The sequence below is a fragment of the Massilia glaciei genome (assembly GCF_003011895.2).
Classification (GTDB): Bacteria; Pseudomonadota; Gammaproteobacteria; order Burkholderiales; family Burkholderiaceae_D; genus Telluria_A; species Telluria_A glaciei.
In genome coordinates this window covers 1-57671 of the sequence record NZ_PXWF02000245.1, presented here as the reverse complement: position 1 = coordinate 57671, position 57671 = coordinate 1, and the positions used below count along the sequence as shown (strand labels likewise).

Annotated in this window: 46 protein-coding genes and 1 pseudogene (1 of these 47 running past the window's edge); 12 read left to right on the top strand and 35 right to left on the bottom strand. The window is 66.0% G+C overall.

Features of this window, described 5'->3' with window-relative positions; all coding sequences use genetic code 11:
* The 8 genes from C7C56_RS16430 to C7C56_RS16395 form a co-directional block, all read right to left on the bottom strand.
* A protein-coding gene (locus C7C56_RS16430) for a glucokinase (protein WP_229458821.1) crosses the window boundary here: on the bottom strand, positions 1-858 show its 5' portion. The gene continues 117 nt to the left of window position 1, outside the view; the window shows 858 of its 975 coding nt (coding positions 1-858); it begins with the start codon at positions 856-858; its stop codon lies off the left edge, out of view.
* Positions 855-3371 (bottom strand): glycoside hydrolase family 3 protein, encoded by a 2517-nt coding sequence (locus C7C56_RS16425; protein WP_106758451.1) that lies wholly within the window; start codon positions 3369-3371, stop codon positions 855-857. The genes C7C56_RS16430 and C7C56_RS16425 overlap by 4 nt, the downstream gene beginning before the upstream one ends.
* Positions 3372-3375: 4 nt before the next feature.
* Entirely contained in the window at positions 3376-4779 is a 1404-nt protein-coding gene (locus tag C7C56_RS16420) for a GH1 family beta-glucosidase (protein WP_370660217.1), read from the bottom strand.
* A 108-nt stretch (positions 4780-4887) separates the two neighbouring features.
* Positions 4888-5934, bottom strand: a complete 1047-nt coding sequence (locus C7C56_RS16415; protein WP_106758449.1) for a LacI family DNA-binding transcriptional regulator — start codon at positions 5932-5934, stop codon at positions 4888-4890.
* A complete protein-coding gene (locus tag C7C56_RS16410) occupies positions 5931-6995 on the bottom strand; it encodes an ABC transporter ATP-binding protein (RefSeq protein ID WP_106758448.1) in 1065 nt (354 codons plus the stop codon). The genes C7C56_RS16415 and C7C56_RS16410 overlap by 4 nt, the downstream gene beginning before the upstream one ends.
* 3 nt (positions 6996-6998) lie before the next feature.
* Positions 6999-7880 (bottom strand): carbohydrate ABC transporter permease, encoded by an 882-nt coding sequence (locus C7C56_RS16405; RefSeq protein WP_229458820.1) that lies wholly within the window; start codon positions 7878-7880, stop codon positions 6999-7001.
* Positions 7877-8761 (bottom strand): carbohydrate ABC transporter permease, encoded by an 885-nt coding sequence (locus C7C56_RS16400; RefSeq protein ID WP_106758447.1) that lies wholly within the window; start codon positions 8759-8761, stop codon positions 7877-7879. The genes C7C56_RS16405 and C7C56_RS16400 overlap by 4 nt, the downstream gene beginning before the upstream one ends.
* A 1-nt stretch (position 8762) precedes the next feature.
* Entirely contained in the window at positions 8763-9998 is a 1236-nt protein-coding gene (locus C7C56_RS16395) for an ABC transporter substrate-binding protein (RefSeq protein WP_106758446.1), read from the bottom strand.
* A gap of 337 nt (positions 9999-10335) precedes the next feature.
* Between C7C56_RS16395 and C7C56_RS16390 the strand changes: the two genes are divergently transcribed.
* The 3 genes from C7C56_RS16390 to C7C56_RS16380 all read left to right on the top strand — a co-directional run bounded on the left by C7C56_RS16390 (position 10336) and on the right by C7C56_RS16380 (position 12178).
* Positions 10336-10815 (top strand): arsenate reductase ArsC, encoded by a 480-nt coding sequence (locus C7C56_RS16390; protein ID WP_106758445.1) that lies wholly within the window; start codon positions 10336-10338, stop codon positions 10813-10815.
* Positions 10816-10854: 39 nt separating this feature from the next.
* Complete coding sequence (locus tag C7C56_RS16385; protein WP_106758444.1) at positions 10855-11373, top strand: arsenate reductase ArsC; 519 nt, start codon at positions 10855-10857, stop codon at positions 11371-11373.
* Between the two features lie 139 nt (positions 11374-11512).
* A complete protein-coding gene (locus C7C56_RS16380) occupies positions 11513-12178 on the top strand; it encodes a DUF4142 domain-containing protein (RefSeq protein ID WP_106758443.1) in 666 nt (221 codons plus the stop codon).
* 45 nt (positions 12179-12223) lie between these two features.
* Here the strand turns inward: C7C56_RS16380 and C7C56_RS16375 are convergent, their stop codons facing one another.
* Positions 12224-13240: a LysR family transcriptional regulator gene (locus tag C7C56_RS16375; RefSeq protein WP_106758442.1), complete on the bottom strand. Its 1017-nt coding sequence runs from the start codon at positions 13238-13240 to the stop codon at positions 12224-12226.
* Positions 13241-13358: 118 nt separating this feature from the next.
* Between C7C56_RS16375 and C7C56_RS16370 the strand changes: the two genes are divergently transcribed.
* On the top strand, positions 13359-14096 hold the full coding sequence (locus C7C56_RS16370) for an HAD family hydrolase (protein ID WP_106758441.1): 738 nt from the start codon (positions 13359-13361) through the stop codon (positions 14094-14096).
* Positions 14097-14134: 38 nt separating this feature from the next.
* Positions 14135-15436: an NAD(P)/FAD-dependent oxidoreductase gene (locus C7C56_RS16365; RefSeq protein WP_106758501.1), complete on the top strand. Its 1302-nt coding sequence runs from the start codon at positions 14135-14137 to the stop codon at positions 15434-15436.
* A gap of 149 nt (positions 15437-15585) precedes the next feature.
* Here the strand turns inward: C7C56_RS16365 and C7C56_RS16360 are convergent, their stop codons facing one another.
* The 9 genes from C7C56_RS16360 to C7C56_RS16320 all read right to left on the bottom strand — a co-directional run bounded on the left by C7C56_RS16360 (position 15586) and on the right by C7C56_RS16320 (position 28082).
* The gene (locus C7C56_RS16360) at positions 15586-16914 is read right to left on the bottom strand and encodes a family 43 glycosylhydrolase (RefSeq protein WP_229458819.1); all 1329 of its coding nucleotides are present in this window, start codon (positions 16912-16914) and stop codon (positions 15586-15588) included.
* Positions 16915-17184: 270 nt separating this feature from the next.
* Complete coding sequence (locus C7C56_RS16355) at positions 17185-22482, bottom strand: DNA repair ATPase (RefSeq protein ID WP_106758439.1); 5298 nt, start codon at positions 22480-22482, stop codon at positions 17185-17187.
* Between the two features lie 45 nt (positions 22483-22527).
* On the bottom strand, positions 22528-23064 hold the full coding sequence (locus C7C56_RS16350; RefSeq protein WP_106758438.1) for a TFIIB-type zinc ribbon-containing protein: 537 nt from the start codon (positions 23062-23064) through the stop codon (positions 22528-22530).
* Positions 23065-23094: 30 nt separating this feature from the next.
* The gene (locus C7C56_RS16345; RefSeq protein ID WP_106758437.1) at positions 23095-25173 is read right to left on the bottom strand and encodes a flotillin family protein; all 2079 of its coding nucleotides are present in this window, start codon (positions 25171-25173) and stop codon (positions 23095-23097) included.
* Positions 25174-25215: 42 nt separating this feature from the next.
* The gene (locus C7C56_RS16340) at positions 25216-25896 is read right to left on the bottom strand and encodes a ubiquinone biosynthesis protein (RefSeq protein WP_106758436.1); all 681 of its coding nucleotides are present in this window, start codon (positions 25894-25896) and stop codon (positions 25216-25218) included.
* A 42-nt stretch (positions 25897-25938) separates the two neighbouring features.
* Positions 25939-26289 (bottom strand): hypothetical protein, encoded by a 351-nt coding sequence (locus C7C56_RS16335; protein WP_219933170.1) that lies wholly within the window; start codon positions 26287-26289, stop codon positions 25939-25941.
* Positions 26286-27008 (bottom strand): PspA/IM30 family protein, encoded by a 723-nt coding sequence (locus C7C56_RS16330; protein WP_106758435.1) that lies wholly within the window; start codon positions 27006-27008, stop codon positions 26286-26288. Before C7C56_RS16330 ends, C7C56_RS16335 begins: the two co-directional genes overlap by 4 nt.
* Positions 27009-27018: 10 nt before the next feature.
* On the bottom strand, positions 27019-27447 hold the full coding sequence (locus tag C7C56_RS16325; RefSeq protein ID WP_181373200.1) for a DUF2170 family protein: 429 nt from the start codon (positions 27445-27447) through the stop codon (positions 27019-27021).
* 362 nt (positions 27448-27809) lie between these two features.
* Complete coding sequence (locus C7C56_RS16320) at positions 27810-28082, bottom strand: hypothetical protein (RefSeq protein WP_106758433.1); 273 nt, start codon at positions 28080-28082, stop codon at positions 27810-27812.
* Positions 28083-28518: 436 nt separating this feature from the next.
* On the opposite strand from C7C56_RS16320, the gene C7C56_RS16315 reads away from it, so the two are divergent.
* On the top strand, positions 28519-29895 hold the full coding sequence (locus tag C7C56_RS16315) for an APC family permease (protein WP_106758432.1): 1377 nt from the start codon (positions 28519-28521) through the stop codon (positions 29893-29895).
* A 50-nt stretch (positions 29896-29945) separates the two neighbouring features.
* On the top strand, positions 29946-30572 hold the full coding sequence (locus tag C7C56_RS16310) for a class I SAM-dependent methyltransferase (protein ID WP_106758431.1): 627 nt from the start codon (positions 29946-29948) through the stop codon (positions 30570-30572).
* A 53-nt stretch (positions 30573-30625) separates the two neighbouring features.
* Here the strand turns inward: C7C56_RS16310 and C7C56_RS16305 are convergent, their stop codons facing one another.
* A complete protein-coding gene (locus tag C7C56_RS16305; protein ID WP_106758430.1) occupies positions 30626-33493 on the bottom strand; it encodes a site-2 protease family protein in 2868 nt (955 codons plus the stop codon).
* Positions 33494-33819: 326 nt separating this feature from the next.
* Between C7C56_RS16305 and C7C56_RS28240 the strand changes: the two genes are divergently transcribed.
* On the top strand, positions 33820-34170 hold the full coding sequence (locus C7C56_RS28240) for a hypothetical protein (RefSeq protein ID WP_146204515.1): 351 nt from the start codon (positions 33820-33822) through the stop codon (positions 34168-34170).
* On the top strand, positions 34164-34721 hold the full coding sequence (locus tag C7C56_RS16300) for a DUF6036 family nucleotidyltransferase (protein ID WP_106758429.1): 558 nt from the start codon (positions 34164-34166) through the stop codon (positions 34719-34721). Before C7C56_RS28240 ends, C7C56_RS16300 begins: the two co-directional genes overlap by 7 nt.
* A 385-nt stretch (positions 34722-35106) precedes the next feature.
* On the opposite strand, the gene C7C56_RS16295 is transcribed toward C7C56_RS16300, so the two are convergent.
* The 9 genes from C7C56_RS16295 to C7C56_RS16255 all read right to left on the bottom strand — a co-directional run bounded on the left by C7C56_RS16295 (position 35107) and on the right by C7C56_RS16255 (position 45343).
* Positions 35107-35886: an enoyl-CoA hydratase gene (locus tag C7C56_RS16295; protein ID WP_106758428.1), complete on the bottom strand. Its 780-nt coding sequence runs from the start codon at positions 35884-35886 to the stop codon at positions 35107-35109.
* Between the two features lie 77 nt (positions 35887-35963).
* The gene (locus tag C7C56_RS16290) at positions 35964-37160 is read right to left on the bottom strand and encodes an acetyl-CoA C-acyltransferase (protein WP_106758427.1); all 1197 of its coding nucleotides are present in this window, start codon (positions 37158-37160) and stop codon (positions 35964-35966) included.
* A gap of 92 nt (positions 37161-37252) precedes the next feature.
* Complete coding sequence (locus C7C56_RS16285) at positions 37253-37696, bottom strand: PaaI family thioesterase (protein ID WP_229458818.1); 444 nt, start codon at positions 37694-37696, stop codon at positions 37253-37255.
* 61 nt (positions 37697-37757) lie between these two features.
* Positions 37758-40157 carry a 3-hydroxyacyl-CoA dehydrogenase/enoyl-CoA hydratase family protein gene (locus C7C56_RS16280; protein WP_106758426.1) on the bottom strand — a complete coding sequence of 800 codons (2400 nt, stop codon included), beginning with the start codon at positions 40155-40157 and terminating at the stop codon, positions 37758-37760.
* An 84-nt stretch (positions 40158-40241) separates the two neighbouring features.
* Positions 40242-42032 carry an acyl-CoA dehydrogenase C-terminal domain-containing protein gene (locus C7C56_RS16275; RefSeq protein ID WP_106758425.1) on the bottom strand — a complete coding sequence of 597 codons (1791 nt, stop codon included), beginning with the start codon at positions 42030-42032 and terminating at the stop codon, positions 40242-40244.
* A gap of 73 nt (positions 42033-42105) precedes the next feature.
* Positions 42106-42717, bottom strand: a complete 612-nt coding sequence (locus tag C7C56_RS16270) for a TetR/AcrR family transcriptional regulator (protein WP_106758424.1) — start codon at positions 42715-42717, stop codon at positions 42106-42108.
* Between the two features lie 218 nt (positions 42718-42935).
* Positions 42936-43310: an RNA-binding S4 domain-containing protein gene (locus C7C56_RS16265; RefSeq protein ID WP_106758423.1), complete on the bottom strand. Its 375-nt coding sequence runs from the start codon at positions 43308-43310 to the stop codon at positions 42936-42938.
* A 24-nt stretch (positions 43311-43334) separates the two neighbouring features.
* Entirely contained in the window at positions 43335-44495 is a 1161-nt protein-coding gene (gene clsB / locus C7C56_RS16260) for a cardiolipin synthase ClsB (RefSeq protein ID WP_106758422.1), read from the bottom strand.
* Between the two features lie 29 nt (positions 44496-44524).
* On the bottom strand, positions 44525-45343 hold the full coding sequence (locus C7C56_RS16255) for an endonuclease/exonuclease/phosphatase family protein (RefSeq protein WP_106758421.1): 819 nt from the start codon (positions 45341-45343) through the stop codon (positions 44525-44527).
* Positions 45344-45401: 58 nt separating this feature from the next.
* On the opposite strand from C7C56_RS16255, the gene thpR reads away from it, so the two are divergent.
* On the top strand, positions 45402-45980 hold the full coding sequence (gene thpR / locus C7C56_RS16250) for an RNA 2',3'-cyclic phosphodiesterase (RefSeq protein WP_229458817.1): 579 nt from the start codon (positions 45402-45404) through the stop codon (positions 45978-45980).
* Positions 45981-46070: 90 nt separating this feature from the next.
* On the opposite strand, the gene C7C56_RS16245 is transcribed toward thpR, so the two are convergent.
* The 3 genes and pseudogenes from C7C56_RS16245 to C7C56_RS16235 form a co-directional block, all read right to left on the bottom strand.
* Positions 46071-47312, bottom strand: coding sequence for a hypothetical protein (locus tag C7C56_RS16245; RefSeq protein WP_106758419.1), 1242 nt, complete (start codon positions 47310-47312; stop codon positions 46071-46073).
* 137 nt (positions 47313-47449) lie between these two features.
* A pseudogene (locus C7C56_RS16240) lies at positions 47450-48785 on the bottom strand (glutamine synthetase family protein).
* 250 nt (positions 48786-49035) lie between these two features.
* A complete protein-coding gene (locus C7C56_RS16235) occupies positions 49036-50523 on the bottom strand; it encodes an aldehyde dehydrogenase (RefSeq protein ID WP_106758498.1) in 1488 nt (495 codons plus the stop codon).
* Positions 50524-50814: 291 nt separating this feature from the next.
* Here C7C56_RS16235 and C7C56_RS16230 point away from each other — a divergent pair, with 291 nt between their 5' ends.
* Entirely contained in the window at positions 50815-52569 is a 1755-nt protein-coding gene (locus C7C56_RS16230) for a peptide MFS transporter (protein ID WP_106758418.1), read from the top strand.
* 84 nt (positions 52570-52653) lie between these two features.
* Here the strand turns inward: C7C56_RS16230 and C7C56_RS16225 are convergent, their stop codons facing one another.
* The 3 genes from C7C56_RS16225 to C7C56_RS16215 are packed head-to-tail and all read right to left on the bottom strand — an operon-like array spanning position 52654 to position 55582.
* Entirely contained in the window at positions 52654-53505 is an 852-nt protein-coding gene (locus C7C56_RS16225) for an ABC transporter permease (protein ID WP_106758417.1), read from the bottom strand.
* Complete coding sequence (locus tag C7C56_RS16220) at positions 53502-54428, bottom strand: ABC transporter permease (RefSeq protein ID WP_106758416.1); 927 nt, start codon at positions 54426-54428, stop codon at positions 53502-53504. Before C7C56_RS16220 ends, C7C56_RS16225 begins: the two co-directional genes overlap by 4 nt.
* Before the next feature lie 5 nt (positions 54429-54433).
* A complete protein-coding gene (locus C7C56_RS16215) occupies positions 54434-55582 on the bottom strand; it encodes an ABC transporter ATP-binding protein (RefSeq protein WP_106758415.1) in 1149 nt (382 codons plus the stop codon).
* Positions 55583-55797: 215 nt separating this feature from the next.
* Between C7C56_RS16215 and C7C56_RS16210 the strand changes: the two genes are divergently transcribed.
* Positions 55798-56004, top strand: coding sequence for a hypothetical protein (locus C7C56_RS16210; RefSeq protein WP_106758414.1), 207 nt, complete (start codon positions 55798-55800; stop codon positions 56002-56004).
* Positions 56005-56064: 60 nt separating this feature from the next.
* Here the strand turns inward: C7C56_RS16210 and C7C56_RS16205 are convergent, their stop codons facing one another.
* Positions 56065-57519, bottom strand: coding sequence for an aspartate aminotransferase family protein (locus tag C7C56_RS16205; protein WP_106758497.1), 1455 nt, complete (start codon positions 57517-57519; stop codon positions 56065-56067).
* Positions 57520-57671 lie beyond the last annotated feature (152 nt).

The following is a 57671-nucleotide window of genomic DNA, read 5'->3' as shown; positions in this document are numbered from 1 at the left end:
CTCGAAGCGCGCGCGGAACGCCGACCCGGTGAACAAACCGCCCAGCCGCGGCACGATGCCGCCGCCGATGTACACGCCGCCGGTCGCGCCCAGCGTCAGCGCGACGTTGCCGGCGATGGTGCCGAGCACCGCGCAAAAACAGGCGACCGCGCGCGCGCACTCGGCGCAACTGCCGGCCTGCGCGCGCTCGGTGATCTCGGCCGCGCCGAGCGAGCGGCCCGACAGCGCCAGCAGGATCGTCTCGAGGCCGGAGCCCGACAGCAGGCGCTCGGCCGACACGTGGCCCAGTTTGTCCCACAGGAAGGCGAGGATTTTCGCCTCGTCGGCGTTGGCCGGCGCGAACGTGACGTGCCCGCCTTCGCTGTCGAGCGCGATCCAGCGCCCGCCCCCGGCCGGCACGATGCCCGACACGCCAAGCCCGGTGCCCGGTCCGATCAGGCCGATGGTGCGGCCGGCCAGCTCGACGCCGCCGCCGATGCGGGTGCGCTGCGACGGCAGCAGGTGCGGCAGCGCCATCGCCAGCGCGGTGAAGTCGTTGACCACCAGCAGGGTGCTCATGTCGAGTTCGGTGCGCAGCGCCGAGGTCGAAAAACTCCAGTGGTGGTTGGTCATGCTGACCTGGTCGCCGTCGACCGGATTGGCGATCGCGATGGCCGCGTGGCGCACCGGCCCCACGTCCAGCGCGCGCACCTCGGCGCTGCCGAGATAGGCCGCGATCGCGCTGCCCAGGCTCGGGTACTGGTCGCACGCGAGCACGGCCACCGCGGCGTAGCCGCGCTCCGAGGTCTCGATGGTGAAGCGCGCGTTGGTGCCGCCAACGTCGGCCAGCAGGCGCGGGCCGCGGTCGATGGTGCTCACAGCGCCTCCTTGCAGTTGACGGCGTCTTTATCCTTGGCGGCGCCGCCGACGATCTGCAGGTTGGTGAAGGCGGCCGCGAACGGGGCGTCGCTGGCCACGCTGAACGGCATGTCGAGCTGCTCGAAGCGCGCGCCCTTGGCCGCGAAGCAGGCCAGCGGGATCTTGACGCTCTGGCGCGGCTTGCCGGCCAGCGCGGCGAACAGTTTGGTCACGTCGAGCGTGCCGGCGCAACCGGGTCCGCAGCCGATGGTCATCTCGACCTTGCCCTGCGGCGACTGCGACACCAGGGTGTCGAACTGCAAGACGCCGTCGGCGCTGGCATAGCCCGGCAGCGCGCGCGGGGCGGCGGCGCGCGCCTCGAAGCGCGCCGGCCCGCTCCACGTGACGAGCTTGGCGTCTTGCTGGGTGTTGATCTGCGAGGTCTGCACACTCACGCCGGGCAGGCTGAAAGTGCTGTTGAGGTCGGCGCCAAGGGCGCTGCGCTGGCCGCCACTCACGATCGCGAGGGGAAAGCTGGCGCGGTCGGTCTGGTTGAACACCGGGAAGGCGCTGGTGACGCCACAACCGCCCTCGTGCGCCGGCGTGGCGAGCCGGCCTAGCGTGGCGGTGCGCCGGTAGCTCAGGCCATAGCCGTGCGCGAACAGCGGCGCGTAGCCGGCGTCGCCCACATTGAGGCCGGTCTGGCATGCCGACTTCGGCCACGAGAACGAGAGCTTGCCCGTGAAGTCGTGCGCCACCTTGCCGCGCTTGTCGCGGAACAGCACGTCGGTCACGCCCTTGCCCTCGCTGCCGGGCAGCCAAGCCGCGACGAAGCTGTCCGACAAATTGAGCAGGTCGTTGACGTACAGCGGCCGCCCGGCCATGAACACCGTGACCACCGGCTTGCCCTTGCCCGAGACGGCGGCCAGCGCGGCCAGGTCCTCGGGGTGGCGCGCGCTGTGGCGCAGGGTGCCGCCGGGGCCGATGTCGCCATCGCCCTCGGCGTACGGGCCCTCGCCGATGACCGCGATGACGGCGTCGAAGCGCGACAGGTCGAGCGCGGCCGGGTCGGCGCTGTACTCAACGTTGGCGGCGCCGGCCGCGTCGGTGATCGCCGCGAGGATGGTGTCGCTGTCGGGGTAGTCGCTGTTTTTGTTGTCGGTGCCCTGCCAGGTCAGCGACCAGCCGCCCGCCTGGTTCTGCATGTTGTCGGCGCTGCGCCCGACCACCAGGATGCGCTTGCCGCGCGCCAGCGGCAGCACCGCGCCGTCGTTCTTGAGCAGCACCAGCGATTTGCGCACCGCCTCGCGCGCCAACGGACGCGCCTTGAGCGCCTCCTGCTTGCTGGCGTAGCGGTTGGCGGACGGCGTTTTGCCGAACAGGCCGGCGCGCAGCTTGACGCGCACGATGCGGGTGACGGCGTCGTCGATGCGAGCCATCGGGATCTGGCCGGCCTTGACCTGGGCGATGGTGTTCTCGATGAAGCCCTTCCAGGCGTCGGGCACCATGATCATGTCGACGCCGGCGTTGATCGCCTGGGCGCAGCTGTCGTCGCGGCAGCCCGGCACTTCGGCGTGGCCGTTCCAGTCGCCGATCACAAAGCCGTCAAAGCCCATTTGCGTCTTGAGCACGCCCGTCAGCAGCGACGCGTTGCCATGCATTTTTCCGTAGTCGACACCGGCGGCGACGTCGTTCCAGCTGTTAAACGACGCCATCACGGTCTGCGCGCCGGCCGCCAGCGCGCTGTAATAGCCCTGCGCGTGCTGGCTCAGCATCTGCGCCTTGGTCGCCATGTTCACGCCGCGGTCCTTGCCCTGGTCGGTGCCGCCGTCGCCCAGGAAATGCTTGGCCGTGGCGACCACGTTGGCCTGGCCGCCGAAGTTGCCCTGCAGCGCGCGCACATAGGCGCCGCCGTAGCTGTTGACCAGCGCGCCGTCCTCCGAAAAGCTCTCGTAGGTGCGGCCCCAGCGGTCGTCGCGCACCACCGCCAGCGTCGGCCCGAACACCCACGCCACGCCGGTCGCGCGCACCGCCTTGCCGACGGCGGCGCCGATGCGCCCCACCAGCGCCGGATCGCGCGCGGCTCCGAGGCCGATATTGTGCGGGAACAGGGTCGCGCCATACACGTTGCCGTGGCCGTGGATCGCGTCGGTGCCCCAGATGACGGGCACCTTGACGATCATGTCGGTCGCCATCGAGGCGGCGTGGTAGCTGTCGGCCAGCGCCACCCAGTCGGCCGCGCTGGCGCGCTTGTTCATGCCGGGCCAGCTGCCGCCGCCGTTGAGCACCGAGCCGATGTAGTGCTCGCGCACCTGCGCCGGCGTGACGCTTTTGATTTCGGGCTGGGTCATCTGGCCTACCTTCTGCGCCAGCGTCATGCCGGCCACGATGGCGGCCACGCGCGCCTCGAGCGCGGCGTTCTTTCCGATCGCGCTTTTCAGCCGCGGCCAGTCCTTCGGCTGCGGGGCGGCCGCAAACGACACCGCCGGCTGCAGCGCGGCGGCGATCATGCAAGTGAGGGCGAGTTTTTTCATGGCGTTATCCGTTGGTTGAATCGTTGATTGGATCGGCGCTTGGATCGGCGCTTTGATCGGCCCCTGCGAGAAAGGCGCGCAGCCATTTTCCGCTTGTTTTAAGGGTCCGGCGCTGGGTCTCGAAGTCGACATGGGTGATGCCAAAGCGGCGCGCCAGGCCTTCGCCCCACTCGAAGTTGTCTAGCAGGCTCCAGGCGAAATAGCCCTTGATCGGGGCGCCCTGCGCGATCGTCTCGCGCAGCGCCAGCAGGTGGCGCACCAGGTAGCTTTGGCGCTCCCGGTCGTCGACCTCGCCGTCGGGGCCGACCACGTCGTCGTAGGTCGAGCCGTTTTCGGTCACGTAGATGGCGGCCGGTTGGTAGTCGCGCGCGATGCGCGTCAGCAGCGCGGTCAGGCCCCCGGGCGCGACCTCCCAGCCAAAGGCGGTGCGCTCGAGACCGGCCGGCAGCACGAGGCGCGTGTCGACCGGCTCGGTGCCCGGCGCGTCCTCGACCATTTCCGGGAAGTAGTAGTTCACGCCGATAAAGTCGAGCGGCGAGGCGATCAGCTCCATGTCGCCGGCGGCGGTTTGCGGGGCCTTGTCGGCCAGCAGCGCCAGCACGTCCCGCGGATAGCCGCGGCCGGTCAGGGCGTCGAGGAACCAGCGGTTGCGCAGGCCGTCCTGGCGCACCCGCGCCGCCTCGTCCTGCGGACGCTCGCTGGCGGCCGAAATCGGGTGCAGGCTCAGCGAAATGCCGACCTGCGCGCCGTCGCTGTTGGCGCGTATCAGCGGCACCGCCCTCCCGTGCGAGACCAGCACGTTGTGGCAGACCTGCATCGCCGTCGCCAGGTCCTTGCCGCCGGGCGCGTGCGCGCCGTCGAAATTGCCATGCATCGCCGTGCACCACGGCTCGTTGTGGGTGATCCAGTGCTTCACGCGCCCGCCCAGGTGGCCGCTCATGGTGTCGGCGAATTCGACGAAGGCGTCGATGGTGGCGCGATGCTGCCAGCCGCCGGCGTCCTGCAGGTATTGCGGCAGGTCCCAGTGGTACAGCGTGGCCCACGGCTCCAGGCCGCGCTCGAGCATGCCGTCGACCAGGCGCGCGTAGAAGTCGAGCCCCCGCTGGTTCGGCCTGGCGCCCGGGCCGCTGAAGATGCGCGGCCACGCGATCGAAAAGCGGTAGGCGCGCACCCCGAGCGAGCGGGCCAGGTCGAGGTCTTCGGGCCAGCGGTGGTAGTGGTCGCAGGCGACGGCGCCGGTGCTGCCGTCGCGGATCGCGCCGGGCTGGGCGCAGAAGCGGTCCCAGATCGATTCGACCCGGCCGTCCTCGGCGGCCGCGCCTTCGATCTGGTAGGCCGAGGTGGCGCAGCCCCACAGAAAGTCGCGCCCAAAATCGCTGGCGGCCAGCGGCGTTGTCTGATCGTTCACTGTTTTTGTCATGGTCGCTATTCTTCTAAGAATCGGTGTCGCGCTATATTGGAAAGGTTTCCAAGTCTAGCGCAGAAAAGTGCGAATGTGTGTGTTTTGCACGGAAATTTATTTGGTTTCGCCCGCCTGGCGTGGCGGCGGCGCGAGCGAGGCGCGCTGCGTGACGGTGATCGGCAGGGCCCGCGCGGGCGGCGCGGGCAGGTCGTAGCAGCGCTCGAGCAGCGCGTTGAGCGCGTTGTGCGTGACGTCGTTCCACGGCACGTGCACGGTGCTCAGCCGCGGCGCCGAGAACTCGGCGCTCGGGGTGTCGTCGTAGCCGATCACCGACACCTGCTGCGGCACCGCGATGCCGGCCTGCTGGAAGAACGACAGCGCCCCGAGCGCCATTTCGTCGTTGGCGCAAAACAGGCCCGTGAAATGGTAGCCGGAGCCGGCCAGGTCGCGCGCCGCGGCCCAGCCGCCCTCGGGCGAGAAGTCGCTTTCGGCCACCCACACGGTGCTCGTGTCGATGCCGGCGGCGGCCACCTCGGCCATGAAACCATCGATCCGGGCCACGTTGTCGGGCAGGCTCGCCGGCCCCGCCACCACGGCCAGCGCGCGGTGGCCCTGGTCGAGCAGCGCGCGCGCGGCCAGCGCCCCGCCGCGCGTGTGGTCGGCCGAAAAACACTGGTCGGGGATGCTCTCGAAGCTGTGGTTGAGCACCACCAGGCAATCGAGCTTGGCGCCAAGCCCGGCCAGGTCCTCCTCGACCATGCCCTCGCCCATCACGACCAGGCCGTCGCAGCCGCGCTCGATCAGGAACGCGATGCCCTCGATGCACTGGCGCCGCTCGTCGCCCACACCCAGGCCCAGGCCGAAGGCGACCACCATGTGCAGGCCGGCGGCGCGCAGCTGGCCGTCGATGGTCTGCAGGATCGGCATGTAGAAGGTGCCCTTGAGGACCGGGAGGTAGACCCCGATCATGCGCGAAGAGCCCGACAGCAGCGAGCGCGCCGCGTGCGAGGGGCGGAAGTCGAGCTCCTCGATCGCCCTCTTGACGCGCTCGAGGGTGGCCGGCGAGACCGAGCCCTTGCCGCTGACCACGCGCGAGGCCGTGCCCAGGCCGACCCCGGCCAGCCTTGCCACATCCTTGATCGTGACCTTCTCAAGGCTCATAGCCGGCATCCGCTGGCGTCGTCGAACAAAGAGCCGCGCGCCGCGTCGAGCGCGAACGCGATCCGCTGGCCGGGCGCGAACACGCGCGCGTCGTGCACCAGCGCCGACAGCAGTTGCGCGCCGCAGGTGAACCACACGACCTGGTGGTTGCCCATCGGTTCGACCAGCGTGACCGTGCCGGGCAGCGCGCCGCCGCCGTCGATTTGCACGTGTTCGGGGCGGATGCCCAGGATGACGCGGCGCCCGTCGCACACCGCCGCCTGCTCTGGCGCCAGCGCCAGCGCCAGCGACAGCGCCGGCGAGGCGAACGCGCCGCCAGGCCCCAGCGTGCCGGCCACGAAGTTCATCGCGGGCGCGCCCAAAAAGCCGGCCACGAAGATGTTCGCGGGGCGCTCGTAGACCTCGGCCGGCGCGCCGATCTGCTGTATCACGCCGCCGCGCATGACCACGATGCGGGTCGCCAGCGTGAGCGCCTCGACCTGGTCGTGGGTCACGTACACCATGGTCGAGCCGAGCTTCTGGTGCAGCAGCTTGAGCTCGCGGCGCAGCTCGGCGCGCAGCTTGGCGTCGAGGTTGGACAGGGGCTCGTCGAACAAAAACACGCCGGCCTCGCGCACCAGCGCGCGGCCTATCGCCACCCGCTGGCGCTGTCCACCCGAGAGCTGGGCCGGTTTGCGCTGCAGCAGCGGCCCCAGTTGCAGCATCTCGGCCACGCGCGCGATGCGGCGCGCGATTTCGGCCTTGGGGGTGCCGCTGATGCGCAGGCCGAACGACATGTTCTTTTCGACCGTCATGGTCGGATACAGCGCGTAGGACTGGAACACCATGCCGATCCCGCGCTCGCTCGGGTCGGCGTCGCTCATGTCGACGCCGCCGATCTCGATGCTGCCGCCGCTGATGTCGGTCAGGCCGGCGATGCTGTGCAGCAGGGTCGACTTGCCGCAGCCGGAAGGGCCGAGCAGCACCAGGAACTCGCCCGGCTCGACCTCGAGGTCGAGGTCCTCGATGATGGCGTTGCCGCCAAGGCTCACGCACAGTTTGCGCAGACGCAGATTGGACATCGATTAACCTTTCACCGCGCCGGCGGCGATGCCGCGCACGAACCAGCGGCCTGATATGAAGTAGATCGCCAGTGGCACCAGCGATGTGAGGATGGTCGCGGCCATGTTGACGTTGTAGAGGCGCGTGCCGGTCGTGGTGTTGATCACGTTATTGAGCTGCACCGTCATCGGCACGTAGTCGCGCCCGGCGAACACGAGGCCGAGGATGTAGTCGTTCCACACGCCGGTGACCTGCATGATGGCCGCGACCACGATGATCGGCACCGACATCGGCAGCATCAGCTGCACGAAGATGCGCCAGAAACCGCCGCCGTCGATGCGCGCGGCCTGGAACAGCTCGCGCGGGATGCCCGCGTAGTAGTTGCGGAACAGCAGTGTGAGCACCGGCATCGCGAAGATCGTGTGCACCAGCACGATGCCCGGCAGTGAACTGAACAGGCCGAGCGTGGCGGTCACGCGCACCAGCGGGTAGATCATCACCTGCACCGGAATGAAGGCGCCGACCATGAGCGCGCCGAACAGCAGCCCGGCGCCGCGCGGGCGCCAGAACGAGAGCGCATAGCCGTTGAGGGCGCCGAGAAAAATAGGCAGCACCGTGGCCGGCAGCGCGATCGCCAGCGAATTGTAGAAGCCGCCCCCGATGCCGCCGCAATCGACGCCGGTGCAGGCGCTCGACCAGGCCTGGCGCCAGGGCTCGAGGGTGGGCTCGAGCGGCAGCGAGAAGATGCCGCCCAGGCGGATCTGCTCGATCGGCTTGAACGAGGTCACCAGCATCACGTACAGCGGCAGCAGAAAGAACAGCGCCGCGCAGATCAGGAAGGCGTAGATGCCGAGGCGGGCCGGCGTGAAGCGGGCCCGGCCGGCGCGTCGCGGCGCGCTCCTCACGCCCGGCCCTTGCGGCTGCGCGCGTACAGGTAGGGCACGGCCAGCGCCAGCACCGGCACCAGCAGCATCACCGCGCCGGCCGAGGCCAGCCCCAGGTTGGCGCGCCCGAACAGATGGTCCATGACGAACTTGGCCGGCACCTCGCTGGCGGTGCCGGGCCCGCCCTGGGTCATCGCCACGACGGCGTCGAACAGTTTTACCACGGCGGTGGTGAGCAGCAGCAGCACGGTGGCGATGGTCGGCGCGAGCATCGGCAGCACGATCGAGACGTACACCCGCCACGCGGGAATGCCGTCGAGCCGGGCCGCCTTCCAGATCTCCTCGTCGATGCCGCGCAGGCCGGCCAGCATCAGCGCCATCACCAGGCCCGAGGCCTGCCAGACCGTGGCGATGACGACCGTGTAGATGACCATGTCCTCGTCGACGATCCAGTCGAAGCGGAAGTCGCTGAAGCCGAGCGCGCGCACGCTTTGTTCGATGCCGATGCCGGGCGTGAGCATCCACTGCCAGACCAGGCCGGTGGCGACGAAGGACATCGCGTACGGGTACAAGAAGACAGTGCGCAGCACCCCCTCGCCGCTCACGTTCTGGTCGATGAAGACCGCCAGCAGGAAACCGATCACGAGGCAGGCGCCGATGAACAGCACGCCATACAGGGCCAGGTTGTTGAGCGAGAGCAGCCAGCGCTCGTTCTCGAACAGGCGCGTGTACTGGGCCAGTCCGACGAAGGTGTCAGACGGGAAGGTGCGCGAACCGCTCAGCGACACCTTGACCGACCACAGCACCGTGCCGAGGTAGCCGACGATGACGGTGAGCGCCATCGGCAGCAGCGCCGCGAACGGCACCGCCTGGCGCAATCTGCGTCTGGGCTGCGGCGCCATGCTAGTTGCGCAGCGCCGCGGCGATACTCTTTTGCGCCTTTTCGACGGGCATGCGGGTGTTCCAGAAGGCCGTCAGCACGTCTTGCAGGGCGCCGTTCTGGTCGGGCGAGAGGTAGATCTCGTTGACGCCGACATGGCGCGTCTTGTCCTTCATGATTTTCAGGCCGGTCTGCGCGCACTGGTCCATCTGCGAGGCGTCGACGTCGGTGCGGATCGGGATCGAACCCTTGAATTTGCTGAACGCGATCTGGGTCGCGGGCGCGACGATCACGCTGGCGAGCAGCCTTTGCGCCTTGACCGCCTCGCCGTTGCCGGTCTTGGGGAACACGAAGGCGTCGCCCTGGATCAGGTAGGGCGACTTGTCGCCCAGGCCCGCGATGCAGCCGAAGTGGGTGCCGGCGACCTGTTTGGCGGCGCCGAATTCGCCCTTGGCCCAGTCGCCCATGATCTGCACGCCGGCTTTACCGTTAATCAGCATGGCGGTGGCGTCGTTCCAGTTGCGCCCCGGCGAGCCGGGGTCGACATAGCCTTGCAGGCGCTTGAAGGCGAGCAGCACTTTCTTGAACGGCTCGGACGCGAGCGCGCGCTGGTCGCGGTCGCGGAACACCGACAGGTACAGCTCCTTGCCACCGACGTTGGCCAGCACCGCCATGAACACGATGCTCTCCTGCCACGGCTGGCCGCCGTGCGCGAGCGGGACCAGGCCGGCGGCCTTGAGCTTGTCGAGCGCGGCGAACAGTTCGTCGACGCTGGCCGGCTCCCTGGCGACGCCGGCTTTTTTGAAAGCCGCCTTGGAATACCAGATCCAGGTCGGCATGTGGATGTCGACCGGCACCGCGTAATAGTGCCCCTTGACCCGGACCGTGTTGAGGATCAGCTCGGGCAATATCTTGTCCCAGCCCTGGCGCTGCGCGACCTCGTCCACGTTGTTGAGCATGCCCTCATCGATCAGGTCGAGGAACTGCTTGGAGGTGTTGAACTGGGCCGCCGTCGGCGGATTGCCGCCGACCATGCGGTTGATCGCCACGGCGCGCGCCTGGTCGCCGCCGGCCACGGCGGTGTCGACCCAGACGCCGCCCGCGGCGCGGTAGGCGTGGGCGATCTGCTTGACGGCGGCCGATTCGCCGCCCGAGGTCCACCAGTGGATCACTTCGGCCTTGGGGCCGGCGGCCGCGGCGGAGGCGGCGGTGCCAAACGCGAGCGCGCCCGCGAGCGCCAGGCTGTGTGTTCTGAACATCTTGTCTCCTTTTTTGCGGGTCGGTCGCCCGCTGGATGGCAACGGCTGTCGCGGTGACAGCTTACTTTACAAACGGCCCCGGCTGTAGTCCCGGTTCGGCCGATTGGAAACGTTCCCAATAGGCGCAAAATATACCACCCATGGCTTTTGGGTGTCAACCGAATAGCTTTCCGGGAAGCGCGCCGCGATGCCCGGCCAGAGGCGCGCACGCCAAGCCATGTCACGAAAATGTCACTGTACATCGTCATTTCAATGGTTGTAGAATCATCGAATAATCAAATCGGATCACGGTATCCGACCTTCCATTTTTGCCTTTTCCCCGACAAGGATCCGCTTCATGAACGTACTTTTCCTTTGCACAGGCAACTCCTGCCGCTCCATCCTGGGCGAGGCGACCTTCAACCACCTCGCCCCCGCCGGTTGGAAAGCGATGAGCGCCGGCAGCAAGCCGACCGGCTACGTCCACCCGCGCTCGCTTTCACTGCTGGGCCGCGAAGGGATTTCTCCGGACGGGTATTTCAGCAAGTCCTGGGCCGACCTGCCGGCCACGCCGAACATCGTCATCACCGTTTGCGCCAGCGCGGCCGGCGAAACCTGCCCGGCCTATCTGGGCCCGGTCATGCGCACCCATTGGGGCGTCGACGATCCGGCCCACGCGACCGGCACCGAGGAGGAAATCGAGGCGTCCTTCATGGGCGCCTACCGCATCCTGCGCGCCCGCATCAAAGCCTTCCTCGCGCTGCCACTCGACGAACTCGAGGCCGACAGCGCCCGCATGAAGGCGGAACTCGACCGCATCGGCCTGCTGCAGGCGTAAGGCCAATTCACTCTTTGGATCGACCAACTGGGGAACCCCATGCGCGACAAAACATATAGCGTGTTGTTTTTATGTACCGGCAACTCGGCACGCAGTCTGATGGCTGAAGCCTTGCTCAACGCGGCTGGACGCGGCCGCTTTATATGCTACAGCGCCGGCAGCCATCCGACCGGCCATGTGAACCAATTCGCGATCGAGCAGATTCAAGCGATCGGCTGTCCGGTCGACGATTTGCGCAGCAAGTCGTGGGACGAGTTCGCCGGTCCATCCGCCCCGCACATGGATTTCGTCATCACCGTGTGCGACAAGGCCGCTGGCGAGGCGTGCCCGTTCTGGCCGGGCCAGCCGATGACGGCGCATTGGGGCTTTCAAGACCCGGCCGCGGTCGAAGGCAGCGACACGGAGACCCGCGCGGCCTTCGCGAAGGTCTGCCGGGAGATCAAAAAACGGCTCGATATCTTCCAAAGCCTGCCGATCGACAAGCTCGACAAACTCGCGCTCAAACGTGAACTCGACCGCATCGGGATGGCGCAACCGGAGGCCACGCATCCCCGCTGAGACCTCATCGGCACAAAGGGGGACGACTCTCCGGCATGGGCAGAACCTGAACTTGCGGGCGCAAAGCGATGTCGAAAACGGTCAGGGGTTGGCGTGGGACGCGCGCCAATTTCGTTTTCGCACATCACAGGAGAATGACATGCTTAAGAAGAATCTTCCAAAAGAATTGCTGGGGGCCTCGGCGCTGGCTTTGTTGTTTGGCACCTTCACCGTGCAAGCCCAGACCACTGCCACGCCGACCACCGATGACCGCGCGCCCATCACGGGCCAGACCATGCCAACCCCGCCCGCCGGACAAGCTGGCATGCTGCCGCCACCGCCGGCTGTCACCGGCAGCACCATGCGCGCCGCCGACCAACGCTATCTGAAAGAAATTGCACAAGGCAACATCGCGGAGATCAAGATGGCCGAGATGGCGCTGGCCAAGAGCCAGGACGAGCAGGTCAAGGCGTTTGCCCAGAAAATGATCGACGACCATACCAGCGTCCTGAACCAGGTGCAGCAATTGGCGCAGGCCAAGGGCGTGACGCTGCCCGACGAAATGGACCGCAAGCACAAAAGGCTCAGCGACAAAATGAGCGCGATGACGGGCGAGCAATTCGACCGCGCCTATTTGAGCAACGCCGGCTTGGGCGACCATAAAAACATGACCCAGCTGCTGGCGCGCGTCGAAAAGCGCGCCGTCGATCCCGACCTGAAGAGGCTCGCCGCCCAGACCAGGCCGGCGGTCGAGCAGCATCTCCATTCGGCGCAGCAAATGCGTGGCAGCAGCACCAAGGGCGCCACCGAAGCGGGCAAAAAATAAGAAGCACGCCTTAGCCGGGCGACGCAAATGGGCCGGCATGCCGGCTCATTTGCGCGCGCGCGCCTTGCCCTCCGCCGCCTTGTCCTTGCCCTCAGGCTTGCCCTCCGCCCTGCCCTCCGCCCTGCTCTTCGCCTTGCCCTTGTAAAACGCCTCAAGCTCGCGCTTGACCAGGTCCTGTCCGTTCTCGATCACAAAATCCTGGAATGCCGCCGCCACCTTGGCAATCGGGTGGTCGGCCAGATGCATCACATGCCAGTCCGCCTCGACCGGATTGCCGGCCATCGGCAAGACCTCGAGCAGCGCCGCCTCGAATTCGAGCGCGCACGCGTGCACCGATAAAAAGCCGACCCCGAGTCCGGCCGACACCATGCTCTTGATGGCCTCGTTGCTCGAGACCTCGGAGCCAAAATCGAAGGCGTGGCCGCCCTCCTTGAGCAGCCGTTCGACCGCCGTGCGCGTGCCCGAGCCGCGCTCGCGCACCAACAGGTTGGCGTCCATCACATCGGCCAGCGTCACCTTTTTCTTTTTCATCAGCGGATGCTCGGGATTGGCCACGAAGGCCATCGGATGGCGCGCGAAGCGGGCCGCGTTGGTGCGCAATTCGCGCGGCGGCGTGCCCATGATCGCCACGTCGATCTCGTGGCGCGCCAGCAGGTTGACGATCTCGACGCGGTTGCCCACCTGCAGTTTCAGGCGCACGTCGGGCCGCTCGAGCGTGAACGGCACCAGCAGCGGCGGCAGCAGGTGCTCGGCCGTGGTGACCGCGCCGATGCGCAGCGTGCCGCTCGTGACGCCGTGCAGCGCGGCCAGTTCGTCGCCGGCCTGCTCCCAAAGGCGCAATATGCGCTCCGAAAACTGCGCCATGACCTCGCCGGCCGCCGTCAGTTGGATGTTGCGCCCCACCTTGCGCGTGAGCGCCATGCCGGTGATCTGTTCGAGCGTGCGCAACTGCAGCGACACCGCCGGCTGGGTCAGGTGCATCGCGTCGGCCGCGCGTGAAACGCTCTCGTGCCGGGCCACCAGGGTGAGCGCCTGCAGTTGCCTGAAACTCGCGTGATACATAAGTATCCCTTATCGATTATCGAAAATCTTTAATTTTTCTTTTGCTTGGTGCGGGCATATATTAGCAGTCATTCAAGGCCAATCCGGGCCGGCGGATATTTTCTGGGAGGTATTACTCATGCATATCGAAGCGATCTTTCTTGGACTCGACGTCCTGCTCGACACCGAAGCGCAGCAACTCGCCGCCACCAACGCCGCCTTTGAACAAACCGGCCTCTCGCTGCGCTGGAGCCTGGCGACGCTGCGCAAGCACGCCCGCACCCATGGCGGCGCGCTGGCGATCACCGCGGCGCTGCCGCTGGCGGCCGGCGGCATCGACCGCGCCCGCGTCGACGCACTGGTCGCGGCCAGGGACGCCCTGCTGCGCGCCGCCGTCGCGGCGCGCCCGCCGCGCGTCGAACCGGCCTGCCGCGCGCTGGTCGACGAGGCGATCGAAGCCGGCTGCAAGGTCTCGATCCTGACCGACATGCCGGCCGCGCTGACCGCGCTGCTGCTCGAACAATGCTTCGGCCACGAGGCCAGCAGCAAGCTGGCGGTGGTCGCCGGCGGCCAGCACTTCGGCGCCGCCGCGGGCGCCACCGGCCCCTACCCGCGCGCGCTGCAGGCGCTCGGGGTCGAAGCGCAGTGCGCGATCCTGATCGACACGGCCGCGCCAAGCATGGACGCGGCCAGCGCGGCGGGCATGTGGGTGCGCTCGCTGGCGCCGCACGATGCCGCCGAAGCCCCGCTGGCCTGCCCGCAACTGCACGACATGCCCACGCGCGCGCCCGAAGCGCGCGGCGCGGCGCGCCACCTGCGACTGGCACACGGATGGGCGCCCACGCGCGCCCCGGCGCCAGCCACCCTCGCCGCCTGAAGCGCGTCCACCGCAGCACCCTCGAAAGGATTGCCATGATGCGAACCATCGTCATCGTCGGCGGCGGCGCCGGCGGCCTGGAGCTGGCCACGCGGCTCGGCGACAGCGCCGGCAAGGCCGGACACGCGCGCGTTATTTTGGTGGACCGCTGGCCCGCCCATTTCTGGAAGCCTCTGCTGCACACCGTCGCCTCGGGCGCGCGCGATCCGCAGCACTGCGAGATCGAGTATTCGGCGCAGGCGGCCGGCCACGGGTTTGAATTTTCGCAAGGCGAGGTGCGCGCCATCGACCGCGGCAATCGCACCATCGAGCTCGCGCCGTGGATCGGCGACGACGGACGCGAGGTGCTGCCGGCGCGCCGGATCGGCTACGACAAGCTGGTGCTGGCGCTCGGATCGGTGACCAATTTCTTCGACGTGCCCGGCGCGGCCGAAAACGTGCTCACGCTCGACAGCGTGGCCGAGGCCGAAGTGTTCCGCAAGCGCTTCGTCGGCGCCTGCATCCAGGCCAGCGCGCGCAAGGCGCAGGGCGAACCCGATGGCGCGGCGGTCAACATCATCATCGTCGGCGGCGGCGCCACCGGGGTCGAGCTGGCGGCGGAGCTGAGCCACACCGCGCGCACGCTGGCCAAGTACCATGTGCACGCGCTCGACCCGGTGCGCGACGTGCGCATCCGCCTGCTCGAACGCGGCGAATACCTGCTGCCGCACCTGCACCGGCGCCTGTCGCGCCGCGCCGCGCGCCATCTGCGCTCGCTCGGCATCGAGGTGCGCACCAACACGGCGGTGGCCAGCGTCGGTCCCGACGGCATGCTCGACAGCGCCGGGACGCGGCACGACGCGACCATCACGCTGTGGGCCGCCGGGGTCGAGGCGCCGGCGCTGTGCGCCACGCTCGGTCTGTCGGTCAACCGGCTGCGCCAGATCGTGGTGGGGCCGACGCTGCAATCGGTCAGCGACCCCGATATTTTCGCCATCGGCGACTGCGCCAACTTCGTCTGCCCGGTGCAGGGCGTGGTGCCGCCGCGGGCGCAGGCGGCGCACCAGCAGGCGCTGTTCCTGGCGCACGCGCTGGCGCAGCGCGCCGGCGCGCCGCCGCCCTCGTTCAAGTACCACGACTATGGCTCGTTCGTCTCACTCGGGCCGCTCGCCGCGGTCGGGGTGCTGGCCGGGACCGTCAAGGGCCGCAAATACCAGGTCGGCGGCGCCGCGGCGCGCCTGATCTACAGGCTGATGTACCGCAAGCACCTGCTGGCCCTGCACGGCTTCGCGCGCATGGCCGCGCACACGGTCGCGGACTGGATCCGCGCCCGTCTGGCGCCCTCGGTCAAGCTGTACTGAACCTAGGAGGCTGTCGGACTTAGGATCGTCGGCTGCAAAAAGTGTCGGGCGGTCCATATTTCGCCGCTTTCTCGGCCAATAGCTCGCTATTGGCACTGCGAAATCGTCAAAATCTGTCCTCACCCGGCACTTTTTTCGCTTCGACTCCCCTAGCGGCGCAACAGCGACCACTGCTGGTTGCTGCCGTTGGTGGGGTTCCATTGGATGATCTGCGCGTTTTCGGCCGTGCTCTTGGCGGCCACGTCGAGCACCATGTTGCTCAGCAAATTGTTGACCGCCACGAAGCCCGGCGCCGGACTCGACATGCTCCACTTCTGGCCGTTGCCACCCCAATAGGACCACTGCGCGATATTGGTTCCGGCCGTGGTCGAGTTGCCGTAATTGTCGAGGCCGAGCAGGCTGTTGGCGTTTATCAGGCTGTATTTGTTGTCGCCATGGCCGACCACATACCACTGTTGCTGCCTGGCGCCGGTGTAGGTCTGCTGTTGCACCAGCGCGCCGTTGGCCTTCGAGGCGCCCTGCACCGCGAGGACCTTGCCGCTCATGCGCGACTGCAATGAATACAGGCCGTCGCTGATGCCGCCGCAGCTGCCGATGCTGAAATCGCGGGTCAGCGAAGGCCAACCCGCGCTATAGCGCATCCGCAGGATATCGAGTTTGGCGTTGCCGTTGTCGCTCAGGTCGTAGTAGTGGGTCGAGACGTAGTTGCAGCCGTCCTGCTTGAGCACGCCCACATGGCCCGGCCCCTTGTACTTGCCGTCGACATTGGGAAGGATCGTATGGGTGCCCGAGTAGGGCCCCTTGACGTTGGTGGCGCGCTGCACTTCGACATAATAGGTACTGGCGGCGCCCTGGCAGCAGCGTCCTCGGTTGACGAACAGGTAGTAGTAGTCGCCGTCGCGCGTGATGGCCGGCGCTTCGATGTCCCTGCCGCCGCCGGCGATCGTCGTCACGCTGCCGGCCAGCTTGCCCGTGCCCTGGTTGATTTCGGCCGCACCGATGCCGCCGAAAAACGAGCCGTACGACAGGTACACCTTGCCGTCATGGTCGCGGAACAGGGCCGGATCGATCGCGTTGATCTCGCTCGCCCCCCCGTATGACTGGACCACGATGCCCAGGTCGGTCCAGTTCGGCGACTTGAGCGACGCCGAGCGCGCCACCCCGATCGCCGACGACGAGGTGCCAAAGGTCGAGACCGAATAATAGAGGTAGTAATTGCCGTTCATGTGGATCAAGTCGGGGGCCCAGAACTCGCCGTTGAAGTTGGGGATCTTGCTGCCGACCCAGGCCGGCGCGGTGGCGAACACGGGGCGCGGGCCGCCGGTCCAGGTGATCAGGTCCTTGGATGTCGAATACCAGATGCCCTTGCCGGTTGTAAAGTTGAAGAAGGTGTCGCCGTCCTTGGTGATGGTGCCGGGATCGTGCGCGTTCTGCAGCCCCGCCAGCGGCAGCGCATGGCAGGCGAATGAACACAGCACCAGGGATAGCGATGCGAGGGCATCGCGCCCAAAAGATTTCAATAGCGTTTTCAAGCTTGTCTCCTTCGCGCGCATTTATGGGTGTTGAGCAAAGTTCTGGCCGCGTTCAGTAAGCATTTGCACAACCCCACCTTAGCCCGCTTCGCGAAGGGCCACCAATCATATGTTTTGCGCCTCCGATACCGGTTCCGGGATCGGAGGCGCGCGGCCCGGACCGGGAGCCTTCGATCCCGCCGCCCGCGAGCAGGACCGGCCCCGCATGAAACCGCTTTAGTTTTCTGGCGGTATCCCGGCCTTTCCTTTGTCGCCGGACTTTGCCGCCTTCGGCACGGCAGTGTCCGACGGCAGCACGATGCGCGCGAGCCGCCGCTCAATCTCCTTGATGTCCTCCGCGGTGCCGCGCACGCTGTCCCAGATGCTGTGGTCGAGCCGCATCTTGTGGTTCATCGCGCTGATCAATGGCAGCAAGGTATCCTCATAACTCTTGGCCAGGCTCGTCACCGCGCCTTGCAGGAGCGCCTGTTCCGGCATGTTGATCTGCACGGCAGGCGCCAGGCGCGCGCCGAGGCTGGCGATCTGCAGGCCTATCTCGGAGAGCAGGTTGGCGACCTTGGTCGCGCCGTCGGCGTCGGCCCCGCCCTGCTTGCGCAGCCGCACGAAGTCGAGCACGAGCGCCTCCCAGCGCGCCTGTTCGGCCGCGTCCGGCTGCCCCAGCAAATGGGCCAGCTTGAGCAGGTTTTCCTCCGCGCCCGTGGTCAGGGTTTGCGCCTCGCCGCGGTAGTGGTCGCGCAGCAGCTCGTCGAGCTCGCCGTCCTGCATCAGCGCCGACACCTTCGGCGTCAGTTTGCTCATGTTGCGGTAACTGCCCTGCAGCTTGAACGGCGGCTCCATGCGGTAGGCGTCGTCCTGCGCGGCCGAGGAGATGTAGGTCTGGTTGACCGCGAGCAGCGCGTCGCGCACCTTGAACAGGCGCTGCAGCACTGCGCAGATCTCGCCCAGCTCCTGCGTGTTGTAGCTGTGTTTGAGCTCGCTCGGCGCGACCGGCGCGCCCTCGGCCATGCGGATCAGGCGGTACACGTCCTGCGGATCGCGCGAGGCGAGTGGCTGCAATTGCGGGTGCGACACCAGCGCGTTTTCGATATACGACATCGCGAACACGTCCTCGCGCCCGCTGAGCACGTCGCCGAGGTTGTAGATGTCGGCGCGGTTGGCGAGCATGTCGGGAATCTTGAACACATCGCCCGACTCCGTGTACGGATTGCCCGCCATGACGATCGCGAAACGCTTGCCGCGCAGGTCGTAGCTGCGGCTCTCGCCGCGCCAGACACCCTCGACGCGGCGGGTGCCGTCGGCCAGCGCGATGAATTTCTGCAAAAACTCGGGATGCGTGTGCTGGATGTCGTCCAGATACAGCATCACGTTGTTGCCCATGGCCAGGCCAAGGTTGAGCTTTTCGAGCTCCATGCGCGCCGCGCCGTTGCCGGCCCCGGCCGGGTCGAGCGAGGTCACTGCGTGCCCCAGCACCGGGCAGTTGATGCGCACGAAGATCATGCCCAGCCGGTCGGCCAGGTATTCCATCAGCGTCGTCTTGCCGTAGCCCGGCGGCGAGATCAGCAGCAGCATGCCCATCGAATCGGTGCGCCGCTGCTCGCCGGCAGCCCCGATCTGCTTGGCGAGGTTGTCGCCGATCAGGGGCAGGTAGACTTCGTCGACGAGCCGGTTGCGCACGAAACTCGACAGCGGCTTGGCCTGGAACTGCTCGAGGCGCAGGCGCGCCTTTTCCTCCTGCACCAGGGTGGTGCGCAACTGCTGCAGTTGCTGGCAGGCGGGCACGATCACGCGCGCATGGTGCTGCAGGCGCCGCATGAAGTCGTTGAGCTGCAGCGCGAGCACCCGCTGCCCGAGGCGCGGATGCTCGCCCAACAATCCGCCGACGCTGCACTTGAGCTCGGCCGCCTGTATCCGGCGCGGCAGGCCCGAGAGCAGGCTCGCGGCCGCCTCCGGCAGCAAGTCCAGGTCGAGATTCTGGTGCGTTATGAAGCCGTGCAGCCATTCGGTGGCCAGTTGCCAGCGCTCGCGCCAGCTCAGCGTTTCGTCCAGCCAGGGCAGCGCCGCGACATGCCGCCCGAGGTGCTGCTGCAGGCCCTGCGCGAGGTCGGCGCCGGCGCGGCTGAGCACCCACTCGTGGGTCTGGGCGCGCGCCGCGGCGCCGGCCTGCGCGCCGAGTTCGGCCAGCAGGTAGGCGGCGCATTCGTCGAGCAGCATGGCGGGCGTCTCGGTCGCGCCGTCCTGCCACTGGGCGGTGTCGATTTGCTGCTGGGTCAGAAATTTTTGCACCGAGGCCTTGAGCTGTTCGGCCACCTGCCGCCACAGCCGTTCGCTGCCGAACTGGCGCCGCATGAGCTCGGCCTGCTCGGCCTGGTGCTTGAGCGTTTGCGCGCCCACCTGCAGGCTCGGGGTCGCGCTCAGGTGCTGCCAGTAGAGCACGGCGGCGGCGCGCGCCAGCGGGCTGAAACGCAGCAGGCCGGCGTTCTCGAGCATCGGCACCAGTTGGCGCAGGATGGCGGCCGCGTCGTGGTCGTGCAGGCCCTTCTGGTAGCCCTCCTCGTAGCGCGGCGCGGCGAAGCGGCGCACGCTGTCGTCGAACGCGGCCGTCTCGGGGTCGCGCACGGCCGCGAGCAGGCCGTCCCAGCTCCAGCCGTCGCTGCCGGCCTGGGCCGCGAGCACGATCTGGTGGGCCAAGTATTCGGCGCGGTAGACCCGCGCGCTCTCGGCCAGGTTTTCCATGCCCCAGTAAGGGCGCAATTGATCGAGCCTGGCGTCGGCCAGCGGCATGTAATAATCGGTGCCGGTCAGGTGGTAGGTCTGCACGCCGTGGTGGGCGACCAGCGTCAGGTCGAGCGCCTGGCGGTTGACCGTGAAGCCGTGCTTGCCCAGGCGGATGGTGTTGCCCGTGACCAGTTCGTTGCGGTCGCGCAGCGAACGCTGGCCCTGCTCGCGCAGGTTCTTGAACTGGCCGGCGAGGTCGTCGGCGCCGACCGCGTTGCCCAGATCGCGCAGCTCGCCGATGTTGGCCTTGAGTTTGTTCAGCAGCGCGTCGGAGGCGAAGTAGGCCTCCATTTGCGCCGGATCGCTCAGCTGCGCGAGCCGCTTGGGCACGCCGGCCAGGATGCGGCGCGCCGCCTCCAGAATCGCCTGCACCCGGCGCGCGCGGGCGTCGAGCAAGCCCTGCTTGCGCCCTTCGAGCGCCTCGTAGACCGATTCGCGCTTGTGCGCGATCTGGGCCAGGTAGTCCTCCTGCTCGGCGAAGCGGCCCTCCAGGTCCTCGAGCTGGGTCAGCAGGCGCGTGAGCAGCTCGTCGCAGCGCTCGGGCGACTCGGCCTGCTCGAGCGCGCTCTCGACCGATTGTCCGAACAGCTGGAACTGGGCCGCGAATTCTGCCGCCGACTCGCCCTGCGAGAGTTGCTTGCGGCGCTGGCGGGCTTCGGCGCGCAGCTTGTTCACATCGGCGTAGATGCCGGAGATGGTGTTGAGGATGCGGGTGCGCAAGGTGGCGTCGCCGACGGCGAGGGTGCCGAGCAACTCGCTCAGTCCGTCGAGGTTCTTGGCGCCGCGGTCGAGCGCCTCGTGCAGCGGCGCCAGCTCGGCCGTCGTGTGCAGGTTGGGCAACTGGGCGCGCTTCTTGGCGAGCTCCTCGTTGACCTTGGCGAAGGCCTTGTCCTGCGACAGAAACTGCACCGTGCGGCCGGCGACCCGGCCCTCCTCCTCGGCCAGCGCGTTATCAAACAGCGCCAGCCGCGCCACGTCCATGTAGCGTTGCTCCCTGAGGCCGGCCAGGCGCCCGCGCGCCAGGCGGAGCTGGTCGAGCGATTCGACGAATTCGGTCGGCGACAGCCACAGGCGGCTCGCCGTCTCGGTCAGCAACTGGCGGTTATCGAGCCCGGCCTGCTCGAGCGTCTGGGCCGCGCCGTGGCGCGCGGCGGCGACCTTGTCGAACTCGTCGAGCGTGGCGGCGGCCACCTCGATCATCGCGCGCACCTGGGCGCCGGCGGCGTGCGCCTCCCGCGCGCCGAGCCAGTCGAAGGCGTCGAGCGCGCGCCGCGATTGGCGCACCAGCGTTTCGAACACGAAGCGGGTCGGCAACTGGTCGCGCGGGGCCTCGGCATGCTCGCGCACGAGCTTGGCGATCGAATACAGTTCGGACAGGCCGCGCACCAGCTCGCGGTTGCCGATCTTGCCGAAGAAGCTCACGCGCGGCGCCTGCTGCGCCGCGTGGCCGTCGCTGGCGAAGGCGGTGCGCCACAACTGCATCGAGTGGTGGCGCGTGGGCTCCTCGCTCTCGCTGGCGAACAGCAGCATGTCGCCGTCGGCGAAGCGCGCGTAGCCGTGCGAGATGAGCGGCTTGGCCAGCGTCTTGTTGATCATGTTGTAGGTCAGCAGCGCGTACAGGCCGTGCTCGCGCTCGTAGAACACGTACAGCACGTCCTCGCCGTTGGGCGCGAGCACGCGCCGCTTGAACACCAGCCCCTTGGGGATGTCGTCGAAGACCTTGTACTCGCCGCTTTGCAGGATGTAACCGTCGGGGAACACGATGCCGTGGTCCTCGGGCAATTGCACGCAGGACGCGCCGATGCCGTCGACCCGCGTCACGCGCGCCGTGCGGCGGCTGTAGACGAGGTAGCGGTAATCGGCCTCGCGGTAGGGCTTCATGCGCAGCAGGATCAGCTCGCCGACGGCGGCGTAGGCGATGTCGCCGTCGTTGAGCGACTGGTTGTGGTCGTCGACGGGCTCGCTGTAGATGCCCAGCCCGCTCTCGGTGTTGTTCTCGATCTTGACGGTCAGGTCGCCGCCGACGGTCTCGACGAACAGCGTGTCGAGCACGTTGATGTGCGGATGCTTGCCCAGCACGTGCTGCTCGCGCGTGGTCTGGATCCATTCGAAGTCGTGGGTCGGCGGCAGCGCCAGGTCGCGCTCGCCGCGGTTGTCGATGTAGCCCGCCTCGCCGCTCTCGCTGAGGTTCCAGCGGAACACGCGCACGTCGGAGACGCGCTCGCCGATCTTGAAGGCGGCCAGCAGCTTGCCCTGGTTGATGCGCAGCTGCACCAGCTGGGCGTTCTTGTAATACGCGTACAGCTCCTTGAACTCCGACACGAAGCGCGCTTCGTGCAGGAAGGTGTTGGCCAGCGGCACGCTTTCGAGGTCGAACTGCTCGCCGTCCTGGCGCAGGCGGTACAGGCCGAACACGTCGGCGACCTTGGTCTCCTGGCGCAGGCCGATGAACACGTTGTAACCGAACAGCAGCAAGTCGCCCAACTGCACCATGTCGCGCGCGACGCAGTTGTTCTCGGTGCGGGCGCGCGCGCGTCCGCGCAGGACCATCTCCTGGCGCCCGAATTCGGACAGGCGCGCCGTGTTGAGCAAACCGGCCTTGTCGAACAGCGCGTTGCCGTGCTCGCCAAGGCGCTTGCGCAGCAGGTCGAAACTGCTCGATTGGGCCACCGCCTGCGCCACTTGCCGGTCGGCCAGGTCGGTCTCCGGTGCTGCTGTTGCCGGTGCTGCTGCGCTCATCGATGGGCTTTCCGCGTAGTGAAGGGCGAGGTGGGTGGCCGTGGCTTAGTCGGCCTTGGCGTTGAGGAAGGCGACCATGTCGGCGCGGTTCGGCTGGCCGTGCAGCCAGGCGCGGATGCGCAGCAGTTCCTCGTAGTCGGCGTCGCCGAAGCGCGCGCGCAGGTTGGCCTCCATGCGCCCGCGCGAGGCGGCCTCCTTGAGCTCGCGCTGCCAGCGCTCCGACACGATCGCGTCGAGCTGGTCGTGCAGGCCGAGCGCGACCAGCGCCTCCCACTCGCCGCGGTCGAGCCAGACGGCGTCGGCCATCGGGCTGAAGTCGAGCCGCAGCACCGGGTCGCGGCTGACGTTGATGCGCGCCATGAGGCGCCCCGTGGTCGCGCACAGGCGCACCGCGCCGTCCGAGGCGCCGATGTCGCCGGGGAACTCGAGCGCGGCGACGGCCGGCATCATGCTGCGCCACGCGCGGTAGCGTTCAAGCGCGACCCACACCCCGCCGCAGTCCTTGCAGCGTTCGCTGGGGAGGCCGCCTTCGAGTTGCACCGGGGAGAAATGCTTGTTGCCACATGCTGGACAGAGCATCATTGGATTGCCTCCTTTAAAGTGGGTGGGCGCTTACGACGGCTTGTTGCCGCCAAGCGCGGGCGCGAAGGTCGCCAGCAGGCTTTGCAGCGCCTGCTGCTGCGGGCCGGTGCCGTCGCGCGTGATCTTGGCCATCATGGCCGCCACCGTCAGGTTCTGCAATTCGCCGGCCGAGCTGCCCAGCGCGCCGATCAGGCCGCCCAGGTCGCCCACCATGTCGCGCTCGCCGCTGAGGTGGTCCTTGAGGCCGATCTGCAGCGTGCGGCTCTTCTCGACGGTCGCGTCGATGCCCTTGCCGATCGACAGCGCGTTGACGAACTTCTCGAAGTAGTCGCCCTCGCCGCCGACGATGTCGATCTTGGCGTTCTGCAGCGCCTTGCCCAGCACCTCGGCCTGGTCCTTGGCGATGTGGGTCTGCGCCTCGATGCCCTTGATGATCTGCTGGTTGGCGATCTCGAGCTGCATGCGGAACTCCTCGTGCGCGCGGGTCTCCTCGCTCATGGCCGACATGGCCTCGAACTTGAGCGCCAAGCCCTTCGACTCGGCCTCGAAACGCGCCTGGATCACCTTGGCCGAGGCGTCGCCGTGGATCGCCGTGGCGGCCGCGTCGGCGGTCTTGACTGCGGCCGCGGCCAGGCCGATCTGCTCGTTGCCCTGGGCCTCGGCCTGCATCTTGAGGCGGGTCGCCTCGGCCTGCGCCGCGCCCTGCTTGAGGACCGCCTCGGCCGAGGCGATCATGACCTTGGCCGAGGCCAGGCCCGACGCCGCCAGTTGCGCCTCGGTGCCCTCGGCTTCGCGCTTCATGCCTTCGGCCACGCGCTCGGCGACCCTGAGGGAAGCGTCGGCCAGCGTCAGCTCCTGCGCCGCCTTGTGCTTGGACGAGCGCTCCTCGCCCTCGGCCGCCTTGACGGCGGTGAGCATTTTTTCTTCGGCGCGCGCCTCGGCGGCGACGACCACGACGCGCTTCTGGCGGTCGGACTCGGCCGCCACGCGCACATCCTTGATCGCCTCCTCCTGCTCGGCCACGGTGCGCTCGACGACGATGCGCTCGCGGATGACGTCGGCGATGGCCTTCTTTTGCACCTCGATCGCCCTTTCCTTGTCGATGGTCTGGAGCGCGACCTCCTTCTCGCGGTCGACGATTTCTAGCTGGCGCGCGCGCGTCACGCGCTCCTCCTCGATGGCGACGGCGCGCTTGCGATTGTTCTCGGCCACCTCCTTCTCGCGCGTGGTGTTTTCTTGCTGGACCAGCACCAGTTGCTCGGACTGGAGGCGGGCCAGCTCCGACTTGGCGTGCTCCTCGGCCTGCACCTTGAGCGTTTCGGCATGCTCGCGCGCGCGCACCGAACCGACCTCGCGGCCCTGGCGCGACTCGGCGTCGCACTGCTGGCGCTCGAGTTCGAGGATCGCCTCGCGCGTCTCGACGTTTTTCTTCTTGATGCGCATCTCCTCATCGCGCTTGAGTTCGTTGGTGCGAATGTTCTCGATCACGGTCAGCTCGGTGATCTTCTTGATGCCCTGGGCGTCGAGGATGTTGTGGCCGTCGAGCTGGTCGAGCGAGGTCTGCTCGAGGTAGTCGATGGCCGCGTCCTCGAGCACGTAGCCCGACAGGTCGTCGCCGATCTGGCGGATGATGTTGTCGCGGAAATGGTCGCGTTCCTGGTACAGGGCGACGAAGTCCATCGACTTGCCGACCGTCTTGAGCGCCTCGGCGAACTTGGCCGAGAACAGGCTCTCGAGCGTGTCCTGGTGCGAGGCGCGCGCGCAGCCGACCGCCTGCGCCACCTTGAGCACGTCCTCGGTGGTCTTGTTCACGTGCAGGAAGAAGGTCACTTCGATGTCGGCGCGGATGTTGTCGGCGCAAATCAAGCCGTCCTTGCCGCTGCGCGCGATCTTGATCGTCTTGAGCGAGATTTCCATGATCTCGCGCTTGTGAATGATCGGGTAGACCATGCCGCCCGTGAACGTCACCTCGGGCACGGCGCGCAGGGTGTTGATGATCATGACGTGGCCTTGCTCGACCTTGTGGTAGAACTTGGCGAACATGGCCAGTGCGCCAAAGAGCACGATTGCGATGATGCCGGTTACCAGCAACCAAAACGTAAGGTCCATGAAATTCCTTCTCTCTTTAAGCGTTGTGAATGCGGGGGTGTCTCAGATGCCAGCCGGTGTTGCCTGTACTTCGTATTGGTGTGTCGCTTCGTCGTAGTCGAGGATGATCGCGGGCGAATTCCTGGTCAGGTCGTTGGGTGAACGGGCCCACACCTTGATGTTGAAACTGGCGCCGTGGTCCTTGACCTCGGCGCGGCCGAAGCCCTGGTCGACGCTCTTGGTCAGGATCTTGCATTCCATGCCGACCAAACTGGCGTTGCTGCGCGCGCTGTGCTTGACGAACAGGCCGCGCAGCGGCTTGATCACGCGCGCCGAGAGCGGGATCGACAGCGCCATGCCGAACAAAAGCGTGGCGGTACCGGCCACCAGCCGCACCGGTTCGGTGGGCAGATGGACGATCACGTACTGGTGCACCAGGGCGGTGGCCAGCCAGGTGAAGAACACCAGCACCGTGGCCGCGATCGACAGCGGCACACCGCCCAGGCCGAGCGCGACCATGTAGCCGGCCAGCGAGTGCAGTTCGCCATCGTGCGGGTGGCCGTCGACATGGGCGACGTCGCCCACATCGCTGTGGAGGCCCTCCCCGTGGAGCGCGTCGCCGTGCATGGCCTCGCCAAGGTCGACCAGGCCGATGATCGACAACAGCCAGTAGATCAGCAGCACGGCGAGCAGCACGCTCGGGATGACGGACGGGAAGCTGCCCAGGATTTGCCAGATGGTCATTGCGCGCTTTCCTTGTGGTTATTTTTTTCGGAATACTGCGGGCTACATTGTCACTTTAAATTTTTTTTTGGCAAAGTTAATCAAGGCTTCATGCAGCGCTTCCTTGATTTTCCGTTTGTCCCCGAGCGGCACGCCGAAGCGTTCGGCCAGCAGCACGTAGTCGTCGTCGCTCAGGGTCACCGTCAGGCGCGGGCGCACCGGCTTGCTGGTGACGGGCAGGCCGAGGATCTTGCGGATCTGGTCCGACGGCGACAGCCGGTTTTGCAGGGCGGCGTAGCGGACCGCGTCGATGACCTGGGTCTCGACGTCGAACGCCACCTGCACGGCGCGCAGGGCGGCGTCCGATCCGGACCAGCGCGGCGAGCTGGGCACCACCGGCTTGCGGTCCGTCAACTTTGGCCCGGGTCGTTGGGCAGGCCGGGCGCCTGCAGGCGCGCCTGCAGCCTTGCCATGACCTGCGCCTTGCGGTCGGCCTCGGCGCCGATGCCGGCCGCCTTGAGCTTGTTCTCGAGCGTCTTGTTGCCGAACTCGCCGTCGAGCACCTCGGCCGCCTGCATGCGGTCGGCCATGTCCTGGTGGCGCTGCTTGATGCGCTCGAGCGACTCCTTGGCGCTCATGAGCTTGGAGCCGTTCGCGCCCATGCTCTGCGAAATCGTGGCCGTGGCCTTGTAGACGCTTTCGGTGGTCTTGGCCATGGCCAGTTGGCGCTCGTGCTCGCGCAGGGTGGCCTCGGCGTTGCGGATCATGTCTTTGAGGCGCGCGATGTGGGCCGCGAACTCGTCGCGCGCGGCGCCCTGCTCGCCGAGCGCGAGCTCGATGTCGGCGACCTTGCCGGCGACCTCCTCGGCCAGCGCGTCCTCCTTCTTTTGCAGCGCCATCAGCGCCATGTCCTCGAAGCGGCGCATCTCGCCGCGCAGGCGCCCGATCTCGCGCTCGGCCTGCATCTGCTTGGCCATCACCGCCGTCAGGTCCTGCTTGGCGGTGGCCACGTGGGCCTTGGCCTCGACCAGCTCCTGCTCGTAGATGCCGGTGGCGTTGTTGTCGATGATGCTCTGGCCGATCGAGCGCACGTCACCGCGCAACATCGTGAGGATTTTGGAAAAGACAGCCATGCGGATCTCCTTAATTGAGAAACTCGGTGAAAACATTGAGGGCTTCGAGGGCGTTGTCGGCCACCATTGCCACGTCGCTAGCGATGCTGTCCGCCGAGGCATCATGGGCCAGCGAGCCATAGATGACGTAGTGCCGGCCGATCCGTCCGAAATTGGACAGCGGTATCGAAATATTTAAATCCATCATCGCCTCGAGCATCTCGGCGCGGCGCTCGGGGCGGATCTCGTCCTCGGTCCACAGGTAGCAGATGCACAGGATCTGGACCGGCGAGGCGGTCACGAACACGGGCAGCTCCTCCTGGCCCTCGATGCTGATGCGCATCACGGGCACGCTGTCGGCTTCCGCCGGCGGCAACAGGTTGCCGCTGACGCCTACCGAGCCGAGGCGCAGCGAAAGCGCCATTTCAATTGCCAACAACTGACTTAAAGACTGTTCCATTGTGCGATTCCTGGTTGTGCGCCGCTGAGCGTGCGACATATTATGTCAGCAAGTATCGAGGCCGTGACATAAAATGTCAAGCCCCCAAATGCGGTTTTCGGTGCCTTCGATACGGTGGCCGATGCGGTGGCCGATGCGGTGTTTCAGGCGGGGCTGTGGCGCGCGCCCATCCGTGCCGCCCAGCGCTTGAACGGGCGCGGCAGTCGCCGGGGGGCGGGGGCGCTCGATTGATGCGCGGGCAACTCCTTCGGTGTTGGACGTAGGATTACCATGCCATAAGATTGGCAAAATGTCAGCTAAAAGCGGGGAAATATGTGCCCGGGGGGGCAGGACGCGCCGGAACGCCAGCGCGGTTGGAGGGCTTATTCGTTGGGACGGACGAGGACGGGGAAGCCGAAGGTGGGCCCGGAGGAACGGACGATGTCGCGCCATGACGCCACCCCGGGCGCGGTGAGCGGCCCGTAGTCCTGCGGCGGACGGCGCGCCTCGGTGGTGAGCACGCGAATGGCGACGCTGACCGGCACGCCGACGGTCTGAAAGTATTTTGCTGCCTCGACTGTCGACGAAATGCTCTGTATGTACAGTCCACGCTCGACCTTAGCTGCCGTCAGCCGATCCGTTCGTTCTTTATGCATCTTTCCTCCATCGCGACAATATACAGGCGCGGCGCAATCTGCACAATTGCTAGGGGGTTGCAAAGTTGCTATCTGCCCATCATTTCCCCATTAAATGCCCACGGGCACTGACGCTTTTTAGATACATCCATTAGATTTTCGGCAACAGACCGTCCGGCCGCGGCCGCCGCGGAGACCACCGGGCTTGAGCCATCTCAAGCGCGTCGGCGAACCCAAAGACGAAGCCGGGCCGCCGCCATCCTACTAGGAGCCTGTCGGACTTAGGGAGTCGAAGCGAAAAAAGTGCCGGGCGAGGACAGATTTTGACGATTTCGCAGTGCCAATAGCGAGCTATTGGCCGAGAAAGCGGCGAAATATGGACCGTCCGACACTTTTTGCAGCCGACGATCCTAAGTCCGGCAGACTCCTAAACCGCGACCCGCTGACCGGACCCGCCATGCTCAGGACCAAACCAGTGCCGATAGCCGAGGATCCCCAGGCCAGCCCGCGCGCCGTCATCGGTCTGGGCGCGGCGATCGCCCTCATCATCGGCGTGGTCGTCGGCGCCGGCATCTTCAAGGCGCCGGCCATGGTGGCGGGCATGACCGGCTCGGCCCCGCTCATGTTCGCGGCCTGGGCGCTCGGCGGCCTGATGTCCCTGGTCGGCGCGCTCTGCTACGCCGAACTCGGCACAGCCTACGCCAGCGCCGGCGGCGACTACCACTTCCTGCACCGCGCCTACGGGCGCTCGGTGTCGTTCCTGTTCGCCTGGGCCAGGTTTTCGGTCATTGCCACCGGCTCGATCGCCCTGCTCGGCTTCGTCTTCGGCGACTACGCCAACCAGTTGCTGCCGCTCGGCGCGAGCGGGCCGGCCTACTACGCGGCGGCGGCCATCGTCGTGCTGTCGTGGCTCAACATCCGCAGCGTGCGCGCCGGCACCACCGCCCAGGCCTGGCTGACCGGCATCGAGGTCGGCGGCCTGCTGCTGATCGTGTTCGCCGCGCTCGCGCTGGTCGGCGACGGCGCCGCCGCGCCGCCGGCGGTGGCGGCGGGCGCGCCGCCGGCCTCGTTCGGACTGGCCATGGTGTTCGTGCTGCTCACCTATGGCGGCTGGAACGAGGCGGCCTACCTCGGCGCCGAGCTCAAGGACGCGCGGCGCAACATGGTGCGCGCGCTGGTCGTGTCGCTGCTGGCGATCACCGCGCTGTACCTGCTGGTCACCTGGGCCTACTGGAAGGGCCTGGGCCTGGCCGGCATGCGCCGCTCCGACGCCATCGCCGCCGACCTTCTGCGGGTCGCGTTCGGCCCGGCCGGCGCGGCCATCATCTCGGCCATCGTCGCGACCGCCTCGGTCACCTCGATCAACGCCACCATCATCGTGGGCGCGCGCTCGAGCTACGCGGCCGGGCGCGACTGGCCGGCGCTGTCGCTGCTGGGCAAGTGGGACGAGCGGCGCGGCACGCCCGTCAACGCGCTGCGGATCCAATGCGCGGCCGCGCTGGTGCTGGTGCTGGCCGGCGCCTGGACCGGCAGCGGCTTCAAGTCGATGGTCGAATTCACCGCCCCCGTGTTCTGGCTGTTCTTCCTGTTGTCTGGGGTGTCGCTGTTCGTGCTGCGCGCGCGCGAGCCGGACACCCCGCGCCCGTTCAAGGTACCCCTGTTCCCGCTGCTGCCGCTGCTCTTTTGCGCCATGTGCGCCTACATGCTGTGGGCCAGCCTGTCGTACGTCCACAACCAGTCGCTGGGCGGCTGGAACGCGGCCTGGATCGGCGTCGCCGTCCTGCTTGTCGGCTGCGTCTTGCTGCTGTTCATGCGCCGCGGACGGCCCGCGTGAGCGGCCCCCCTCAACCATTTCCCACCGACTGTTCCGCAAAGGAGACTGCCATGTCCACGCCCCGCCGTAACCAGCGCATCGCCAACCTGTCCGGATGCACGTTCACCAACGCCCTGCTCGCGCTGCTGATGCTGCTCGCGGGCGCGCTGGCGAGCGCGCAGACGCCGGACCTCGACGTGCCGTTCGTGCCCACGCCGCAGGTGGTGGTCGACCGCATGCTCGAGATCGCAAAGGTCGGCAAGGACGACGTCGTCTACGACCTCGGCAGCGGCGACGGCCGCATCGTCATCACGGCGGCCGCCAAGCACGGCGCACAAGGGGTGGGCATCGACATCGACCCCGAACGCATCAAGGATGCGCGCAAAAACGCGATCAACGCCGGGGTCGGCAGGCAGGTCAAGTTCATCGCGGGCGACTTGTTCAAGGCCGACCTGTCCGACGCCTCGGTCGTCACGCTGTACCTGCTGGGCAGCGTCAACCGCGACCTGCGCCCGCAGCTGTGGCGCCAGCTCAAGGTCGGCACCCGGGTCGTGTCGCACGCCTTCGACATGGGGCCGGATTGGCCGGCCGAGAAAACCGAAGCGGTCGACGGCCGCAATATTTATTATTGGACCATCACCGAGGCGAACAAGCGCGCCGCGCGGGCGTCGGAGACGGCCGCGCGCGCCGGGCCGTAGGCGCCCGTCGGCCCCGCATCGCCGGCCGCGCCGGGCCGCGAAACGTGCATGACTCAGTCGAGCACGGACCCGACGCACTTGAGCTCGCGTCTTTCATTCTCATCGATCGCGTTCGAGAGCGGTTTGCGCCAAACGTCCTCGTCGGAACCAAAACGGCAGCGCGCGGCATCGCCTGCCCTGCGCTTGTATTGCTTGCGCATCTCCTTGACAAGCGCGTCGGCGCTCTTGCCGCGCCTGAGCGCGCGTTCGGCCTCGACCAGCAACAAGGCCGCGCGCATATCGAGTTGCACCGCCTTGGCGCGGCGCGCCGCCATGAAAAATTCGACCAGCCCGTTGCCGCTCGATGAAATCGATTCGAACTTCAGGATCACGGACGCATGCGCCTTTACCGCGCGCCAGTCGCCACGCATCCTCGCGGCGACCGCGGTGAGCAGATAGGCGTCGCGTTGGAGCTGGTACTGCTCTGCGGAATCCTCATGCCGCACGAGGAAGCGTTTGACGAGCTCGCTCGCGTCTTCAGGGCGCCGTTGGGTGAGCAGGAACCAGGCATGATCGAACGTCAACGAATGTCTTGCGTAGGCGGGCGCCGCCGGAAGCCGCGCGAAATCGGCCTGTGCCGCGAGCAATTGTTGTTCTGCCGCCCCCGGCTGTCCGGCCTGGTCGAGGGCGCGCGCCAACGTTTCCCTCGCGGCGGGCAACGCGTGTGCCGCCACCTGCCAATGGGTGGCGAGCAGGTCGACGATTTCCGTCATGAGCGGCAGCGGATCGCCCTTGGGATTCAAAGCCAGGCGCCGCTCGAGGATGCTCACCAACAGCATTGCGTCGGCGCTGTCCGGCTTTAGCGCCATGCGCTCGCGCAGGGTCGCATCGGCCTCGGCGATCAGCACGGGCGCCCGCGCGAGGTCTTGTTCATCTTCGCTGGCGGACAACGCGAAGCCCAGTTTCGCCGATGCGTCAGCGCGCTCGCGTGACGGTTGCGGGAGTTCCGATGTTTCTTCATAGAACATCCTGGCCAGGCGCAGGGCGTCGCCGACGTCCCCGAACTCGTTGGCGTCGTCGATGAGCCGGGACAGGAAATCGCGCCGTTGCGCCGGGTCCGATGCGGCAGACAACTGGCTGGCGCGCTGCACGCGATCGTAAGCGAAGGGATTTTCGGCCGCGCCGTCCGATCCAGGCGTTTCGTAGGCCAATTGACGCGCCTCGCGCTGCACGCCCTGCAAACCAAACGCGGCGAGCCGTTGCGGGTCCTTGAAAGCGAGCGCGCCCAGCGCCAGCAGTGGCGCGGCGATGCACGCGATATAGATGAACAGCCCCAGCGCCGTCTCCTTCGCGGTGGGCAATCGCCCCAGGAAGCGCGGCAACAGCGCATGTCCGACAGTGACCTTGGCGTTGAAGCTCCACTTGCGATAGGACGCATGCGCGAGCAGGTCGTGCAGCCGCAACGCCGCGCGCGCAAAGTCTTCCGAGGGAAGCGGCACGGCCAGGCGCTGCCGGGACATGGCGCGCGACACTTTGGCGAGCCGGTATTGATGCGCAATGGTGAAGAGGTACAGCAGGCCCAGTGCCCGCAATACATTGTCACCACTCGCGACACCGGCCCAGACGAGCAAGGCGCCACTGGCGAGCGCGAGCCCAAAGCGCAACCACGGCAGGCGTCCCATGACGAATAAGTCGACCACCCGCCCGCCATCGAGCGGCATCACCGGCAGCAGGTTAAGCAGGTTGATGATGAACGCCGCCGCGGCCGCAGTGCCCAGTATCGGATACCACCAGGCGCCGGGATCGACCGCGCCAAACACGACCCACGCGAAGACGCACACGGACAACAGCATGCCCGGCAGCGGTCCCGCCAAATACACGGCAAGATGGGTCAAGGGGTTGGCGTCATGTTTTTCGCCGCTGGTGGCGGCCCCCATGCCGGGAACGAAGAACACCTGGACGTCGCGGAAGCGGGCCAGGCGCATCGCCAGCCAATGCCCCGCTTCGTGCAAGGCAACGACGGCGGCGATGACCAATGCCGCCTTCGCTCCCCACCACCACGATCCGAGCGCGATGAAACCGCCGGCCGACACCACCAAGGCCGACCAGCGGAACCAGCGCGGCGCCCGCATGCCGTTCAAGGTGCACAAGGAGCGCACAAAGGCGATGCGCTCGGCCGCTTGCACGACTTCGGGCGCCGCCTCCCTGGGACGCTGGTCGCCTTGAATCTCCATGCGCAGGCGCCGCGCAGTGCCGATGCGCATGCGCCACGCCATCTTGGCCGCCGCCACCAAACGCATGTTGTACACAGGGTCGCCTTGGCGTTCGCCGTTGCGATACACGGTCCCTTGCCGCGCCATTGCCGGGAGCAGCGAGCGCGCCATTTCCATCGACAGCGCAGAGGCGTCCGCCGGGTCGGTGCGCGCTCCGGTGATGCGTTCACGGCGCGCCAGATGGGCCGCTAGTTGCAAGGCGAAATTCGGCGCGTAAGCGTCGACCACCGTGATGTTTGCCGGATACGGGATCACGCCGTGCGCGATGCCGTTCACGGTCAACAGGCCGCTGCCATCGGCATAGCTGTTCCACAAATGGACTTCGAACGGCCAGCGCGGCGAAGGCATGCTCGCCGCCGCAACTTCCGCATGCACGTCGTGCTCGGCGTTGTAATAGGCATCGACATAGGAGGGGAACGTCGACACGGAGGCGACGAAGGGGCGCACCTTGCGCGTGGACACATAGCGGAAGCCTTGCAGTTCAACGACTTCACGCGCGGCATCGAGCACGCCGCGGGCCAGTCCCGCCTCGTCGCGCCCGGCGGCGTGGATCGTCGGCTCCCAGAACTGCACCTTCACCAACCTGGCTGAAATGACGATCAATTGAATCAGCTGGATGAATACAAAAACACCGAGCACCGTGGCCGCGAGACCGAGCATCACATCCATTGACGTTCCCAGAAAAACCGTTATCACATTATTAAAATAAAATACCCCGTATTCTGGAACAAAAAAGCGCCGCGTGTGCGGGCTTTTTCATGATTCGTTCGCCCGGAATCGCATCGCCTCCAATTCGTACGGGCAAGCGACGTTTGGCGTGCTGTGTCGGCGGATCAGGATCGCATTGGGAGCGGAGGCGAACCCTTGGGCGGACTCTGGCCGCGGATCGGCTGGGCCGTATGCGCTTGCGCATTGCTTGCCTCCCATGTATCGTTTAACGGACTATAGTGACAGCAGGGATAACAGTCGAACTTCAACGCGCCGAAGAGGAAGTCATGTGCTACAAGGATGATCAACCCAGCTCTCCAACGGCCAAAGGGGATGAATTGGTTTGGTCGCGCCAATTCGAATCCGAACTTGTAACCCGTTGCTCCGACGCGGCCAGAAAAGGGAGCAATGCTGCAAGCCGGGACGATGCCGACATATACCGTCTCACCGCCCAACTGTTAAAGACCCGCTATCCTGAACAGGCATGCAAGCTGAACAACGCTGCGGTGGCGTATTTTGTGGCAACCGGCGACAAGCCGCGCTCCTTTCCGCAAGTTGTCAAAGAAGGGCTTGTGAGGGACGTGCCACGATTTCGCCACCTCATGGAGAACGCGCTTGCTGGAGTGAAGTCATGGTAAAGCCGATCGAATTTGCCACCGAGACTGGTCTGGCACGGGGACTCCAGCAGCTCATCGTCGATCTGCAGGAACGCACCAAGCTGCGCGTGCCGATACGCATGTACATCGCCGGTGGAATGGCGGTTCATCTTTATACAGGGGGGCGGGTGACGACAGATGTGGATGCTGAATTCTCAAAAAAAATAATTCTGCCATTGGATCTCCTGGTCGAGACCAGCGATGGAAATATGCTTTACCTGGACACGAACTACAACAGTTCGTTTGCACTATTGCACGAAGACTACCTCGTGGACGCGCTTAAGGTGCCATTGGGAACAGACCTCATCGAAGTTTTTGTCCTCAATCCAGTTGACCTTATCGTGAGCAAGATCGCCCGCTTTGGCGGACCCGATGCTTCGGACATTGCCGCCATGATCCGGACGTTCGGGATCACCGCGAACGCCATAGAGGATAGGGCCGAGCACGCCCTGCGAGGCTACGTGGGCAATGCGGACTATCTTCGGATGAACCTGCGCGACGTCCTGAAGTTGGCCAGTTCGGCTGACAGATGACGTGCACAAGCATAGCGACCTGAGCCGTTAGATTCGCGAGGCCCCCGGTGCAGCGACATGCTGTGCATGCAGTCTACGCGGCGAAAAAGAGCGCACGCCACCGACAAAAACAGGCTCCCCCCGAAATGGATTAAGAATCTCCGCGCCGCCGGCTTTTCCTTGCTGTGGCCAAGCGGCGCAGGCCGCCTGGCCACCAATTTATTTGGCTTTCGGTGGATTGTTTCCACGACCGCCACCGGACGGCTGGCCGGGGTTCTTGCTTGGTGCGTTTGGTGGGACTGGGTGTGCCATTACAACCTCCAAAAACCCGGCAACTTGCCGGTGCGGTGCGCGAAGATCCTTCCAGAGGAGAGCGGAATGTGCTCCAGAACTGGATGGCTTCGCCTTACGCGAACTTCGAAAAATCGGGCTTGCGCTTTTCAAAGAACGCCGTGAACGCCTCCTTGGCCTCGCCTTCGAGCAGCATCGCGCCAAAGCGCTCGTTTTCGACATCGATGGTGGCGGCGATCGCCTCGTTGCGCCCGCGCTTCATGAGCGCCTTGGTGGTGCGGATCGACGCCGCCGGCAGGGCCACCAGCTTGGCGGCCTGGCGCGCGGCGTACGGCACCAGCTCGTCCAACGGCAGCACCTTCGACACCAGCCCCATCTGCAGCGCCTCCTGCGCCAGGAACGGCTCGCCTAGCAGCAGCTTTTCGGCCGCGCGCGGGTAGCCGGCGATCATCGGGAACAGCATGCTCGAGCCAAACTCCGGGCACAGGCCCAGTTGCGCGAACGGCAGCGCGAACTTGGCGTTGTCGGCCGCGTAGACGAGGTCGCAGTGCATCAGCAGCGTGGTGCCGATGCCGACCGCCGCGCCCGACACGGCGGCGACCACAGGCTTAGTGGTGCCGGCGAGCGCGCGCATGAACTGGTACACCGATCGCTCGGCGGCGGGCGCGCCCTCGACCGGCCCGGAATTTTTGAGGAAGTCCTCGAGGTCGTTGCCGGCCGTGAAAATCTCCGGCTTGCCGATGAACAGCACCGCGCGCACGGCCGCGTCGTTCTCGCCGTCGATGAGCGCGTCGGCCATGGCCTGGTACATCACCGCGGTGATCGCGTTCTTGCGCTCCGGGCGGTTGAATTCGATCGTCAGGATGCCGTTGGCCTTGCTGCACAAAATATCCATGTGTTCTCCAAAAATGATGAAGGGCGCTAAGGAAAACCCCTAGCGCCCTTTGATGTGGCTGATATTCTAAACCAAACTTATACGCGCTCGAAAATGCCCGCCGCGCCCATGCCGGCGCCGACGCACATCGTCACCATGCCGTACTTGAGGTTGTTGCGGCGCAGCGCGTGGATCACGGTCGCGGCGCGGATGGCGCCGGTCGCGCCAAGCGGATGGCCGAGCGCGATCGCGCCGCCCATCGGGTTGACCTTGGCGGTGTCGAGTCCAAGGTCGCCGATCACGGCCAAGGCCTGGGCCGCGAACGCCTCGTTCAATTCGATCCAGTCGAGCTGGTCCTGGGTGATGCCGGCCGCCGCGCACGCCGCCGGAATGGCGACCTTGGGGCCGATACCCATGATTTCGGGCGGCACGCCGCGCACCGCGAACGAGGAGAACTTGGCCAGCGGGGTCAGGTTGTGCTCGCGCAGGATTTTTTCGGAGACCAGGATCAGCGCGCCGGCGCCGTCCGACATCTGCGAGCTGTTGGCGGCCGTGACCGAGCCCTTGGCCGCGAACACCGGCTTGAGCCTGGCCAGCGACTCCATCGACGAATCGGCGCGCGCGCCCTCGTCGGTGTCGACGGTGCGGGTCTTGACGTCGATTTCGCCGGTCGCCAGGTTCGGCGTGCGGGTGATGATCTCGACCGGGGTGGTCTCGTCCTTGAAGAAGCCGGCCTGCTGCGCGGCGATCGCGCGGCGGTGCGACTCGACCGAGAACGCGTCTTGCTGCTCGCGCGTCACCTTCCATTGCTTGGCCACGTTTTCGGCCGTCAGGCCCATGCCGTAGGCCATGCCGACGTTCTCGTCGGTGAACATGTTCATGTTCATCGATGGGTGGTGGCCCATCATCGGGACCATCGACATCGACTCGACGCCGCCGGCGATCATGACATCGGCTTCGCCGACGCGGATGCGGTCGGCCGCCATGGCGATCGCGGTGATGCCGGACGCGCAATAGCGGTTGATGGTCACGCCGCCGACGGTCTTGGGCATGCCGGCCAGCAGCACGGCGTTACGGGCGACGTTGAAGCCTTGCTCGGCTTCCGGGAACGAGCAGCCGATGATGGCGTCGATGATCAGCGCCGGATCGAGGCCGGGCACCTGCGCCATCGCGTTCTGGAGCACGCGCACCAGCAGGTCGTCCGGACGGGTGGTCTTGAACATGCCGCGCGGCGCCTTGCCGATCGGGGTGCGGGTTGCGGAGACGATGTATGCGTCTTGAAGTTGTTTGCTCATTTTGTTCTCTCAAAAAATCGATCGAGTTCTGTGGTTCGAGGATTAACGTATTCGGGAATGACCTGTGCCGGCCGCGCTTGGGAGTCGGCTCCTTAGCGCTTCTCGGACAAATACCAGTCGACCTGCACCTTTGCCGCCAGCGTTCCCTCGGCGTCGAACACGTCGACCTCCACCGGAAACGCCACCTTGCCGTCGGCCTTGAGCGCCGCCTTCAGCGCCGCGATGTCGCCCGGCACGCGGCCTTCGGCGCGGGTGGCGCCCTTGGCCACCTTCTGGTACTGGATGCGCGACTCCTTGGCCACCGGCCGCAGACCCATGATCAGGTCCGCGAAGCCGCCCGCCATGGCCGCGCCGGAGGCCGTTTCGGCCAGCGTGAACAGGGCGCCGGCGTGCTGCGTGCCGAGGTGGTTGTTGAGCTTCGGGTCGGCCGGCATCGACACCTTCGAGGTGCCGGCGCCGATCTCGTCGATCCTGATTCCCAGCAGCTGCACGAACGGCAGGGTGTCCATCATTTGCTGCTTGATCCGGTCATACATGATGCTGGGCCTCACTCGCAGTAGCAGCTTGATTGCATGGGTCAGGATCGACATGGGTCGATCAGTTGCGAACCGGTTTGCCGGTTTGCATCATGCCCATGATACGTTCCTGGGTTTTCGGATGGTTCAGCAACTCAAGGAAAGCCTTGCGCTCCATGTCGAGGAACCACTGCTCGTTGACCACGCTGCCCTGGTCCACATTGCCGCCCGATACGATCTCGGCGATCATCTGGCCGAGCTTGAAGTCGTGCGCGGAGATGAAGCCGCCGTCGCGCATGTTCACCAGTTGCGCGGTGATCGTGCCCAGGCCATAGCGGCCGGTGACGGTGATCGGTTTTTTGAGCGGCGGGCGGTAGCCGGCGTCGAACATCGCGCGCGCTTCGACCTTGGCCACGTGCAGCAGCTCGTACGGGTTGAACACGATGACGTCGTCTTCCTTTAGGTAGCCCATCGCCTTCGCCTCGAGCGCCGATTTGGACACGTTGGCCGTGGCGGCGTTGGTGAAGTAGGTCTTGAGGAACTGGAAAATGTCGTTGCCCTTGGCGTCGTTGACGGCGCGGATGGCCGCCTCCTTCAAACCGCCGCCGGCGGGAATGAGGCCGACGCCCACTTCGACCAGGCCGATGTAGGACTCGATGGATGCGACGCGCTTGGACGCGTGCAGCGCCATTTCGCAGCCGCCGCCGAGGGCCAGTCCGGCCACCGCGGCCACCACTGGAACGCTCGAGTATTTCATCGCCATGAAGGTGTCTTGCAGCAGCGCGATGCCCGGCTCCATCGCCTTGGCGCCGCCCTGCATGAACAGCGGCAGGGCCGACTGCAGGTCGGCGCCGGCCGAGAACGCGCCGCCTTCGGCCGCGTCCGCGTTCCAGATCACCAGGCCCTTGAAGTTCTTCTCGGCTTCGGCTTGCGCCATTTTGAGGCCGTTGATCACGCCTTCGCCGATCACGTGCATCTTGGTCTTGAGCGAGATGATCAACACCTCGTCGTCCTGGTGCCAGATGCGCACCGATTCGTCTTCGAAGAAGGTGGTGCCGGCGGTCTTGCCGTCGATGGCGCCGGCGCCGAGCACCGGTGCGCGGAACGGCTGGCGGTCGTACACGGCCAGCGTCGAACGCGGCACAAAGGTGCCGCTGGCGGCGGAGTACGAACCTTCAGGCGTGTGCACGCCGCCCTTGTCGGCGACCGGGCCCTCGAGCACCCAGGCCGGCAGCGGCGCGTCGCACAGCGCGTTGCCGGCGGCGATGTCCTCGTTGATCCAGGTGGCGATCTGCTGCCAGCCGGAAGCCTGCCATGTTTCGAACGGGCCGACGTTCCAGCCGAAGCCCCAGCGCATCGCAAAATCGATGTCGCGCGCGTTGTCGGCGATCGAACCGAGGTGCACGGCGATGTAGTGGAATGCGTCGCGGAAGATCGCCCACAAGAATTGCGCCTGCGGGTTGGTCGATTCGCGCAGCGCCTTCATCTTCTTGACCGGATCCTTTTCTTTCAGGATGCGGGCCACGATGTCGGCGGCCTTGCCGCCGCCGGCGACGTATTCGCCCGAGGCGAAGTCGAGGCGTTGGATGTCCTTGCCAACCTTTTTATAAAAGCCCGCGCCGGCCTTTTGGCCCAGCGCGCCCGCGGCCACCAGCTTGGCCAGCACTTCAGGGGTCTTGTAGACCGCGAAGAAGGGATCGTCCGCAAGGTTGTCTTGCATCGTTTTGATTACATGGCCCATCGTGTCCAGACCGACCACGTCGGCGGTGCGGAAGGTGCCCGACTTGGCGCGGCCAAGCTTGGCGCCGGTCAGGTCGTCGACCACGTCCACGGTCAGGCCGAATTTTTCGGCTTCGTGGATGATCGCCAGCATGCCGAAGATGCCGACGCGGTTGGCGATGAAGTTGGGGGTGTCCTTGGCGCGCACGACGCCCTTGCCCAGGGTCGTCGTCAAAAAGCCTTCGAGCTGGTCGACGATTTCCGGCTTGGTCGACGCGGTCGGGATGATCTCGACCAGGTGCATGTAGCGCGGCGGGTTGAAGAAGTGCACGCCGCAAAAGCGCGCCTTGAGTTCGTCGTCGAAGCCGTCGGCCAGCTTGGTGATCGACAGGCCCGAGGTGTTCGAGGCGAAGATCGCGTTTGGCGCGATGTGCGGGGCGACCTTTTTGTACAGGTCGTGCTTCCAGTCCATGCGCTCGGCGATCGCCTCGATGATCAGGTCGCAGCCGGCCAGCAGCTCGAGGTTGTCGTCGTAGTTGGCCACTTCGATCAGGGCCGCGTCATCCTTGTTGCCGAGCGGCGCCGGGCTGAGCTTTTTCAGGTTCTCGATGGCGCGCAGGACGATGCCGTTCTTTGGCCCATCCTTTGCGGGCAGGTCGAACAGCACGACCGGCACCTTGGCGTTGATGCAATGGGCGGCGATCTGCGCGCCCATCACGCCGGCGCCGAGGACGGCTACTTTTTTCACAATAAAATTGGTCATAATCTTCCCTCGGGTTTGCTAGTCAGCTGGGGTCAGAGTAATTTCGCGATAGGGCCGCGAAAAAACTCCGACCCACAGAAAAATTTAGAACAAATCGGCGTCGAGCGCCATCAGGTTGGCCGAACCGGAACGCGCCTGGCGAATCAGCATCGCGGTTTCAGGCTGCAGACGTGCGAAGTAAAAACGGGCCGTGGCCAGTTTCGCCTTGTAGAAGTTGTCGCCCGAGTCTTCCTTGGCCAGCGCGATCTTCGCCATCTGGGCGAAGAAGTAGCTGTAGATCAGGTGGCCGACCACGCGCAGGTAGGGCACGGCTGCGGCGCCGACTTCGTCGGGGTTCTGGAAACCCTTCATGCCGATTTCCATGGTCAGCTTGGTGACCTTGTCGCCCAAATCGCCCAGCGGCGTGATGAACTCGGACATCGCCTCGTCGGTGCCGTTGTCCTCGACAAACGCCTTGATCTTCTCGCCGAACTTGCGCAGCTTGGCGCCGTTGTCCATCAACACTTTGCGGCCCAGCAGGTCGAGCGACTGGATCGTGTTGGTGCCTTCGTAGATCAGGTTGATGCGGGCGTCGCGCACATACTGCTCCATGCCCCACTCGGCGATGTAGCCGTGGCCGCCGAACACCTGCATCGCCTCGGACGTGGCGATCCAGCCGTTGTCGGTGATGAAAGCCTTGATGACAGGGGTCAGCAGCGCGACCTCGTCGGCCGCCTCCTTGCGCACCGTCTCGTCGGGGTGGTTCAGTTCGCGGTCGATCTGCAGCGCCATGTAGGACGTGAAAGCGCGGCCGCCCTCGGCGTAGGCCTTGCAGGTGAGCAGCATGCGGCGCACGTCCGGGTGCACGATGATCGGGTCGGCCGGCTTGTCCGGGGCCTTCACGCCCGACAGGCTGCGCATCTGGATGCGGTCTTTCGCGTAGATCAGCGCGTTCTGGTAGGCCACTTCGGTCAGGCCGAGCGACTGCATGCCGACGCCGAGGCGGGCCGCGTTCATGAACACGAACATCGCGTTGAGGCCCTTGTTGGGCGCGCCGATGATCCAGCCCTTGGCGCCGTCGAGGTTCATCTGGCAGGTCGAGTTGCCGTGGATGCCCATTTTTTCTTCGATCGCGCCGCAGGTGATCGGGTTGCGCTCGCCGACGCCGCCGTCGGCGTTCGGCAGGAACTTCGGCACCAGGAACAGCGAGATGCCCTTCGAGCCTTCCGGCGCGTCCGGCACGCGGGCCAGCACCAGGTGCAGGATGTTCTCGGCCATGTCGTGCTCGCCGGCCGAGATGAAGATCTTGGAGCCGGTGATCGACCACGAGCCGTCGGCCTGCGGCAGCGCCTTCGAGCGCAGCATGCCGAGGTCGGTGCCGCAATGGGCTTCGGTCAGGCACATGGTGCCGGTCCACTCGCCCGAGACCAGCTTGGGCAGGAACATGGTTTTTTGTTCGTCGGTGCCGTGCTCGAGCAGGCACTCGTAGGCGCCGTGCGACAGGCCCGGGTACATCGACCAGGCTTGGTTGGACGAGTTGAGCATCTCGTAGAACGAGTTGTTGAGCACGATCGGCAGGCCCTGGCCGCCGTATTCGGTCGAGCACGCGAGCGCGGCCCAGCCGCCGTCGACGTATTTCTTGTACGCGTCCTTGAAGCCCTTGGGCGTGGTCACGCTGTTGCTGGCGGCGTCGAAATGGCAGCCTTCGCGGTCGCCGGAGTGGTTCAGCGGGAACAGCACCTCCTGGGTGAACTTGGCGCCTTCTTCGAGCACCTGGTTGATGATGTCGGCGTCGACGTCCTCAAACTTCGGTATCTGCTTCAGCTCTTCTGAAACATTCAGGAACTCGTGCAGAATGAACTGCATATCCCGGATTGGCGCGACGTATTGACCCATGATTTTCTCCTGACGACTAATGATTAAATGCTGCCACGGAATCTAGCCCGCACCAGTTTTTGCTGTTGGCCGCTTATTGCGGCTGTGGTTTTTGGTAAGGATTCTGGTAGTGCAGTACGAGGCGCTCGAAGCCCACGCGGGCCCGGTCGACGCTGCCCGGCCGGCGCAAAAAGCGCGCGTCGTGGTGCAGCGCCAAAATCAGGCCGTACATTTCGTACACCATCTGATGGGCGTCGGTGTCGGCCTTGAGGTCGCCCACTTCGATCGCCTGCTGCACGCAGCGCAACAGCGCGCCCTGCCAGGCGCGGACCATCGAAACGAGCTCTTCGCGGATCGGACCGGGGCGGTCGTCGTACTCGACGGCGCCGCTGATATAGATGCATCCAGAGGCGATCTCGACGCTGACGCGCTTGATCCAGCGCGCGTACATCGAGGTCAGGCGCGCGATCCCGCGCACCTCTTGTACGCTCGGAAAAAAAACTTCCTGTTCAAAGCGCTGGTGGTAGAGCTTGAGCACTTCCATCTGCAAATCTTCACGCGAACCGAAGTGCGCGAACACGCCCGATTTGCTCATGTTCATCTTATCCGCGAGCAAGCCGATGGTCAGGCCTTCGAGGCCCTGCCGGCTGGCGAGGTCGAGCGCCACATCGAGAATTGCCGCCCGTGTGAGTTCGCCCTTGCGCATGAATTTGACTGAAGTGTTGATAGCTTTACCCACGTTTGGTTGAAGTCCAATTGCCCCGACTCCCCTCTTGAGGGAGCCGGTGCGCATGCGGTCCGAAAGCAAATCCGAACGCTCGTACTATTATCCACTAATGCCCAAAAGTCAAACGGGAACTTAGAGGCGGGTGTCTATTGGTGCGATGCAGCAGAGCCCGCTTGGGACGGGCGTGCAACGGCGCCTTATTCGCTCGCCTTGCTGAGCTGGCGGCGGTCGCGCTTGGTGGGGCGGCCCTTGATGGTCGTGCCGGGCTCGCGGTAGAGCTTTCTGCCCTCGAGTTCGCCCTCGCGGCGGGCGATGCTGGCGTCTGTTTCTTGGTACAAGGTGCGGGCCACGGGCGCCGCGCCGCGCTTGTCGGAGATGCCGGCAACCAACACCTCCCAGGTCTCGGCGCCGTTGTCGATGCTTAGCTTATCGTCAATCTTGACGGCGCGCGCGGGCTTGATGCGCTCGCCGTCGAGGCGCACGCGGCCGTTGTCGACGGCGTCGGTGGCCAGCGAGCGCGTCTTGAAGAAACGCGCCGCCCAAAGCCATTTGTCGATGCGGATGTTGTCCATGCTGGTCCCGTGGCTTAGGTTGGCTCAGGTGTAGCCGATGGCGAAAATGCGCATCATCAGCCGATAGAAAAAATAGGCGGCGCCGTGGCCGCTGCGGCGCAGCCAGCCGAACTGGCGCAGATCGTCCAGGCGGATCAGCACGCCGTCCGCGATGCCCAACTGTATATGCCGGCGCATGGCCTGGGCGAACTCGGCGTCCTTGACGACCACGTTCGCCTCCTGGTTGACGAACAGCGAGAGGCCGTCGCAGTTGCTCGACCCGACCGTGGCCCAGTCGTCGTCGATGACGGCGACCTTGGCGTGCAACTGGGTCTTGCGGTATTCGATCACGTGCACGCCGGCGGCGAGCAGCTTGGGATAGAACGAATGGGCGACCGCGTCCTGCAGCCGGAATTCGCCCACCCCGATCAGCAGCGTGACCTCGACCCCGCGCTTGGCGGCCGACGCCAGCGCCTCGCGGAACTTGCGCCCCGGCGCGAAATACGGGTTGGCCAGCATCACGCTGTGCCGGGCGTGGCCGAGCGCCTGCAGGTAGGCGCGCTGGATCGTGCGCCGGTTGCGCAGGTTGTCGCGCACCACGAAGCCGGCCAGCATCGGCTTGCTGCCGATGCCGAGTTGCACGGCGCGCATCTCGCGGTACAGGCCGATGCGCTTGAGCAGGCCCATGCGTCCCACGCGCGCCCACTGGGTCTGCGCCTCGTGGTGGATGGTGGCCACCAGCGGGCCGCGCAACTGGACCGCGAAATCCCAGCGCGGGGCCGGCAGCCGGCGCGCCTGGTCGTAGTCGCACAGCCAGTCGTCGTTGATGTTGATGCCGCCGACAAAGGCGCTCTCGCGGTCGACCACCACAATCTTGCGGTGGGTGCGCGTGACGCCGCGCCGGAACCAGGAATTGAAGACCCGGTAGCGCACCCCGTCCTCGGCCAGCGACAGGCCCAGCCGCGTGGCCTGGGCGTGGCCGGTGCCGAACCAGTCGACGATCACGCGCACCTTGACGCCGCGCGCGGCGGCGCGCCTGAGCGCGGCCTCGACGGCGGTGCCCGTGTCGTCGGCGGCGAAGATATAGGTTTCGAAGTAGATGTCGTAGCGCGCGGCATCGATCGCCGCGATCAGGGCGGGGAAGAATTCGGTGCCGCTTTGGAGCAATGTGACTTGGTTGTGAGCAATAAAATTGACTGTGCGCATATTGCTTCAGTTTGGGGTGCGACCGGATCTCATTTTAGCGTGAGGTTGGCGACGATGGGAGCATGGTCGGACAGCTTGGCCCACAAAGAACCATGCAACACTTCGGCGAGGTCGACCTTGAAGCCGCGCACATAAATGCGATCGAGGCGGAACCATGGCAGCGCCGCGGGAAAAGTCCGTGCGGGCGCCACTTTCTTCTTCGCCTCGCCGCGCGACAGGCTGCGCAGCAGGTCGCCCAGCCGCGATTTGGAGCTGAGCTCGTCGAACACCTCGACCACGCCGAGCGCGTCGCGCAGCTGGTCGCCGAGCGTGTTGCGCCAGTCGTTGAAGTCGCCGGCGATGATGACCGGCTCGCCGTCGGGCGCCGATTTCTTGACCGCCTCGATCAGGGCCTCGGTCTGGCGCCTGCGGCCGGACTCGAACAGGCCCAGGTGGACCACATAGCAATGCACCTGGCCGTGCGGCGTCTCGAGCACGCAATGCAGGATGCCGCGCTGCTCGTAGGCATGGTCGGACACGTCGTGGTTGTGCGTGGTGCAGATCGGATGGGCGCTGAGCAGGGCGTTGCCGTGGTGGCCGTGGTCGTAGACGGCGTTCATGCCGTAGGCCGAATGGTGCGACTCGCCGGCGAAATAGGTGTGCTGGGACTGCTCGGGCCAATGCCTGTGGCCGCGGCTCTCGAGGCCGAACTGGGCCGAAAGGCGGTCGTGCTTGCCCTGGACCTCCTGCAGGAACACGACATCGGCCCCGAACAGCCCGATCGCCTTCTTGAGGGCGAGGACGCGCGGCGTGCTGCGGATCGACGACACGCCTTTATGGATGTTATAGGTGGCAACACGGATTTTCATAATAAGCATTCTAACCGTATCTGTGCGGATACTCGCGCACAATCTATTTCACTGTATTGTGCAGCCTGGGACGCGCCAAAAGAACGGTTCTTTACTAGGGAGAAATATCAGCATGAGCACGCCCGACCCCGCCCGCCTGTTCCTCGCGCTCTGGCCAAGCCCGGCCGTGCGCGCCGGCCTGCTGGCCTGGCGCGACGGCTGGGATTGGCCGCGCGCGGCCGCGCCGGTGGCGCCCGAACGCCTGCATTTGACGCTGCATTTTCTCGGAAATGTCCCCGACGCCGTGCTGCCCGATCTGGTGGCGCGGCTGCGCCTGCCATTGAGGGGATTCGCGCTGCGCCTCGGCCGCGCCGCGCTGTGGCCGCACGGCGTCGCGGTGCTCGAGCCCGCGCAGGCGCCCCCGGCCCTGCTGGAGCTGCGCGCCGCGCTCGGCGGCGTCGTGCGAGGGATCGGCCTGCCGCTCGACGCGCGCCCCTTCCGCCCCCATGTCACGCTGGCGCGCCGGGCCGGGCAGGCCGCGCAGCCGGGGTCGGGCCCCGTCATCGACTGGCGCGTGCGCGCTTACGCGCTGATGTCGTCCACGCTGGGAGAGCGCGGCGCTTACAGCCTGGTGCAGCGCTACCCCTTAGGGCGTTGATCGATCGAAGCAAGCCAACAGCGCTGCGTGGACAATCATTGTCCACGCCCGCCTTCACGCCCTTCTTCCGCCTCTGCTTCCAGCACCCCGCTACTTTGCGTACAAACGCTCCATGCTGTGCGCCGACGACTTGTAATGGCGCGTCTGCCAGATTACCGCCACGCGGTAGGCGCTCGACGGATCGCCCGACACATCGACCGCGACGCCGCCGTTGTTGTCGGGCAGACGGGGCCCGCCCGCGCCGCCCCTGAACCCATCGTTGCCGGCCGGCGGCGGGAAGGCGGCGCCCGGCAAAGGCGGCGACGGATGCACGGTGCCGCCGTTGCGCGAGAAGCTGAGCCTGAAAAAGCGCAGGTGCGGATGGTTGATCGTGTAGAGGACGTGGACGGTGCCGTCGGCCATCGGTTTGCCGGCGTTCGCGGCCAGCTCCTCAAGGTCGAGTGCGAGCACGACCGGCGAGTTGTCGAGCACGATCGAATCGAGCGTGTCGCTTGCCACGAACGCCATCGTGACGGCGTCGCGCACGTCGAAACTGAGGCGGTAGCGCCGGATCGGTTCGCGCTCGGCGGCGGCCAGTTGGCGCCCCGCCTGCGCCAGCGGCAGGCCCGCGGCCAGCCTGGCCTGATGCCGGCCGGCGATCGCGGGCGTGTTCAACACCAACAGGTCGAAGGTGTGCAGGAAGTTGGCGTCGTTGATGTTGACGGACGCGCTGGTGCCATCGCGCATGTCGACCCTGACCGCTTTGTTGTCGAGCCGGATCCAGCCGCCCGGCAGCGGGTCGTCCGCGCAGATGATCACCTTCTCCGAATCGACGAATCCGTAGGCATTGGTGTACTGCACATAACCGACGTGCGTGGCGCCTATTTGGGTCACGGGGAGCATCGTCGACGGCGCCAGCGTCGGCATCGCGACCGGATCGTCGGCATCGTCGGGCAAGGTCCATTCGCCGATCCGGAAGCGGTATTCGAGCGCATTGGCCGGCTCGAGGTTGTTGCGCAGCGGGCAGTTGCCCTTGAGCGTGACGCTGCCGCCGAACACATACGACTTGGCGGCGCCACCCGCATAGCCCTGCGCCGAAAACCCCGCGCCCGACGGGAAGGGGTGGATATCGAATTCCTCCACCTGCTGCCAGTGCGCCTGGTTCTGATGGCGCTCGCGCAAAGAGGACGTGAATTTCCGGTCGTCGTCGGTCAGAATGTCGACCAGCAGCGCGCATTCTTTCTCGGCCAGCTTTTCGGCATCGAGGATGGCGAGCGAGCCTTTTCGGCGGGCGTTCGCCAACGCCTTGGCCGCCTGCGTTTCGGCCAGTTCCTCGCATTTACTCCCGCACAATTTCCCTCTAAAAATGTAGACCATGATGATTGCCCTCCGTTTCGATCAATCATTGTGCGCAGTGTGGCACTTGCCTGTTGTTGAGGCAGCATAAGGATCGGCGGCGCACAAAGGGAAACGAGCGCTCGTTCGGCGGCTTACACGAGCAGCATCAGATGTTCCCTTTCCCACGAGCTAATGACGCGGCTGTAAGTTGCGAACTCGAGTTCCTTGACTTCGCAAAACGCCTCGACAAATAGTTCGCCGAGAACACGCCCGAGCGGGGCGCACAGACGCAGGCGCGAAATCGCGTCCTCTAGGTTGCGCGGCAATTCGTGGTGCACGTGCTCGGCGCTGTCGCGCATCGGTTCCGACGGCGCCAGCGCGTCGGCCATGCCGAGGTAGCCGCAGGTCAGGGTGGCGGCCATGGCGAGGTAGGGATTGACGTCGACGCCGGGCAAGCGGTTTTCGACGCGCCGGTTGGCGGCGTTGGAATTGGGAATGCGGATGCCGCAGGTGCGGTTGTCGTAGCCCCAGTGCACATTGGTCGGCGCCGACTGGTAGCCCGACAGGCGGCGGTAGGAGTTGACATGCGGCGCGAACAGCAAGGTCGACGGCGGCAGGTATTTCTGGAGGCCGGCAATATAGCCGAAGAACAAGTCGCTGGCGCCGCCGTCGGCCTTGGAAAACACGTTGCGCCCACTGGCCGCGTCGAGGATGCTTTGGTGGATGTGCATCGCGCTGCCCGGCTCGCGCTCCATCGGCTTGGCCATGAAGGTCGCGAAGATGCCGTGCCGCAGCGCCGTCTCGCGCACGGCGCGCTTGAACAGGAACACGCGGTCGGCCAGCTCGAGCGCGTCGCCATGCGCGAAGTTGATTTCCATCTGGCCGGCGCCGGCTTCGTGGATCAGGGTTTCGACGCCCAGCTCGTGAGCTTTGCAAAACGCCGTCAGCTCGAGGAAGAACGGATCGAAGTCGTTGACGGCGTCGATCGAGTACGACTGCCGGCCGAGTTCGGCGATGCCGCTGCGGCCCATGGGCGGGATCATCGGCTCGCGGATTGGTGGTGCGCGCGACCAGATAGAATTCCATTTCGGGCGCCACGACGGGGCGCCAGCCGCGTCCGGCGTACAGGGCGAGCACATGGCGCAGCACGGCGCGCGGCGACAGGCCGACCGGGGTGCCGTCGAAATTCTCGCAGTCGTGGATCACCAGCGCGACCGGCTCGGCCGCCCAAGGCACCACGCGGATGGTGGCGGGGTCGGGCACGCAGACCATGTCGGGGTCGGTCGAGCCGACGTAGGGGGTGTTGTTGGGTTGCTCGCCGTTGACGGTGTTGAGCAGGACGCTCTTTGGCAGGCGCATGTGGTAGGCGCCCAGAAACAGGTCTTTCGGGAGGATCTTCCCGCGCGCGATGCCGGTCATGTCGGCGATCACGCATTCGACTTCGTGGATGTTATGTTCGCGCAAAAATTCGCGCATGGGCTCGTCCATCGACTTCCCCGCTTGCCGCTGAAGCGGAAAATATAGCACCGGGAGCGGCGGTTCAAGCGCAGCGGATCAAACGTGCGCGGGTCGCCGCAAGCGCATCAGGAATCGTATCGATGAATACCATACTTAAAAAATCCACATCGTCCTCGCGGATGCGGGGACCCATCGAACGGCAGCTCCGAGCAACTGTTGTATGCCCGCAAGGACGACGTGGGTTGATGCTGCCAAAATCATCCACAAACAATTTATGTGGCTAACCGATCCGAATCCAAGTCGTCTTCAGCTCGGTGTATTTATCGAGCGCATGCAGCGACTTGTCGCGCCCGTTGCCCGACTGCTTATACCCGCCGAACGGCACCGTGATGTCGTCGCCGTCATACTGGTTCACATGCACGGTGCCCGCGCGCAGCGCCCGCGCGGTCTGGATCGCCTTCGACAAATCGGCCGTCCACACCGCCGCCTGCAGTCCGTAGGCGGTCGAATTGGCCTGCCGCACCGCGTCGCCGATCTCGGTAAAGCTCAGCACCGACAGAACCGGCCCAAAAATCTCCTCGCGCGCGATGCGCATGCCGCCGTCGACCTGGTCGAACAGGGTCGGCGTCACATAGAAGCCGCCCGTGTCCTCGCGCACGGCGGTCCCGCCCGACAGCAGCCGCGCGCCATCCTGCTTGCCCGCGTCGATGTAAGCCATCACGCTTTTCATCTGCGTCGCGTCGACGATCGCGCCCATCACCGTGGCCTCGTCGAGCGGATCGCCAGGCTGGTAGCACGGCATCAGCGCGAGCGCCTTTTCGAGGAAGGCGTCCTTGATCGACGCCTCCACGAACAGGCGCGACGGCGCGTTGCAGCTCTCGCCCTGGTTGAAATAGATCGAGCCGATCGCGGCGCCGACGGCGGCGTCGAGGTCGGGGCAGTCGGCGCAGACGATGTTGGCCGACTTACCGCCGAGCTCGGTCCAGGCGCGCTTGAGGTTCGATTGCCCGGCCATTTGCATGATCTGCATGCCGACCCGGGTCGAGCCGGTGAAGCCGATGCAGTCGACATCCATGTGCAAGGCCAACGCCGCGCCCGCCTCGTGCCCATATCCGGGCACCACGTTGAACACGCCCGGCGGCAGGCCCGCCTCGAGCCCGATCTCGGCCAGCCGCAAGGCGCTCAGGGGCGATTTTTCGGACGGCTTGAGCACCACGCTGTTGCCGGCCGCGAGCGCCGGCGCGATCTTCCACGCGGCCATGATCAAGGGATAGTTCCACGGCACGATGGCGGCGACCACGCCGACCGGTTCGCGCGTGATCAGGGCCAGGCTGTTGTCGGCCGTCGGCGCGATCTCGTCGTAGACTTTGTCGACCGCCTCGCCATACCAGCGGATGCAGTTGGCGGCGGACGACACGTCGACGCTGCGGCTGTACTGGATCGGCTTGCCCATGTCGAGCGTCTCGAGCAGCGCCAGCTCGTCCTTGTACTGCAAGACGAGGTCGGCGAATTTGATCAGCACGCGCTTGCGCGCGGCCGGCGCCATGCCGGCCCAGCGCCGCTCGTCGAACGCGGCGCGCGCGCTGGCGACGGCGGCATCGACGTCGGCGCCGTCGCAGCGCGCCACCTTGGCCAGGTGCCGCCCGTCGATCGGCGAATCGCTGTCGAATTGATTTTCCGAGCGGGCCCACACCCGCTCGCCGCCGATGAAGGCGCGGCCGTCGATGCTCAGGGCGCCCGCCCATTCATGCCAATTTATTGCTGCCATCATTTGCTCCTGTACTGTCTTGATTGGAAACGCTGTGTGGCGATGATAGCGGTATTCGCATCAGAGGCTCACACTCGGCGCGCGCCGCGGCGCGGCATGCCGGGCACACCTTTTCCATACATAATCCGGTGCAATGTTTCAGCCACGGAACATCAAAGGATGATACTCCAGCGTATCCGGGCCGGGCAAATACCTTAACGCGATCACAATAGTTGTTTGCACGCACACATTGGTGGCCAAACGGCTTGGAGTAGGGTTAAACTCGCGCTTTCCCCCGATCGGAGCAAGCTCGTGAGTACAGCCGCCGTTTCCATTAACAACGATTTCCTGGGTCATCCCAAAGGCGTCTATGTCTGCTTTTTCACAGAAATGTGGGAAAGGTTCTCCTTCTACGGCATGAAGGCCCTGCTGCTGCTGTATCTGATCAAGCATCACAAGTTCGGCGATGCCCTCGGCTACGACCTGCTCGGCGCCTACGGCGGCCTGGTCTACTGCATCCCCGTGTTCGGTGGCATGCTCGCCGACCGCTACCTCGGCATGCGCAAGGCCGTCATCTTCGGCGGCCTGCTGCTCGTGGCCGGCCACGTCGGCATGGCGTTCGAGGGCGAGGCCGCGCAGATGGTCAATGGCGTCATGGTGCGCGACGAAGGCTCGCTGAACATCTTCTATCTGTCGCTCTCGCTGATCATCATGGGGGTCGGCTTCCTCAAGCCGAACATCTCCATCATCGTCGGCAAGCTCTATGCGCCGGACGACCCGCGCCGCGACTCCGGTTTTTCGCTGTTTTACGCCGGCATCAACATGGGCGCGCTGTTCGCCTCCATCGTCTGCGGCTACCTCGGGCTGACGCGCGGATGGGCGTGGGGCTTCGGCGCCGCCGGCATCGGCATGGTGCTGGGCCTGATCCAGTTCCTGTGGGGCCAGAAATACCTGCACGGGCTGGCCGAACCGGACCGGCCGCTGGCCCGCTCGACGGAATGGAAGATCTATGGCGGCGCCGTGCTCGGCCTGCTGCCGCTGGCGGCGCTGATGTGGGCGGTCGCCAACGGCGCCTTCAAGCTGCCGGGCGATATTTCGCTCGCGTTCGGACTGATGATCCTCGTCATGGTCGGCGTGCTGGTCTGGTTCATGTGGTTCATCCTGAAGCAGTGCACCCAGGTGCAGCGCCACCAGATGATCTCACTGATGATCCTGATCGCCATGTGCCTCGTGTTCTTCACGCTCTACGAGCAAACCTACGGCAGCTGGGTCGCGTTCACCGACCGCCTGCTCACCAAAGACATCGTCCCCTCGCTGGTGATACAGAGCGCGGTGCCGCCCCTGCCTTGGTCGATCATCTCGCTGCTGCTCGCGCCGCTGTCGTTCGTGGTGGCGTCGTCGCTGTCGGACCGCTACCCGGCCTCGAGCGCGCCCAAGTGGCTGTTCGGCGGCGCGTTCGCCCTGATGCTCGTGTTCCTGGTGCGCGACTCGCTCGTGCTGCCGCAGACCGCCGGCTCGCTGACCTACCTTGGCGCGATGTTCCTGGTCCTGCTCGCGCCGATCTTCACCGGCCTGTGGGGCTGGCTCGGCAAGCGCAATATGAATCCGTCCAAGCCGGTCAAGAGCGCGCTCGGCTTGATGTTCGCGGGACTGAGCTTCATCCCGCTGGCGCTGGCCGCGCAGCAGGCGGGCATCTCCGGCGTCGAGGCCAGCGTCTGGTACCTCGTGATGGGCTACTTCATTCTCGAACTGGGCGAAATGTGCCTGTCGCCGGTCGGCCTGTCGGCGGTGACCCAATTGTCGGTGCCGCGCGTGGCCGGACTGATGATGGGCACCTGGTTCCTCGCGACCGCGTTCTCGGAAACGCTCGCGGCCCTGTTCGGAAAAGTCGCCGCGATCGAGATCGCCGATGGCGGCGAGTTGGCCAGAAACAGCGTTGAATGGACCGCGGCGGCGGCCAAGTACGAGCACCTGTTCTGGATGATGATGTGGATCGGCCTGGGCTTCGCGGCGCTCGCGATGGTGGCCTCGCCGCTGATCAAGCGCGGCATGCACGGGGTGAAGTAGCGGCGTAAATTAGCGTAAATTAGCTTGCGCAAGAGGTAAAAAAAAGGGACGCCGCGGCGTCCCCTTTTTTTGTTCAGTGCCTGGCTACCCCTTGGCGGCGGCCGCGTTCTGCCTGCGCCGCAGGCGTTCATTGCGCGCCATCATCAGGGTCGTCGCGATCACAAAAATGGACACCGCCAGAATCGTCAGCGTCGCCACCACATTGACGCGCGGGTCGAGCCCCAGCCGCGCGCGCGAGAAGATCACGATCGGCATGGTCGACGAGCCCGGTCCGCTCAAAAACGCCGACAGCACCACGTCGTCGAGCGAGAGCGTGAACGTGAGCAGCCAGGCCGAGGCCAGCGCCTGCGTGATGTTCGGCAGCGTCACCAGAAAGAACACCTGGTGCGGCCGGCAGCCCAGGTCCATCGCGGCCTCGTCGAGCGAGCGGCTCATCTCCTGCAGGCGCGACTGCACCACCACGGCCGCGTAGGCCATGCCCAGCAGCGTGTGGCCGATCCAGATCGTCAGCAGGCCGCGCTCGGGGAAGCCGAACATCTTCTGCACCGACACCAGCATCAGCAGCAGCGACAGGCCGATGATCACCTCGGGCATCACCAGCGGCGCGCTGACCATCCCCGAGAACAGCACCCGGCCCGGAAAGCGCCGGTAGCGGTTGAGCGCGAACGCGGCGAAGGTGCCGAGGATGACCGACGAGAACGCGGTCAGCATCGCGATCTTGAGCGACAGGCCGAAGCCCTCGATGATCTCGCGGTCCTCGAGCAGGGCGCCGTACCATTGGGTCGAGAAGCCGGTCCAGACCGTGTCCTGGCGCGAGCTGTTGAACGAAAACACCACCAGCACGATGATCGGCAGGTACAGGAACAGGTAGCCGAGCGAGAGCCAGCCGCGGCCGAACCAGCGGCCCTTGGACTTGCTGAATTTTCCGCCGCTCATGCGCGCCCCCCTTCTTGCTGCTCGGCCCGGTACTTGTTAAATATCGTCATCGGCACCAGGATCAGCAGGATCACCACCACCGTCACGGCCGACGCCATCGGCCAGTCCGAATTGGTGAAGTATTCGTCCCACAGGACCTTGCCGATCATGAGCGTGTCGGGGCTGCCCAGCAGCTCCGGGATCACGTACTCGCCGACCGACGGGATAAACACCAGCATCGAGCCGGCGATGATGCCCGAGACCGACAGCGGCACGGTGATCCGCCAGAACGCCTGCCATGGCGTCGCGCCCAGGTCGGCGGCGGCCTCGAGGAAGCGCACGTCCATCTTCACGAGGTTGGCGTACAGCGGCAAAATCATGAACGGCAGGTAGGCGTAGACCATGCCGAGCACCAGCGAGAACTGGGTGTTCATCATCTGCAGCGGCTCGTTGATCACACCGAGCGAGATCAAGGTGTTGTTGATGATGCCGTGGTTGGCCAAGATGCCCTTCCAGGCGTAGATGCGCAGCAGGAACGAGGTCCAGAACGGCAGCATCACCATCATCAGCAGCATCGGGCGCCGCGCCGGCTCGGCGCGCGCCATGAAATAGGCGAACGGATAGCCGATGAACAGGCACAGCGCGGTCGTGATGGCGGCGAACTTGAGCGAACTCAGATAGGTGATGAGGTACAGGTCGTCCTGCACCAGGAACAGGTAGTTCGAGAACCTGGCGTGCAGCTGGACGGCGCCGTCGGAGATCGTGAACAGCGTGCCGAACGGGTTGGCGGGGTCGTTCTCGACCACGCTGATGCGCAGCACGATCAGGAACGGCACCAGGAACGCGAAGGCCAGCCAGACGAAGGGCACGCCGATGACCAGGCGGCGCCCGGTCAGCCAGCGCGGGGCGAACCGGTCGCCGAGGGTGCGGGGCTGCTTGTCCATGGCGCTCACGCGGTCAGCACGACGATGTCGCTGCCGTCCCACCAGGCCCACACGCGCTGCTCGCGCACCAGGCGGGTATCTTCGTGGCGCGCGGCGTTGGTGCGCGCCACGCGCAGGTCCATGCCGCTGTCGAGGCGCACGTGGTAGCGCGTCTCGTTGCCGAAATAGGCGATCGAGGTGATCACGCCCTGCGCGCAATTGTGGCCATGTTCGGCCTTTGATGCGCGCTGTTCGAGGGTCGGCGCGTGCAGTTGCAGGCCGATTTTCTCGGGCCGCACCGCGACCCCGACCTGCGTCTCGCCGGCGGCGCCGATGCCGCGGCTGACGTAGTGGCTGCAGTCCGCGCCCCGCACGACCGCGTGGTCGGGCGCGTCCTCGAGCACGCGGCCCTCGAACATATTGACGCTGCCGATGAAGTCGGCGACGAAACGGCAGTTCGGGGTCTCGTAGATCTCGCCGGGCGCGCCCACCTGCAGGATGCGGCCCTCGCTCATGACGGCGATGCGGGTGGCCATGCTCATCGCCTCGTCCTGGTCGTGGGTGACCATCACGCAGGTCACGCCGACTTGTTCGATGATGTTGGTCAGCTCCATCTGGGTCTGCTCGCGCAGTTTTTTGTCGAGCGCGCCGAGCGGCTCGTCGAGCAGCAGCAGCTGCGGACGTTTGGCCAGGCTGCGCGCGAGCGCCACGCGCTGCTGCTGCCCGCCAGAGAGCTGGTGCGGCTTGCGTTTGCCGAAGGCGCCCAGCTGGACCAGCGCCAGCATCTGCTCGACCCGTTCGGCCACCTCGGCCTTGGGCAGGCCGTCGCGGCGCAGCCCGAAGGCGACGTTGTCCCACACCGACAGGTGCGGGAACAGCGCGTAGGATTGGAACATCATGTTGATCGGCCGCAGGTAGGGCGGCACCGCGACCATGTCCTGCCCGGCCAGCGAGATCGTGCCCGAAGTGGGCGTCTCGAAGCCGGCCAGCATGCGCAGCAGCGTCGATTTGCCGCAGCCCGAGCTGCCCAGCAGGGCGAAGATCTCGCCCTTGGCGATCGTGACCGAGATGTCGTCGACCGCGCGCACGCCGTCGAAATCCTTGACCAGGTTGCGGATCAGGAGAAAGGGCTGGCCGGCCCCGGGCGCCGCCGCTGGCGCTTGTGCAATCGTCATATTGGTGATGAAAGAATGGGCAAAACCGCAATTTTATCGGACTAGCGGCCTTCTGGCACCAAAACAACGCCAACCCCCTGTATTAATCGGCCTGGCCCGGCCCAATTGCCGGCATCGAGCCGCGATCCGCTTCACATCCGCTTCACGTTCGCTTCATGCCGTCTTCATCGTGCCGGCGCAAGATAGGGTTCCATATCAAAGCTGGGGAAACTTACATGGCAAGCATTAAAAGAATCAAGGCACAGGTTCGCATATCGCTCGGCGTCCTGGTGGTCGGACTGCTGCTGATGACGTACATGATCATCGTAGAGGGCGAGCCGGGCGCGCTGCCGCTGCTCCTGGTTTTGGTAGGTATCGCCGGGTACTGCACAAGCCGGTATCGTCTCGGCAGCCGGTATCGTCTCGGCAAACAGACCGGTTAAGCCCAACCATGCGGCAACGTGCCAGGGTTGCGACGAGCCGGCCCGAGCCGGCCCAATCGCCTACATCCAGCCGCGCGCCTGCAGGTCGGCCAGCGTGGCGTCGAGGCAAAACCGGATCTTGCCGATCATTTCATCGATCTGCGCCTTGGTCATGACCAGCGGCGGCGCGATGATCATGCGGTCGCCCACGGCGCGCATGATCATGCCGTTGCCGAACATGTAGCCGCGGCAGATCATGCCCACGCCCTGTTCCGGCTTGAACGCCTCGCAGTCGTGCACCACCGCGCCTTTTTTGCGCACCAGGTTCAGGCCCGCGACAAAGCCGCAGCTGTCGGCGTAACCGACCAGCGGATGGTCGGCCAGGCTGGCGAAGCGCTCCTTGAGGTACGGCCCGGTGCTCTGCGCGACCTGCTCTACCAGCCGCTCATCGAGCAGGATGCGGATGTTCTCGAGCGCGGCGGCGCAGGCCACCGGGTGGCCCGAGTAGGTGAAGCCGTGGTTGAAGTCGCCGCCCTTCTCGATGAGCACATCGGCCACGCGGTCGCCCACCAGCACGCCGCCGAGCGGAACGTAACCGGACGTGACGCCCTTGGCGAAGGTGATCAGGTCGGGGCGGATCCCCATCAGCTCCGAGCCAAACCAGGCGCCCAGGCGGCCGAAGCCGCAAATGACCTCGTCGGCGATCAGGAGCACGCCGTACTGGTCGCAGATGCGCTGGATCTCGGGCCAGTACGTGGCCGGGGGGATGATGACCCCGCCCGCGCCCTGCACCGGCTCGCCGATGAAGGCGGCCACCTTGTCGGCGCCGAGCTCGAGGATCTTGGCCTCGAGCCAGCCCGCCGCGGCGAGCCCGAATTGGTCCTCGGTCATGCCGCGGCCGGCCTCCACGTAGTTCGGCTGGCCGATGTGGACGATGCCCGGCACCGGCAGGCCGCCCTGCGCGTGCATGCCGCCCATGCCGCCGAGCGAGGAGCCGGCCACCGTGCTGCCGTGGTAGGCGTTGTGCCGGCTGATGATGGTCTGGCGCTCGGGGCAGCCCATCAGCTCCCAGTAGCGGCGCACCATGCGCAGGTTTGTGTCGTTGCCCTCGGAGCCCGAACCGGTGAAGAACACGTGGTTGAACTGCGGCGGCGAGAGTTCGACCAGCAGCGCGGCCAGGCGCACCGCCGGCACGTTGGTGGTGTTGAAGAAGCTGTTATAGAACGGCAGCGTCTCCATCTGGCGGTAGACCGCCTCGGAGATGCTGGTGCGCCCGTAACCGACGTTGACGCACCACAGGCCCGACATCCCGTCGAGGATCTTCTTGCCCTCCGAGTCCCACAGGTAGATGCCCTCGCCGCGCACCATCACGCGCGCGCCCTTGGCGGCCAGCTCCTGGTGGTCGGTGAACGGATGCATGTAGTGGGCCGAGTCGAGCTTTTGCAAAGCGCGCGTGTCGTACAACTCCTGCTGCTGCGCGCCCTGCGATACCGACGCGACCAAGGCGGCGCTGGGCGCCAGTCGATTTGCTGCCATGTTCATATTCCAATCTTAAGTGTTATCCGTGCCGCGGTCGTGGGTGCCGCAGTATCTTCGCTGCCGTCATACACGCGGCAGTTAAGTGCAGCAGTTATTTGTGCTGCAGTTACACGTGCAGCAGCAGGTGCTCGCGCTCCCACGGGCTGATG

Excerpts from the sequence above, each read along its gene's own strand:
- C7C56_RS16310 (WP_106758431.1), top strand. The coding sequence starts at position 29,946 with ATGTCCACGCCCCGCCGTAACCAGCGCATCGCCAACCTGTCCGGATGC.
- C7C56_RS16365 (WP_106758501.1), top strand. The coding sequence starts at position 14,135 with ATGCGAACCATCGTCATCGTCGGCGGCGGCGCCGGCGGCCTGGAGCTG.
- C7C56_RS16220 (WP_106758416.1), bottom strand. The coding sequence starts at position 54,428 with ATGGACAAGCAGCCCCGCACCCTCGGCGACCGGTTCGCCCCGCGCTGG.
- C7C56_RS16410 (WP_106758448.1), bottom strand. The coding sequence starts at position 6,995 with ATGTCCAATCTGCGTCTGCGCAAACTGTGCGTGAGCCTTGGCGGCAAC.
- C7C56_RS16415 (WP_106758449.1), bottom strand. The coding sequence starts at position 5,934 with ATGAGCCTTGAGAAGGTCACGATCAAGGATGTGGCAAGGCTGGCCGGG.
- C7C56_RS16275 (WP_106758425.1), bottom strand. The coding sequence starts at position 42,032 with ATGGGTCAATACGTCGCGCCAATCCGGGATATGCAGTTCATTCTGCAC.
- C7C56_RS16385 (WP_106758444.1), top strand. The coding sequence starts at position 10,855 with ATGCGCGACAAAACATATAGCGTGTTGTTTTTATGTACCGGCAACTCG.
- C7C56_RS16320 (WP_106758433.1), bottom strand. The coding sequence starts at position 28,082 with ATGCATAAAGAACGAACGGATCGGCTGACGGCAGCTAAGGTCGAGCGT.
- C7C56_RS16215 (WP_106758415.1), bottom strand. The coding sequence starts at position 55,582 with ATGACGATTGCACAAGCGCCAGCGGCGGCGCCCGGGGCCGGCCAGCCC.
- C7C56_RS16345 (WP_106758437.1), bottom strand. The coding sequence starts at position 25,173 with ATGGACCTTACGTTTTGGTTGCTGGTAACCGGCATCATCGCAATCGTG.
- C7C56_RS16390 (WP_106758445.1), top strand. The coding sequence starts at position 10,336 with ATGAACGTACTTTTCCTTTGCACAGGCAACTCCTGCCGCTCCATCCTG.
- C7C56_RS16270 (WP_106758424.1), bottom strand. The coding sequence starts at position 42,717 with ATGCGCAAGGGCGAACTCACACGGGCGGCAATTCTCGATGTGGCGCTC.
- C7C56_RS16285 (WP_229458818.1), bottom strand. The coding sequence starts at position 37,696 with ATGTATGACCGGATCAAGCAGCAAATGATGGACACCCTGCCGTTCGTG.
- C7C56_RS16305 (WP_106758430.1), bottom strand. The coding sequence starts at position 33,493 with ATGGATGTGATGCTCGGTCTCGCGGCCACGGTGCTCGGTGTTTTTGTA.
- C7C56_RS16300 (WP_106758429.1), top strand. The coding sequence starts at position 34,164 with ATGGTAAAGCCGATCGAATTTGCCACCGAGACTGGTCTGGCACGGGGA.
- C7C56_RS16235 (WP_106758498.1), bottom strand. The coding sequence starts at position 50,523 with ATGGCAGCAATAAATTGGCATGAATGGGCGGGCGCCCTGAGCATCGAC.
- C7C56_RS16355 (WP_106758439.1), bottom strand. The coding sequence starts at position 22,482 with ATGAGCGCAGCAGCACCGGCAACAGCAGCACCGGAGACCGACCTGGCC.
- C7C56_RS16295 (WP_106758428.1), bottom strand. The coding sequence starts at position 35,886 with ATGGATATTTTGTGCAGCAAGGCCAACGGCATCCTGACGATCGAATTC.
- C7C56_RS16330 (WP_106758435.1), bottom strand. The coding sequence starts at position 27,008 with ATGGCTGTCTTTTCCAAAATCCTCACGATGTTGCGCGGTGACGTGCGC.
- C7C56_RS16340 (WP_106758436.1), bottom strand. The coding sequence starts at position 25,896 with ATGACCATCTGGCAAATCCTGGGCAGCTTCCCGTCCGTCATCCCGAGC.
- C7C56_RS16380 (WP_106758443.1), top strand. The coding sequence starts at position 11,513 with ATGCTTAAGAAGAATCTTCCAAAAGAATTGCTGGGGGCCTCGGCGCTG.
- C7C56_RS16225 (WP_106758417.1), bottom strand. The coding sequence starts at position 53,505 with ATGAGCGGCGGAAAATTCAGCAAGTCCAAGGGCCGCTGGTTCGGCCGC.
- C7C56_RS16265 (WP_106758423.1), bottom strand. The coding sequence starts at position 43,310 with ATGGACAACATCCGCATCGACAAATGGCTTTGGGCGGCGCGTTTCTTC.
- C7C56_RS16210 (WP_106758414.1), top strand. The coding sequence starts at position 55,798 with ATGGCAAGCATTAAAAGAATCAAGGCACAGGTTCGCATATCGCTCGGC.
- C7C56_RS28240 (WP_146204515.1), top strand. The coding sequence starts at position 33,820 with ATGTGCTACAAGGATGATCAACCCAGCTCTCCAACGGCCAAAGGGGAT.
- C7C56_RS16400 (WP_106758447.1), bottom strand. The coding sequence starts at position 8,761 with ATGGCGCCGCAGCCCAGACGCAGATTGCGCCAGGCGGTGCCGTTCGCG.
- C7C56_RS16290 (WP_106758427.1), bottom strand. The coding sequence starts at position 37,160 with ATGAGCAAACAACTTCAAGACGCATACATCGTCTCCGCAACCCGCACC.
- C7C56_RS16255 (WP_106758421.1), bottom strand. The coding sequence starts at position 45,343 with ATGAAAATCCGTGTTGCCACCTATAACATCCATAAAGGCGTGTCGTCG.
- C7C56_RS16375 (WP_106758442.1), bottom strand. The coding sequence starts at position 13,240 with ATGTATCACGCGAGTTTCAGGCAACTGCAGGCGCTCACCCTGGTGGCC.
- C7C56_RS16370 (WP_106758441.1), top strand. The coding sequence starts at position 13,359 with ATGCATATCGAAGCGATCTTTCTTGGACTCGACGTCCTGCTCGACACC.
- clsB (WP_106758422.1), bottom strand. The coding sequence starts at position 44,495 with ATGCGCACAGTCAATTTTATTGCTCACAACCAAGTCACATTGCTCCAA.
- C7C56_RS16395 (WP_106758446.1), bottom strand. The coding sequence starts at position 9,998 with ATGTTCAGAACACACAGCCTGGCGCTCGCGGGCGCGCTCGCGTTTGGC.
- C7C56_RS16315 (WP_106758432.1), top strand. The coding sequence starts at position 28,519 with ATGCTCAGGACCAAACCAGTGCCGATAGCCGAGGATCCCCAGGCCAGC.
- C7C56_RS16350 (WP_106758438.1), bottom strand. The coding sequence starts at position 23,064 with ATGATGCTCTGTCCAGCATGTGGCAACAAGCATTTCTCCCCGGTGCAA.
- C7C56_RS16205 (WP_106758497.1), bottom strand. The coding sequence starts at position 57,519 with ATGGCAGCAAATCGACTGGCGCCCAGCGCCGCCTTGGTCGCGTCGGTA.
- C7C56_RS16425 (WP_106758451.1), bottom strand. The coding sequence starts at position 3,371 with ATGAAAAAACTCGCCCTCACTTGCATGATCGCCGCCGCGCTGCAGCCG.
- C7C56_RS16280 (WP_106758426.1), bottom strand. The coding sequence starts at position 40,157 with ATGACCAATTTTATTGTGAAAAAAGTAGCCGTCCTCGGCGCCGGCGTG.
- C7C56_RS16325 (WP_181373200.1), bottom strand. The coding sequence starts at position 27,447 with ATGGAACAGTCTTTAAGTCAGTTGTTGGCAATTGAAATGGCGCTTTCG.